Genomic DNA, 57,671 nt, shown 5'->3' with positions numbered 1-57,671 from the left:
GTCACCCCGGCTTCGGCAAGCGCTTTGCCGGCTTCGGTGTCTTTGGACAGCACCAGCGCCAGCAACAGCCGTTCAACGGTTACAAAACTGTCGCCGGCCTTTTCGGAAATCTGTTCCGCCTGGTCGAGTACTCTTACGGCATCATTGTTGAGGCCCGGAGTCTGCTGGGCACCGCCACCGGAAACCGCAGGAATTTTTGCCAGGGCGCCATCAACGGCAACATGTGCCTGCTTCGCATTTCCGCCGGCCTTGGCAATCAGCCCGGAGGCCATGCCCTGATCATCTTCCAGCAGGGCTTTCAACAGATGCACGGCGGCAATCTGCTGGTGATTCATTCGTATTGCGACAGTTTGTGCGCTCTGCAGGAAGCCCTTGGCGCGATCTGTAAATTTCTCGAGATTCATCGTCCCGTTCCCTCGTCTGTAGTTCTCAGCCGATATGGTGTGACGAATTTACAACACAAGGGATGGATGCAAATTATTGTCTTCGCGCGCAATTATTCTCGCCAGTCCCGTGCCAGCTGGTCGAGCAAGCGGACTCCAAAGCCCGAGGCGCCTTTCGGAGTCAGGGGACGGGCGGAATCGAGCCAGTCGACCCCGGCGATGTCGAGATGGGCCCAGGGCAGGTCGCTGTCGACAAAATAGCCGATGAAATGTGCTCCGGCGCTGGCACCGGGCGCATCGATATTGGAATTTTTGACATCGGCAATGTCCGATTTCAGCGCCTTGGCATAGGCCGGGTGCAGCGGCAGTCGCCAGAGATTCTCACCGCTTGCCTCTGCCGCATCGAGCAGCTTGCCGGCAATTGCGTCTTCCCGGGCAAACAGCCCGGCATATTGCGGCCCAAGCGCCCGCCCCACTGAACCGGTCAGTGTCGCGATATCGACCAGGGCATATGGATCATATTTGTCGGCGACATATTGCACCGCATCGGCCAGCACCAGTCGCCCCTCGGCATCGGTACTGCGGATTTCAATGGTCTTTCCGCCATAGGTGCGCACGACATCTCCGGGACGCTGGGCATTGGCGCCGGGCATATTCTCGGCCAGCGCCGCCACCGCGACAATATGCACGGGCGCACGGCTCTTGGCGAGCGACAGGGTCGCTCCCATAACGGCTGCGGCACCGGTCATGTCGGCCTTCATCCCCCACATGCCGCTATTGGGTTTGATGGAAATGCCGCCGGTATCAAAGGTGATCCCTTTGCCTGCGAGAGCCAGTGGCGGACCGCTCGCGCCGCGATAGGTCACAACCATCATTCGCGACCCGCGCGGGCTGCCCTGACCCACACCAACAATTGCGCCCATATTGAGCTGGCGCATCTGCGCTTCGTCGAGAACTTCGACGCGGACATTGGGCACGCCGGCCAAAGCCGCGCGCGTCCTATCGACAAAGCTCTCCGGATAGATGGTGTTGGCGGGTTCACTTTGCAGGTCGCGAGCAAAGCGTACGCCCTCGGCAAGGTGTTGGTGGCGGTTGGTCCAGAGCATTTGTGCCGCGTTCGCGGCAGCGCCTGCAATGGTGACTTGCTGGCTGGCCGGGGCCTTTTCGACATCATGTTTGTAGCGGTCGAACCGGTACTGGCCGAGCGCCAGTCCGAGGGCTGCACTCGCCATGGCTTCGGCATCGGGTGCCCCGATCATTGCCAGCTCGGTTTCCTCGGCCATCAGTTTCTGGATGGCGCCACCGGCTGCCGCGCGCCAGTCGGCATTCTCTCCCTCTGCTTTTGCCGCCCCGACAATCATGATCAGCGGTCGGCCACCGATGCCACGCAATTTGAGGTGCTGACCCGCTTTCCCCTGGAAATCGGCAGCGGCAATCGCCGCTTCCACGGCGCCGCGATCCGCGCCGGAAAGCGCCGGAGTCTCGGGCAAGGCGGCACTTTGGGTCAGGATGATCAGGCCGGCATTTTCGGGAGCCTGTGCGGCAAATGCAATTGGGCGCTCCTGACTGTTTGCCGTGGTACTTGCCGGTACGCCGGAACCGATCACACTCTGCGCGTGAACCGGGGAGGCGAGGGCCAGCAGGGGCAGGAGAGCGGTAAGGGCGAGACGGTGGTTTTTTGCTCCAGGCATGAATGATCCTTTTGGGTTGAGGGTATCCGGTTGACCAATGTTGTAACTTTGCGCAAGAGCGAGCAAGAGGCAATCCACCGTTTGTCTCGATAGAAAAGATGGATGCGTCCGAAAGGACCGCATTCGGGGAAGGATTATCGCGTGAAACTTCTGAAACGGCTTGGCCTGACCTTGTTGTTGCTGTCGGCTGTCATTCTGGTCGGACTGATGATCTGGGAGCCGCTGACGTCGGAAGGCGTCGAACCCCCACCCGAGCGGTCCTATGAAGCGCGGATTGTCCGCGATGAATTCGGGGTCCCGCACATTTTTGGAAAGACCGATGCCGATGTCGCCTATGGCGTGGCCTATGCCCATGCCGAAGACGACTTTGCGACATTGCAGGAAGTTTCCGCCATGTCGCGCGGCCGCCTTGCCACACTCAATGGCGCCGACGGGGCCGCGATCGACTATGTTGCGGCCCTGCTCGATGTTGCCGGGACGGTGGCGCGCAAATATGACGACTTGCCCGAAGATGTACGGCTCTTGCTGGACGGTTATGCATCGGGCCTCAACGCCTATGCCGAGGAACATCCGGATGAAGTGGAATTGTCCAACCTGTTTCCGGTTAACGGCAAGGATATCGCCAGGGGATTCGTTCTGCGGTCACCCTTCTTTTTTGGCCTGAACGGCCCGATCCAGGCGCTTGTGGAAAACAAGGATCTGCCGCGGGAAGGCGGTCCGGTTCTGGCTGGGCCAATTGAAGAGAAATCCATCCATCCGCTGAGCGACGACAAGGTGATTACTCCCGTTGGGCCGGACCCGGATGAAAACGGATCCAATGCCTATGCGGTTGCGCCGGAGCGGTCTTCCGACAACAGGACGCGCCTGATCTCGAATTCCCACCAGCCGCTGCGCGGCAATGTCGCCTGGTACGAACTTGTTGTGCACAGCGAGGAAGGCTGGGATTTCGCCGGAGCCAATTTTCCGGGATCACCGTTCCCCTTCCTCGGACACAACAAATATCTCGGCTGGACCAACACGGTCAACCGGCCCGACCTGATCGATATTTACAAGCTGATCGTCAACCAGACCCGCAGCCAGTATCAGTTTGACGGGGCCTGGGAGCCGCTCCAGAAAAAGCGGGTTTGGCTGAAAATCAAATTCGGTCCACTGGTCATCCCCTATCCCCAGACAGTGTATCGCTCGATCCACGGCCCGGTCATTCTCAATGACAGCGGAGCCTTTGCAATTCGATATGCCGGGATGGACCAGCTCGACATGCTCACCCAGTATTTCCGGATCAACAAGGCGCGCAATTTTGAGGAATGGCAGGCCGCAATGGCGGGTCAGGGGGTTCCGGCCACCAATTTTGTCTATGCCGATGCAAAGGGAAATATTGGCCTTTTCTACAATGCCATGTTCCCGGATCGCGCGCCGGGATTTGACTGGCGGACGGTGCTTCCCGGAGATACGTCCAAAGCCGTATGGCAGCAGACGCTGCCATTTTCCCGCGTTCCCGCGCTGATCAATCCGGATTCCGGATATGTCATGAATGCCAATAATACGCCATATACGGCGGCCGGGCCCGGCGACGAGCTCAGTCCTGACAATTATTCGCCGCTCATGGGGATCGAGAATGACGAGACCAACCGTTCGCTGCGGTCGATTGTCCTGTTCGAGGAAGCCATCGCCAATAGCGGCAAAATAGGCGAAGCAGAAATCCGCCGGATCAAATATGACACAGGTTATGAACAGGCAGGTTACGCGAAAGACTGGATGGACCGTATCGCCGCGCTTGAGCTGGACCAAGACAGCGACCTGCAGAAAGCGCAAGCATTGCTCGCCAGTTGGGACTGGGATCTGGACGGGGAAGGAGCTGCAGACGCGCTGGCGCTGATGGTGTTGCGCCCCGCGAACAAGGCCCATTACCAGCGCGGCGAAATTCCCGATGCCAGGGAGATTTTGCAGGAGACTGTCGATCATCTGAACCAATATTTCGACCGGATCGATCCGCCGATGAAAGAAGTGCTGCGCTTGCGTCAGGGTGAGGTCGATCTGCCGCTCGACGGGGGCAATGACACGATCCGGGCATCCACCCTTTGGGATGTGGATGACGATGGCCGCCTTTCGGTTCGGCATGGCGACAGTTTCATCATGTTCGTCGAATGGGACACGGACGGCAAAGTGAACTCGCGATCCATTCAGCCTTTTGGCGCTGCGACCACTCGCCCCGACAGTCCGCATTATACGGATCAGATGCAGCTATTCGTCGATCACAAGCTCAAGCCGGTGCACTTTGACCCGGAAGATCTCGAACAGCACAAGGCCAGCGAGAAGGTTGTGGGAACGGCAAGATAGAGTCGGTTGTTGATCGCTTTTTTTGCGGTTAATCTAGCCGTCGAAGCCGACAAACACCGAGGCATCGGCAATCGATTTCCGAGTCGATACGACACTGTTCGCCGGGAAGCTTTCGTCGGGCCATCCCAGCGCGATGCTCTTCATGATCACCTGATCTTCGGCAATCCCGGCATGCTCGCGCACCACTGGCGATTGCATGATGCCCTGGCTGTTGATGACCGTACCAAGCCCGCGCGACCAGGCGGCATTGACCAGCGCCGTGGCAACCGCACCACAATCAAACGGCGTGTCATCGCTGCCATCCAGGACGCGGTCATAGGTGATGATTACGCAGACCGGCGCATCGAACTGGCGAAATCCGCGCATCACCCAGTCCTGCCGCGCTTCCTTGTCATCCCGCGCGATGTCCATCGCCGAGAATAGCTGCTTGGCTACACCAATCTGCCGGTCGCGATGCTGGCCTGTAAAGGCTTCTCCCGTGCGAAATTCCCGAGATTGCGGGACGCCGGCCAACATACGTTCGGTATTGCCCGCCCGGATTTTCTCCAGCGGTTCGCCGGTGATGACATAGAAACTCCAAGGCTGTGTATTCATCGATGACGGCGCGCGCATGGCGAGCCCGATAATTTCCTCGATCAGTTCCCGGGGCACGGGATCGGGTTTGTATCCGCGAATGCTTCGGCGACCGAGGATGACTTCATCAAATTGCATACATGGCTCCGTTTGGCTGAACCCCGGTTCGCTAGCGCACAAGACGCCGAATGGAAACCTCGATGTTGGATCCATTTTCCCGGAATTGGAGGCACTTAGGGAATATTTACACATTGTCGTTATCCGGGGTGCAGGCAAGTTGTTGATCAGTACAATGAAACAAAGTCATGACCAGTTCGATATGTCTCAGGCCGAAGGCCTGAATACAGACCAGGCGGAGAGCCTGTTCTCGCGTATTGGCCAGAGCTTTCGCAAAAACGTTCAGGGCGAACGAACCGACACCCCTTCCATCAATGCCGAAGAGGCGCGAAGGCTGGTTGACTGCTTCGAAGAGGCCAACCTCGGCTGGTTTTGGTCAACCGATCGGCGCGGGAAGCTGTCTTACATTTCGGCCAATACCGCTGCGGCAATCGGAAAGGAGGCCGGTGCCCTGATCGGGTCAGACTTTGCCGACCTTTTTGATTCGGAGGAGCAGGAAGCCGAGCAGAATCGCTCGCTACGTTTTATTCTGACCAAGCACCGAAAATTCAGCGATATTCCTTTCAAGAGCGCGGGCAAGGAAGAAGATATCTGGTGGGATCTGACGGGGATTCCCCAATTTGACCAGGGTGGAGAATTTGACGGATTTGTTGGCATTGGAAAAAATGTCACGGAGCGGATCGACGCCGAACAGGAAGAGAGCCGCCTGGCGCATTATGATTCGCTGACCGGCCTCGCAAATCGTGCCCTGATGTCCAAAAAACTGGAATCGACATTATCAGCGTTCAAGCAACAAAAACGCGCCTGCACACTGATGCAGATCGATCTCGACCGGTTCAAGCTTATCAACGACACGCTCGGCCATCCGGCGGGAGATGCGCTGCTGAAAAATGTTGCAGAACGGCTGATGAGGCTACTTTCCGGTCGCGGGGAAGTTGCACGAATCGGTGGCGACGAATTCCAGGTTTTGTTGCCTGACTGGGACGATCGCGGAGAATTGAGCGACCTTGCCGATGCCATAATTTCGAGTCTGTCCCAGCCTTATACCATTGAAGGCAGCCGCTGTGTGATCGGTGCTTCGGTTGGCATTGCGATAAGCCCGTTTGACGGACGGACGCCAGAAGATCTGATCAGAAGCGCCGATATGTCACTTTATGCGGCAAAAGGGGCTGGTCGGGGGCGATTTAGCTTCTTTTCCGAAAAGCTTCTCGAAGCTGTGAACGAGCGAAAAATCCTCGAAGACGATCTTCGGGACGCCCTGGACAGAAACGAAATCGAACTGCACTACCAGCCACTGGTCAAGTCAACCACGGACAAAGTATCATGCTTTGAGGCGTTGATGCGATGGAACCACCATGAACGCGGTCCGATATCGCCCGGGATATTTGTTCCGATTGCGGAAGAAACCAAACTTGTTCTGGAACTCGGTACCTGGGCAATACGGCAGGCCTGCCATGATGCCATGTCATGGCCAGGCAAGGTACGCGTGGCGGTCAACGTGTCTCCCATCCAGTTTGCGGATCCCAACCTTCCCGAAATCGTCAAGCAAGCGCTAAAATCCTCAGGATTGCATCCGGACCGACTGGAACTGGAGATCACTGAAAGCGTATTTCTCGAAGAAACCACTGAAACCGAAGAAATGTTCGCCAGTCTCAAGCGCCTGGGCGTACGACTGGCACTGGACGACTTTGGTACCGGATATTCGTCGCTGAGCTATCTGCAAAACGCGCCGTTCGACAAAATAAAGATCGATCAGAGTTTTGTTCGCGGCTCGAACAAGCCCGGCTCCAGGAACGGAGCCATTATCGCAGCGATAGTTGCGCTCGCCGAAGCGCTCAAGATGGACACTACTGCCGAAGGCATTGAGGCCCATGATGAACTTGACTGGATCAAGAGCCTCAATGTCAGTCAGATCCAGGGTTATATCTACAGCAAGCCGATCATTCAGGACGAGGTATTGGGCCATTTCGGATCCGGGGAATGGAAGATTGAACCAGAAGGACCAGCCCTCCAGCGGGATGACCGGATGAGCATTTTCCGGAAGGTCAGGATTGTTTTCGGCGACAGTTACGAGGCGGCAGTTCTGCGTAACCTGTCCAAAAGCGGTGCTTTGATCGAAGGATTAATCTGCCTGCCCAAGGGGACCAAGCTTGTTGTCGATCTGGGGGACGGACAATTGGCCGTGGCCACGGTCCGTCGTTCGAACGAAAGCCAGATGGGCGTCGAGTTTGAGGAGCGGCTGATAAATGACGGCTTCGGCGGTCTGTGTACCCGTCGACGCGTCTCGCCTTATCTGATTGCTGCTGCCGGATTGCCGGATTCGAAGCAATTGCAGCAGGGTCTGTCCTGACGGTTTCTTGAATCGGCAAAGGGAAATCCGGATAATGTGTTCCGTTCCGGCGAGATTTATGGTGCCAGCACCGTATCCTTCGCTTCCGGGAGGAGATCCGGATAGTCGGTGATATAGTGCAATCCCCGGCTTTCTTTCCGGGCCAGCGCGGACTTGACGATCAGATCTGCGACTTCGATCAGGTTGCGCAACTCGATCAGGTCCTGGGTCACGCGGAAATTGCTGTAATATTCCTCGACTTCTTCCCTGAGCAGATCGATGCGGTTTCGGGCGCGTTCGAGACGCTTTGTGGTGCGGACGATGCCGACATAATTCCACATGAAGCGGCGGATCTCGGTCCAGGTCTGTTTGATGACCACTTCTTCGTCGCTGTCGGTTACCCGGCTTTCATCCCATGGCCGGATTGCTGGCGGTTCGGGGAGGTCATCCCAGCGACTGACGATGTCTCTGGCAGCGGCATCGCCAAAAACGAAGCATTCCAGGAGGCTGTTGGAAGCCAGACGATTGGCCCCGTGCAGGCCGCTTTCGCTGGCTTCTCCAGCGGCGTACAGACCGGGCAGTTCGGTGCGGCCGCGCAAGTCGATCAATATCCCGCCGCAAGTATAATGCTGGGCTGGCACCACCGGGATCGGCTCCCGGGTCATGTCTATGCCCAGTCCGGTCAGTTTCTCGTGGATGTTCGGGAAATGCTCTTTGACGAATTCCGGATCGCGATGGGAAATGTCGAGATGGACATAATCCAGACCAAGTCGCTTGATTTCATGGTCATTGGCGCGCGCCACAATATCCCGGGGAGCGAGTTCCATCCGTTCCGGATCAAAGCGTTGCATGAACCGTTCGCCGGCCTCGGATCCCGCATCCTGCGGCAGTTTCAAATGCCCACCTTCGCCGCGAACCGCTTCGGTAATCAGGAAATTCTTGACCTCGAGATTGTACAGGCATGTCGGGTGAAACTGCATCATTTCCATATTGGAAACCTTGGCCCCCGCGCGCCAGGCCATGGCGATCCCGTCGCCGGTTGCGCCACGCGGAGCGGTCGAGAACAGATAGGTGCGACCGGCCCCGCCGCTGGCCATGATGGTTGCACGGGCCGTCAGTGTTTCGACCCGCCCCGTGCTGTTGTCCAGCGCGTAAACGCCCCAGATACTGGCTGATCCGTCCGGCGTGTCCCGGTGCCGATCGGCGATCAGGTCGATTGCAACCATATGCGGCCGAAGGGTGATATTCGGATTGGCTTCGGCGGTTTTCTGCAATGCATCCTGAACCGCCCAGCCTGTGGCGTCATCGACATGGACGATCCGCCTGTGACTGTGCCCGCCTTCGCGCGTGAGGTGCAGAACTTCCGCTTCCTTGTTGAAGGGGACACCCATGTCGACCAGCCGCTCGATCGCTGCCGGCGCGTTTTCGACCACGAATTCCACTGTTTCCTGGCGGTTCAGGCCCGCCCCGGCGACCATGGTGTCGTCAATATGGTTCTCAAACGTGTCGCCAGCGTCGAGAACGGCCGCAATGCCGCCCTGTGCCCAGGCGGTGGAACCACCGGCCAGATCGCCCTTCGCGAGCACCAGGACCTTGTGGGTCCGCGCCAGAGTAATGGCAGCGCTCAGCCCGGCGGCACCCGACCCGACGATGATGACATCATATCCGCTCATGCGGCTTTACGGGTGAGGTTCAGGAAGACGTCTTCCAGATCCGCTTCCCGGGTGGTGACATCGACAATCTCGTAGCCACGCTTCTGAACCGACCGCATCACACCGCCGGCATTGGTCTGATCCATGTTATAGGTGACCGCCAGGGTGCGCGGGCCGACAACTTCCGCTTTGAGGAACTGGTCATCTGCAAAGGACACGGCATCGGACTCTTCCGAAATGTCCCGGTCAAGTGTCAGCTCCACCAGCTTCTCGCGGGCCATGCCCACCAGTTCGGGCGTCGTCTTGAGCGCAATCAGCTGACCATGGTTGATAATGGCTATCCGGTCGCACAGGTTTTCGGCTTCTTCCAGATAATGGGTTGTCAGGACGATGGTCACGCCGGATTTGTTGAGCTCTTCAACATATTCCCAAAGCTGTTGTCGCAATTCGATGTCGACGCCGGCCGTGGGTTCGTCAAGCACGAGTATCGGAGGTGAATGGACCATCGCCTTGGCAACCAGCAACCGGCGTTTCATTCCGCCCGAAAGAGTTCGCGAATAGGCATCGGCCTTGTCGTCCAGATGGACGGCGCGGAGCAGTTCCATGGTCCGCCGTTCGGATTTTTTGATGCCATACAGGCCAGCGACCACTTCGAGAGATTCGGCAGGTGTGAAGAACGGATCGAACACGATTTCCTGGGGCACGATGCCGATCGAGGCTTTGGCGTTGCGATGGTCCTGATCGATGTCAAAACCCCAGATGCTGGCGGACCCGCTGGTCTTGCTGACCATGCCTGACAGGATGTTGATCAATGTGGACTTTCCGGCGCCATTGGGGCCAAGCAGGCCGAAAATCTCGCCGCGGCGGACGTCAAAGGAGACATTGTCGAGTGCCTTCTTGCCGTCTTCATAGGTTTTACAGAGCTGGTTTATCGAGATCGCTGCTTCGGTCATCCAGACCGCATAACCATCTTGTCCGGGACAATCAAAGGCTTTGCGCAGAGACTTGCGCCGAATATGCGCGGAACGCTGCAATGGTTAACGGTATTTTTACCATGTCATTAAATGTTTCTTTGCCGTCTCCGGTCTATTTGGGCTCTCGTGGGAAAAAACGGGGACCAGAACATGACTTTCATGTCATCCATTTGGCGTGCGGGGATCGCACTGCCAGTCGCGACTTCGGCGCTGTTTGTGCAACCGGCACAGGCACAGTCTGCCAATGGCCAGGCAAGCGCCAATATCAACCAGAGCGTGACAGTCGTCAAAAACGCAGATCTCGAATTCGGGACGTTTGTTCCGGGCACGGTCCGCAGTGTATTCCGGCTGAACCCCAATAATGGCAACCTCAATCAGCGCAACGGTGATGCGGTGGCCATCGGCGGCGCGCCCGCTCCAGCATCCTTCACGGCAACCGGAACACCGCTGCTCCGGGTGCGCATCACAAGCGGCCAGAACCGTATCTTCATTGTCCGCGATGGCGGCACCGAGACCATGCGGGTCAACCGGTTTCGCTTTGATGGTCCTCGCAACCGTTTTCTGAATGCGGCCGGTGAAGCGACATACCGGGTCGGCGGGCAGATACGGGTACGGCCCAATCAGGCACCCGGAACCTATCGCGGTGCGTTCAATGTCACGATCGATTATTTCTGACCGTAAAAATGATGTCAATCGAACCGCCTAATATCGATTAACCATCATTTATATCCACTTTTTTCGAGTTTGGTGAGTAGTTTAATGGCCATGACATTCAAAGACCAATATATTACACGGCTGATCGGGGGGCTGATATTTGCGCTGGTCGCACTGACCACCGCTCCTGCCGCGTTCGCTCAGTCCGCAAGCGCGGAAGGGCGTGCCATTGCGCTGGCGCCGCTGTCACTGGTGAATGTGACTGATCTGGAATTTGGTACCATGATTTCCGGTCCAGCGCCGGGAACAGCCACGGTCAATCCCTTTACCGGAGCCCGTTCGACCACGGGCGGGGTGACCGGCGCGAGCAATGACAGTTCCGCAGCCCGGTTCGTGACCTATGGGGGTCCGTTGCAGTTCATTTTTGTGACCCGCGGCCCACTGCCGGTACTGACTCGCGATGGCGGCACGGAAACGATGAATGTCAGTGGTTTGACGCTGGACGGTTCGACTTTCCGGTTCCTCAACGCAGCAGGTGTTGTTGATCTCAATGTCGGGGGGACACTTCAGGTGGGAGCCGATCAGGAACCCGGCACCTATCGCGGAACCTTCGACATCACCGTCACCTATTTCTAAGCCAGGATTCCAGGCGGAAATTTTTCTGTCGGGCAGATTTTAGCCCATTGCACCGGCGGGTAAGCGTTGCTAATCGCGGGGCATGACAGACAATCCTGAAATCGTTCGTACTACAGCGAAGCGCAACGCCTGTGACGGGGCTTCTGATATCCCCGGCGGCGCGGCGCTCGGTCATCCGCGCGTCTGGCTGGAAATTGACGAAAAAGGCTATGTCGATTGCGGCTATTGCGACCGGCGGTTTGTTCTTGTTGGCGGACCGGCCGATCTTGCCGACGATGCAATTTCTGCTGATTAGTCCTGTTTCGCTGCACTAAGGGGGTGCGCATCCGCCATTTCGTTTCTATATGAAAGGGCATGACACAAAATCCTGACCCCCGCTCGTTTCTCTATCGCGCTGACGCTCTCGATCCGGAACGAGCCAAATCACTTGTTTCCGGCGCACTTTCGGCCTGTGACGACGGTGAACTCTATTTGCAATATAGTGCCGTGGAAAGTTTCGGATTTGATGACGGCCGGCTGAAGACAGCGGATTACAGCACCGACAGCGGTTTCGGTCTCCGCGGTGTCTCCGGTGAAATGACCGGATTTTCTCATAGTAATGAAATCAGTGAAGCGGCGGTCCGTCGTGCGGCACAAACGTTGCAGTTGCTCGATCCGGCCAAGGGCGAAGCCGCACCGCCGCCGCGCGGCTCGAACCAGCATCTTTATGGCGAAGCAAATCCTCTGGAAGCCATCCCGTTCGCGAGGAAAGTGGCTTTGTGTCAGAAGATTGACGAGGTTGCCCGCGCGCGCGACCCGCGCGTGGCACAGGTTTCTGTTGGCTTGTCGGGCAGCTGGAGCGTGGTCGAGATTGTCCGTCCGGACGGTTTTGTTGCGACCGATGTCCGCCCGCTGGTCCGTCTGAACGTATCGATCGTGGCCGAACAAAATGGCCGCCGGGAATCCGGCAGTTTCGGCATGGGCGGACGGTATCTTTACGACCAGTTGTTCGAGGAACAGCGATGGAACCGGGCAATTGATGAAGCGCTGAATCAGGCCACCGTCAATCTGGAAAGCGTTGATGCTCCTGCGGGCGAACAGACCGTATTGCTCGGCCCCGGCTGGCCGGGTGTATTGCTTCATGAAGCCGTGGGACATGGTCTGGAAGGGGATTTCAACCGCAAGGGGACCAGTGCCTTTTCCGGACGTATCGGGGAGCGTGTCGCGGCGCCGGGAGTAACCGTGGTCGATGACGGCGCAATCAGCGAGCGACGCGGATCACTCAGTATTGATGACGAAGGAACGCCGACGCAGGAGAATGTCCTGATCGAGGACGGGATATTGAAATGCTATATGCAGGATCGCCTGAACGCGCGCCTGATGGGTGTTCCGGCAACCGGCAATGGTCGGCGCGAAAGCTATGCCCACGCGCCAATGCCCCGCATGACCAATACGTTCATGCGCGGCGGCAATGACGATCCGGACGAACTGATGAGCCGGGTCAAGAACGGGATATTTGCCAAAAGCTTCGGTGGCGGCCAGGTCGACATCGTGTCCGGCAAATTCGTGTTCTCCTGCACCGAGGCGTACAAGATCGAGAATGGCAAGCTGGGTGCCCCGATCAAGGGCGCGACCCTGATCGGTGACGGTCCGACCGCGCTGACCAAGGTGACAGGTATCGGCAATGACATGGCACTGGACGAAGGTATTGGTGTCTGTGGCAAGGGTGGACAGTCAGTCCCCGCCGGTGTGGGTCAGCCCACCTTGCTGGTGGAAGGACTCACTGTTGGAGGGACGGCTTGAGTCAGTCCGATGACGTCAGCGACTCAATTGAACGTGGCCTGCTGGCAAGAACAGGATTAGCTTTTCTGGGGTTTTTGGTTCCGGGCCTCGGCCTTGCGATGGCGGGCAAAATCCGGTTGGGATTGATTTTCGCATCAGTTTACTTCGGGAGTCTGATGCTTCTTTTTGCCTATTATTCACTTGGCCCCGAAATGTCCTTCGGCGCTCTGGTTGTCATACTGTTGCTTGGCTTAATGATTTTCCTGTTTTGTCAGATTGCGTCGTCTGTCCTGACCTTCTTTGTTTCCAGATACATTTCAGCCAGCAGGACGGTTTGGTCTCGCTGGTTCATGGCACCTGTATATGTGATCGTTGTGTTTGGGCTGAACGACATTGTGGTGGCGAAGATGCAATCCGAGTACAGAGCATTGTATACAGCTGGCATTTCAATGAGTCCGACCTTGCAAATGAATGACCGTTTCTTTGTGAAAATGTCAGATTATCAGCCGGTTGAGCGCGGTGATGTCGTGGTTCTTCGCGCCAATGGCGTTGAATATGTAAAGCGGATAGTGGGTCTTCCCGGCGACACGGTTGGAATGGCGAATGGAAAATTGATCCTGAATGGCGAAACGGTTTCCACGGTGACGGTCAAAGACGCGGGATCAGCCGAATATTGTGACTATCCAGTCGGTGCGCCACGATCTGGTCAGGCCGTGATTTATTCCGAGAGTCTGCCCGACAACGGCCCATCTTATCCCGTTGTGAATTGTGATCACTCTGTCGGCGATGAATTCGCGGAAGTCCAGGTGCCGAATGGCCACTACTTTATGATGGGCGATAATCGAGATCGATCAGCAGATAGTAGAATGGCTCCACCCTTGGGCCTGGGAATGGTTCGCCGGACAGATATTGTCGGAAAACCGCTTTTCATCCATTGGAGTGATAACGGCGAGAAGCGCGGCAAAAAGCTGAACGGGGACCTGCCGAGATGACCTGGCAACCGGATATTCTGCGTTTCTGGTTTTCCGAACTCGCGCCGAAAGACTGGTGGAATAAAAACGAGTCGGTCGATAACCTGTGCAAGGAACGGTTTTTCGAATTGTGGCAGGAGCAGAAGTCCCGGGTGGCTGACGATTTTCTGACCAGCGCGGACGACGCACTGGCTGCTGTGATCCTGTTTGATCAAATTCCACGCAATATTTTTCGCGGCAGTGCGGACGCCTATTCGACCGATCATCTGGCGGTGCAGATTGCAGACAAGGCGGTGGACCAGGAACTGGATGACAAACTGAGCGAGGATCAGCGATCCTTTCTCTATATGCCATTCATGCACAGTGAAGACCTGCAGGACCAAAACCGTTCAGTGATGCTGTTCACCAAATTGGGCAGCAATGAAAAATTTGCCAATTCCCATCGCGATGTGATTGCCAAATTCGGCCGTTTTCCCCACCGGAACGAAGTGTTGGGTCGGGCCATGCGGCCGGGTGAGCAGGAAGCCATAGATGGCGGGGCAGGCTGGTAGATGCTGTCGGCGCTGAAACAGACCTGGCAGGCGCTGACCGTGTGGCCGGAAGGAAAGCACTGGCGTTCCGCCTTTGCTCTGGCCGTGCCGACTTTTCTGGTCATTGCGGGAATCGGATATCTTTCCGGCTGGGTGGCACCAGCGCTGGTCACGGACCCTGTGTTGATCGGCAAAGTCTTGCTGCTCATCTTTTTGGTGCCTGCGCTTGTCGAGGAGTTGCTGTTCCGCGGCGTGCTGCTTGCCTGGCTGACCCGCTGGTCTCCGCGCTGGTCCGGCTGGCTGTCAACATTGCTGTTTGTCGCCTGGCATCCGTTGCTGGCGCTGACGATCGGGCCGCCCTGGGCCGCGATGTTCCTGCAGCCGTCCTTCTGGATCGCGACTTTCCTCATCGGGATCATATTTACCCATATTCGCATCGTATCCGGCTCGCTTTGGCCGGTTATCCTGATACATTGGCTGGCAGTCGTGATATGGAAACTGTTTCTGGGCGGCCCCTTTTACTGATCCGAGGACCTCACAATGGCGGAATTTTTTGATGCACTGAATGATGACCACCGCGCTTTCGTGGCGGACCAGCCGGTGTTTTTTGTTGCCACCGCTGCGGCCGATGGCCGGATCAACCTGTCGCCCAAGGGATATGACGTCTTTCGCGTGCTCGGCCCTGATAGAGTGGCCTATCTTGATCTGCGCGGATCGGGGAACGAAACCCACGCCCACCTGGTCGCCGAGCAGGAAGATGCCGGGCGGATAACCATCATGTTCAACAATTTCGGCAATCCGGCCAATATCCTGCGGATCTACGGCAAGGGTGTTCCCGTGCTCCCACAGGATGATGGCTGGGACGAGCTGGCTTCGCATTTTGAGATTTTGCCCGGCACCCGGCAGATTTTCGATATCCGGGTCGAATCTGTCCAGAACAGCTGCGGCTATGGCGTGCCGCATATGAAGCTGGAACGGGAGCGCGAAACGCTGGTTAAATATCATGCGCAAACCGAAGAAGACGAGTGGTTTCGCAAAGTGCGGGCCAATGATAGCAGCATTGACGGGCTGCCGGTTCGTCAGACCGAAAAATTTCTGAACGCGACAGGCGAGGAACAGTGAGTCTGGTCGAACTCTCCCGGCACATGCACGGCGTCGAAGCGGAGATCGTGCGCGGACGACTGGAAGCGGCCGGTATCGGTGCAGTATGTTTCGACAGCGGCGTCAATATTGTGGAAGGTGCGGGAATTGCCTTGCCCGCACGCGTGATGGTGCTCGAGGAAGATCTTGCCGAGGCGAGGGCGGTTCTCGCTGAAGATGTGGCCCTCAAGGAGTGACAGGATGAAGATCTCCCTTGCCCTGGGCGGCGGCGCGGGCCTTGGATGGACCCATATTGGAGTCTTACGGGCGCTGGAGCAGTCGCCCCTGGAAATCGCAGCGATTTCGGGGACGTCCATCGGTGCCATAACCGGAGCCAGTTTTGCCGCGGGCAAGCTCGACTATCTCGAAGAAACTGCACGAACGGCGAATTTCCGGACGCTGCTGCGATTCATGGACCCGCATTTCAAACGCGGTGCCGTAATGGGCGCGCGCACGATTGAGAAGGAGCTGGATGCGCAACTTGGTTCACTCACCTTTGAGGATCTTGATTTGCCGGTCGCAGCCGTGGCCGCGGATTTGCGGACAGGCGACACGATTGTGATGAAAACCGGGCGACTGGTTCCGGCAATCCGGGCTTCCATGTCCTTGCCAGGGATATTCAAGCCGGTGGAATATGAAGGCCGGTTGCTGGTCGATGGCGGTGCGGCGCTTCCCGTTCCGGTATCGCCCGCCCGCGAGCTGGCACCTGATGCGATTTGCCTGTCGGTCAACCTGCAGGACGATTTTGTAAACCGTGCCGAAATGGCAGGGATCGCACGCACGGACGGCAAGGAGCCCAACAGCATTGCCATAGTTAAGGCATCTGTGGGTTTGTCGCTACGCAATCTGGGGCGTTACTCCCTGGCACTGGACCCCCCCGATTTCGCCATGTCGCCGCCGGTCGGACATATCGATATGCAGAATTTCACCCGTGCTGAAGAACTGATCGATATCGGTCGCAGGGAAACCGAGGCGATCATCCCTGCTATTCTCGAGCAGGCGGAAAAAGACTTGCCCAAAAATTAGGCAATTGTGCTGCGTTGCACAAAATTTACACTTTCTTTACGCGCCGGGATTCAGGTTTTCTTATTGAATCCAGTTACTTGTGATTCTGGCACAAGCTTTGCGAAGTTGACCCCGAACATAAAAAAGGGGGCGTAATGAAGTTTATCATAGCCATAATCAAACCATTCAAACTCGATGATGTGCGTGATGCACTCACCGAAGTGGGTGTGGCCGGCATGACGGTTTCCGAAGTGAAGGGGTTCGGACGCCAGAAGGGGCAAACCGAAGTGTATCGGGGCGCGGAATATACCACCAACATGGTGCCAAAGCTGAAACTGGAAATCGCATGTACGGCCGACCTGGCTGATCAGGCCGTCGAGGCGATTCAGAATGCAGCCGGAACCGAGTCCATCGGCGACGGAAAAATATTTGTCATGGGCCTCGATAATGCCGTGCGGATCCGCACGGGCGAAGCCGGCGACACAGCGATTTAACGGGGAAGCGTGATAATGAAAAAAATACTGACTATTTCTGCAGGACTGGCGGCGGCGATGGCCGCCTCTCCGGCTCTTGCACAGGAAGCAGCCGAAGTGGCTGATCCAAGTGCCAATGTGGCTTATATCTTCAACACATTGCTGTTCCTGATTGGTGGCTTCCTCGTGATGTGGATGGCTGCCGGTTTTGCCATGCTCGAAGCCGGTCTGGTCCGCTCGAAAAATGTTTCGATGCAGTGCCTGAAGAATATCGGCCTCTACTCGATGGCCGGCATCATGTTCTGGGTCACCGGCTACAATCTGATGTATACGGATGTGACCAGCTGGATCGGCAGTTTCGGCCCCTATGCCATGCAGGCGGTTGGCGAAGCCGATGTCGACACCGGATATTCGGTGGCATCTGACTGGTTCTTCCAGATGGTCTTCTGTGCGACCACGGCATCCATCGTGTCCGGTACGATCGCGGAACGCGTCAAATTCTGGCCCTTCATGATCTTTGTCATCATTCTGACCGGATTCCTCTACCCGATTACGGGCAGCTGGGAATGGGGTACAGGCTGGCTGGATCAGCGTGGTTTCAGTGACTTTGCCGGTTCGACCCTCGTGCACTCGGTCGGTGGCTGGGCTGCTCTTGCCGGCGCCCTGATCATCGGACCGCGGCTGGGACGCTATGTCGATGGCAAGATGAATGTCATGCCGGGTTCGAGCATTCCGCTCGCCACTCTCGGGACGTTCATCCTTTGGCTCGGCTGGTTCGGCTTCAACGGCGCGTCCCAGCTCGCCATGGGCACGATCGGCGACGTCAGCGATGTGTCCAAGATTTTCGTGAATACCAACATGGCTGCGGCCGGTGGCGTGATCACGGCGATTGTGCTGACCCAGTTGCTATACAAGAAGATTGACGTAACCATGGCACTCAACGGCGCCCTGGCCGGTCTGGTCTCGATTACTGCCGAGCCGCTGGCTCCGTCAGTACTGCAGTCCGTCATCATCGGCGGTATCGGCGGCGCGATTGTGGTCTTCGCAGTTCCGATGCTCGACAAGTTGAAAATCGATGATGTGGTTGGCGCGATCCCGGTTCACCTGCTGGCCGGTATCTGGGGCACCATCATCGTTCCGTTCTCGAACAGCGATGCAACCTACGGCGTTCAGGCGCTGGGCATCGTCTCGATCGGAGCGTTCACTTTCATCTGCAGCGCGGTCGTCTGGCTCGCTCTGAAATATACCCTTGGCGTTCGTCCGGCAGAAGAGGACGAGCGGGCAGGCATGGACATCTCGGAAGTCGGTGTCGAAGCCTATCCTGAATTTGCCAAGGGCTAACCAGTTTGGTGCCGGCTTTATCCTCCCAACACTGAGGTCGGCACCTCACCTTGTTCCTCCTGCGAACAAACAACTTTACGGCCGGTGGTGGAAACGCCCCGGCCATTTTTTTGGGAGTGAACCCTTTATGCGCAGGTTTCCGTACGTGATATATGATTGCCTTTGATGACCTTTGAACCAGACCATGTCCTGATATTTACGGACCTCGACGGAACGGTGCTGGACCATGACAGCTACTCACCGACGCCGGCCGACCGGTTTATCGCTGAACTGGATCCAGAGCGAGCGACGGTGATACCCGTGACGAGCAAGACTCGCGCAGAAGTCGCTGCGCTGCTCTGGGACATTGCGCCGCTAAAAGTTTATGTCACTGAAAACGGATCCGCCATTCATGCACCGGATGGATTCCCCTGGGCAGCGGATTCAGAGTCGCAGATCCATTTTCCGGGCATGACCCACGAACAGATCCTCTCCCGCCTGGAGTCCGCGGAACCGCAACTACGTAGTCATTTTCGCGGGTTTTCCGACATGACTGCGAAACAGATTGCTGCGGAAACCGGTCTCGACCTGCAAAGGGCTTACAAGGCCAAGGCAAGGGAAGCCAGCGAGCCATTTCTCTGGACCGGGAGCGCAGCAAATCTGGACCGGTTCCGGGATGTGATGGGAGCGCAGGGACTGAAAATTCAGCGCGGCGGCCGATTCTGCCATCTCACCGGTCCATGCGGGAAGGCCGATGCGATGGACTGGATCGTCAGTCACTATAAATCATCCCGCCCAGACCGCCGGATCATGACCGTCGCCCTGGGAGACGGACCGAATGATCTCGACATGATCGAATCTGCAGATCGCGGGGTCATCATTCCCAATCCCGGTGGCGCCGCCATCCGATCTGACCGGTCTTCCGTCATCACGGCAGCAAAAGCCGGTCCGGAAGGCTGGGTAGAGGTCATGCAGCAGATTTTGGACAAACCCGATTCCGCCAACGACAGGAAGCACTGAGCACCATGGATTTTCACCAGAATGGCAGCATATCCACCCTTCACAATCTGACCGACCGACCAGTGGAAGAACTGGAACGGGAGCTGCTGGGTTTCGCGCAATCAAGGCCCATGTCGCTTGTTCTGCCCTCGCTTTTCTCGGAGCTGGAGGGGCCTGCTTTGGGCAATATCATCGACGAATTGTCGCAGGTGCCCTATCTGGACAATATCATCATCGGACTGGACCGGGCGGACAAGGACCAGTTTGAATATGCCAAATCCTATTTTTCGCGGTTACCGCAAAAGCATCAGATCCTGTGGAACAGCGGCCCGCGACTGATGGCGCTGGACAAGGAATTGCAGGACCACGAACTGTCGCCCGCCGAACCCGGAAAAGGGCGGAATGTCTGGTTTTGTTTTGGCTATTTCCTTGCTGGCACCAAGGCGGACGTTGTGGGTTTGCATGATTGCGATATCCTGACCTATCGCCGCGATCTGCTTGCAAGGTTGATGTATCCTGTGGCCAACCCGAGTTTTCCCTATGTTTTCTCCAAGGGCTATTATGCGCGGGTGACGGAGGAAAAATTGAATGGCCGCGTCGTGCGCCTTCTGATTTCTCCGCTGCTGGCGGCGCTCAAGAAAGTTTGTCAGCCGAGCGAGTATCTCGTCTACCTCAACAGTTTCCGATATGCACTGGCCGGCGAGTTTGCGATGCGTCGCGATACGGTAAAGAACATCCGCATCCCGTCTGACTGGGGACTGGAAATCGGAGTCTTGTCGGAAATCTGGCGCAACAATTCGGTGCGGGCCATTTGCCAGGTCGAGATTGCCGACAATTATGACCACAAGCATCAGCCGGTATCGGAGGACAATCCTTCCACAGGACTTTCCCGGATGAGCACGGACATTACCAAGTCGATTTTTCGCAAGCTGGCAACCCAGGGTCAGATTTTCTCGCCCGGGACTTTCCGCACTATCAAGGCGACCTATTTGCGGATCGCGCTCGACCGGATTGAGACCTATTATAATGATGCAGTGATCAACGGGCTGAAGCTCGACCGGCACAGCGAAGAAGCGACGGTGGAACTGTTTGCCTCCAATATCATGCTGGCAGGCGAGGCTTTTCTCGAAGCGCCGAACGAGCGGTCTTTCATGGCTAACTGGGACCGGATCAATTCCGCCATACCCGATTTCTCAAAGCGATTTGTAGAGGCGGTCCGGCTCGACAATGAAGATGACGGTCTGCCGCTTTAACCGGCATCCGGAGCGTTTGTGATCCACACAGTCTGATAGGCGGCGAGTTCCATCATTCCTTCAATATCGGGGATATTCTGACCGGAGACCAGATCTCGCCAGCTATTGTTTGCAATCAGATTGATATCGGCAAGGGCAAGGGGCAAAGGCCGGTTCGTTACATTGGTGACTGCGAAGATGCTTTGTGTCCTGTCGAGGCTTTGCCGCCAGATTCCAAACAGCCCTTCCGGCAGCGCCAGGGTGAACTGCACCGCATTGGGGTGAAAGGCGGGCTGGGCCTTGCGCTTGGCGATCAGTTCCTTGCATTGGCAGAAGACTTGTGCCTCCACGGCGTCCGGATCGGCCAGACGCGATTTCAGCATTTCCAGATCCAGCTCGCGGCGGTTGATCGACCGGTTGCGTCCGGTCCGATTGACTTCCTCGTAACCATTGGGTGTGGCGATCAGACTGTGGATGTAAAAGGCGGGTATTCCTTCCAGCGCCAGCATGATGGCCATGGCGGCCATGAAGCGCGGTATTTGCAGATCGTCCGGACCACTTGTCGTCCCCTGCAACGCTTCAAAATAGCTGATATTCACTTCGTAAGGCTTCTCCACACCACCCGGCCCGCGCCGCATCGATATGCGTCCGCCAAAATTCTGCAGCGTCTGCAGCATCTGCCCGACTTCCGCTTCGGGCAAGACACCTTCGGTGGGGCGGAGGCCGATGCCGTCATGGCTGGCGGTGAAGTTGAGATAGGCGCAGCCTTGCAAGGCTGGCGGATTGCTGCGGGTCAGGCGCTTGAGATAGAGGGACTCGCCGGTCAGCAGCGCGTGGATCAGCAGCGGCGGCAATGAAAAATTATAGATGATATGCGCTTCGTTCTGATTGCCGAAATAGGTCAGATTCTCGTGATTGGGGATGTTCGTTTCGGTCAGAATAATCAGCGTTTCCTCATGATGATCCATCAATGTCCGGAGCAGCCGGACCACTTCATGGGTCTCATCCAGATTGATGCAGCTGGTGCCAACCTGTTTCCACAGAAAGGCAATGGCATCGATCCGGAAAATGCGCACACCGTTGGCAATGTAGAAAGCGATGATGCGGACAAATTCCAGCAGGAGATCGGGATTGGCAAAATCAAAATCGACCTGGTCCTGGCTGAAGGTCGTCCAGACGTGGCGGGTGCCGGCGCTGGTTTCAAAGGGCGTCAGCAGCGGATGCGATCGCGGCCGGACAACATCGCCGAGATCACTGGCAGGGTCCGCCGTGACAAAATAGTCCTTGCCGGGTGCCTGATCGGAGAGAAATTGCTGAAACCAGAGGGATTGCGAGCTGCCGTGATTGATTACCAGGTCGGCCATCAGGCGGTAATCAGAAGCAATGGCGGAAATGTCAGACCAGTCTCCCAGACGGTCATCTACGGCCCGGTAATCGATGACGGAAAAACCGTCATCGGAACTGTAGGGGAAGAACGGCAGGATGTGCACCGCGGATACGGTGTCGGTGATATGGGTGTTCAAAAAGCGGTGCAGCGTCCTGAGCGGCTTCTCATCCGGTGCCCGGATTGTTCCGCCATAGGTGATGAGTACGACATTGCTTTCGTCCCAGAGATGTTTCTCGCGGATTTCGTCAGAACCGATGATCCGGCCACCATCCGGCCAAAACGCGCCGATAATGTCAGCGGCTAATTCCCTTCCATCACGGTCCGGATAAAGCACGGCCAGATGCGCGGCGACACGCTGTTCCAGATGTTCCCTTTCGCCGCCATTTGTCATGCACATCACTTTCTTGTGTCTGTTGTCCGGCAGGGCTTGACGCCCGGCACCGGATCAGGCCTTTTGTTGCAATGCATCAAACCACAAATTCGGCGCCAGACAAGCAGTTTCTGCAATCTATCTACGATGCCGCATTGCAACCGGCCCGGCCCGAAATCGCGCTGCAGGACTTTGTCATGCCGCCGGTCTCCGGAAGGGTCTGGCTGTTTGCGGCTGGCAAGGCGGCGACCGGGATGGCGGCAGCGGTTCTGCCGAAACTGCCGGAGCCGGTGTGCGGGCTGGTTGTCACCCGGCAGGGATATGGGACACCGGGTTTTTCTCCGCCCGGTCTCGAGATCATCGAAGCGGCGCACCCTGTTCCCGACAGTGTCGGTCTCGATGCCGCTGAACGCGCGGTCAGGGCGGCAAATGCGCTGGTCGCGGGTGACCTGATGCTGGCGCTGATATCCGGTGGCGCTTCATCCTTGCTGCCCTTGCCGGTCCGGGGCGTGACCCTTGGCGAGAAACAGCGGCTGACCCGGCAATTGCTGCATTGCGGGACGCCGATTTCCGAGATCAATATTGTCCGCAAGCATTTGTCGGCGATCAAGGGCGGGCGGCTGGCGGCAGCAGCCTGGCCGGCGCAGACAATGACCGTCGCGATATCGGATGTGCCCGGCGATGATCCGGCAACCATCGGATCCGGCCCGACCGTTGGAGACCGGTCTACACTGGCTGATGCCCGCTCTGTCGTGGCGAAATACGGGCTCGAGCTGTCCGATGCCGCTGCGCAAGCGTTGCGGGATGCAGAGAATGAAACGCCGGACCCGGAGGATGAGAGACTGTCGGCCACCAGCTATGCCTGCTGCGCGCGTCCGGCCGACCTGGTGCAGGCGGCCGCCGATGCTGTTTCTGAACGCGGCTATGAACCGCATGTGCTCGGCGATGACCTGGAAGGCGAGGCGGCGGAGCTCGGCCGGGATCATGCGCGGCTGGCCCTGCGCCTGAAGGAGGAGGGTCGCCGGACCGCGATCATCTCTGGCGGAGAGGCGACAGTAACCGTGTCGAATTCGCACGGCCGCGGGGGACGGAATACCGCCTTTCTGTTGTCCTGCGCGCTGGCGCTGGAGGGGGCGCCGGGCATATCCGGCTTTGCTGCCGATACCGACGGCATTGACGGGTCTGAGGACAATGCCGGGGCCTTTCTGTGGCCGGGTCTGCTGGACAGGCTGGACGGTAAAATGGCGGCCCAGACCTGGCTTGAAAGCGACGACAGCTATTCCGCCTTCGCGCGGGCCGATGCGTTGCTGATGACTGGTCCGTCGGGCACCAATGTCAATGACTTGCGGGTATTGTTGATCGATTAGAACATAGATAATATCTATTGATATTAAGTCATACAAACTATTTTATCTATTGATCTCGACAACCTATGTCGTGTGCAACGAATAAACTGAGCTGGGGAGTTGAGACCATGCCTACGAAGGCCATGAATTTGCTTCAGGATTTCCTGAAGAAGGAAAGTGCGGGCGGAATCATTCTGATGATTTCCGCCTTGCTGGCGCTGATCATAGCGAACAGTCCGCTGGGTTCGGCCTATACAGCCATTCTCGCAACCCAGGTGACGGCCACTGTCGGTGGTTTTGGTGTCGACAAACCCCTTTTGCTATGGATCAATGACGGCCTGATGGCGGTCTTCTTTTTCCTCATCGGACTGGAAGTCAAACGCGAAGTGCTGACCGGACAGCTGGCCAGCTGGGAGAAATCTTCTCTCCCGGTTTTTGCTGCGATTGGCGGCATGGTTATCCCGGCCCTGATCTATATCGGCATCAACAGCGGCAGCCCCGAAAATATCAATGGCTGGGCCATTCCGGCGGCAACCGACATCGCCTTTGCGCTCGGTATCCTGGCGCTGCTGGGCAATCGCGTTCCCTTCGCCCTGAAGGCGCTGTTGCTCGCCATTGCGATTATCGATGACATTGGCGCGATCATGATCATCGCGCTGTTCTACACCGCGGAAATTCAGCTCATCCCACTGGCTGTCGGACTGGTCGCCCTTGTCGGCCTGATCCTGTGCAACCGTTTTGGTGTGGTCCGGACACTCCCCTATGTCCTGCTGACCAGCATCCTGTGGTTGTGCGTGCTGAAATCCGGCGTTCACGCAACGCTGGCCGGTGTGGCTGCGGCGCTGACCATTCCCATTGCAGCGGGCGGAGAACGCCCGCTCGAGCGGATGGAACATGCGCTGCACCCCTGGGCCGCCTTCTTTGTGATCCCGGTCTTCGCGCTCGCCAATGCCGGTGTCTCCTTCTCCGGGATGAGCTTTGGTGACCTGTTGAACCCGGTCCCGCTGGGTATCGCCATGGGGCTTGTACTCGGCAAGCAGATAGGCATATTGGGCTTTGCCTGGGTCGCGGTGAAAGCCGGGTTCGCCAGCCTGCCGGCCAATGTCAACTGGCTGCAGATATCGGGTCTCGCCAGTATCGCCGGCGTGGGCTTTACGATGAGCCTGTTCATCGGCAACCTGGCGTTTGACAGTGCCGAGCAAATGGCCCTCGTCAAGATCGGTGTGCTGTCCGGTTCGACTATCGCGGCTCTGGTGGGGATTGCCCTGTTAAAAATGGCATCCCCCAGGCCGGGCTCGACAGCGGAGGTGGAAACCTCAACTGAAGGTGGTCAGCAACCAGTGCCCAGCGCCGGTTAGGCGGCGAGGTCGGCCTTGATGAAGTCGGCCGCCCGTTCCCCGATCATGATGCTGGGCGCGTTGGTGTTACCGCTGACAATCTCCGGCATGATGGACGCATCGGCAATGTAAAGACCGTCAAGTCCACGGAATTTCAGCCGGCTGTCAACGACTGCATCTTCATCCGCCCCCATCCGGCAGGTTCCAACCGGATGGTAGACCGTATCCGCCCGGGCACGGATCAGCGCGTCCAGCGCGTCGTCATCCGCCATATCGATCGGATGGCGGTTGGTCGGCTTGAAATCGGTGAGCGGCGGCGCTTCCATGATCCGCTGCATGTTGCGGACGCCCTTGCGCAAGGTGGCAATATCGCGATCATCATCGAGGAAATTCGGATCGATCCGCGGCGGTGCCGACGGGTCGGTATCATTGAGCCGCACTGTACCCTTGCTGTGCGGCCGCAACACACAGGCGTGGCAGCTGAACCCGTGGCCCTTGACCTTTTCGCGACCGTGATCTTCGAGCACCGCCGGAACGAAATGATATTGAATGTCCGGCGCCGGGACGTCGGGATCGCTGCTCCAGAAGCCGCCGGCCTCGGCATAGGGTGTGGTCATGATCCCGGTTCGCCTCATCCGGTGCTCGATTATGGCCTTGCCCATCCGGACCGTGCCTTCCAGCGAGTCACCAATCAGTTCCTTCGATTCAGTCAGATAACCCGAGACAAAATCGATATGGTCCTTGAGATGGGATCCGACGTCCGGCTTGTCGAGCACAACCTCCGCACCTTTCTCCCGAAGATGGTCGCCCGGCCCGATCCCCGACAGCTGCAGGATATGCGGGGATCCGAAGGCGCCGGCAGAGAGCACGACAGCACCGCGTGCCTTCAAAGTCTCGCGGCTGAAACCACGCTTGATCTGCACACCGGTGACCCGGCCGTTTTCGACGATCAGACGTTCCACCAGGGACCTGGTCCGGATCTCGAGATTGGCGCGGCCGCGACCCGGTTCGACATAGGCGCGCGCGGCTGACCAGCGTTCGCCGCCCTTCTGGGTGACCTGGTATATGCCAATGCCTTCCTGTTTCTCACCATTGAAATCATCGAGGATCGGCATTTGCAGGTTGCGCGCCGCCTCAACAAAGGCGATGCTGCCCGGATTGAGCCATTTTTGGTCGGACACCGACAGCGGGCCCTCTCCGCCATGCCAGGCGTCGCCACCCCGTTCATTGCCTTCGGATTTCTTGAACCAGGGCAGAACCTCGTCATAGCTCCAGCCATCGCAGCCCATTGCGGCCCAGTTGTCATAATCCCACTTGTTGCCACGGATATAGACCATCGCGTTGATCGCGCTGGAACCACCCAGACCGCGCCCGCGCGGCTGATAGCCAATACGGCCGTTCAGTCCTTTTTGCGGCACGGTGTCGAACCGCCAGTTGGCGTTTTTCAGCAGGAACGGCATCATGCCCGGCGTCTTGACGAGGAAATTGTTGTTGTTGCCGCCGGCCTCGATCAGGCAGACGCTGCGTTTGCCATCCTCGCTGAGCCGGCCGGCGACGGCGCTGCCGGCGGACCCGCCACCTATGACGATGATATCAAATTCTGCCATCAGTTTTCCTCTCGTTTCGTCACCCGGAATCCGAATTCAGGATGACGCCTTGTTCTGTTCTTCCTGCCACCTTGCGCGGATGGTTTCGCTGCTGTCGCGGCTGCCATCATGGCTCCATCCCGGCGGCTTGATCAGATAATTCAGCTTGTACCGCCACGGAGCGGCCCAAAGGTCTTTTGCCATGCCCACCCATTCGTGAAAGGCCGCCCAGATTATATTGTTGTTTTCCAGGTTTTTGATGATGCCATATTTGATCTGCTCATCGTCCCGTTCCGCCTCGAACGTGCCGAACATCTTGTCCCAGATGATCAGGATACCGGCATAATTCTTGTCGAGATATCGCGGATTGGTGGCGTGATGGACGCGGTGGTGGGACGGCGTGTTCATCACGGCCTCGAACCAGCGCGGCATCCGGTCAATCGCCTCGGTGTGGATCCAGTATTGATACAGCAGGTTGATACCGCCGACAAAGGCGATCATCGCCGGATGAAAGCCGATCAGGAACATCGGCAGCGAGAAAATCCAGGTGAGCGCAAAGGTGCTGGTCCAAGGTTGCCGCAGAGCTGTCGAGAGATTGTAATATTGACTGCTGTGATGATTGACATGCGCCGCCCAGACCCAGCGGATCCGGTGCGCGGCCCGGTGAAAGACATAATAGAAAAAGTCATCGACAAAAAAGGCGAGGATCCAGGCCCACCATGTGAAGGGCACGTCAAACAGGCGGAACTGATATACCCAGTAGATGACCGCTAAGGCCAGCCCGCCGGTCAGTATCCCTGCGAAAACGCTGCCGGTGCCGAGAGTGAGCGACGTGACCATGTCGCGCACATCATATCTGCCGTCCTTGTGCCGCATGCTGGTGATGAAGCCGATGGCAACCGTCAGCACGAAAAACGGAATCGCGTACAAAGTGGGATCGGGCAGGCTCTCCATGTATTCTATTTACAAGCCTGTCAGCAACTGTCCAGCCTTACAGCTTCCGAAAATAGCGGGCGACCGGATATCGTTCAAATCCGGCGTCCTCATAGACGGCGCGAGCGGGTGCATGTCCCGGATCTCCGCCGGTTTCGACCATGACCATCGCGAGACCCTCATCGCGCATCCAGTCAAAGGCAAAATCCATCAGGGTGCGGCCAATGCCATGTCGCTGGAAATCCGGGTCGACAGCGATAATGTAAATCTCGCCCATATTGTCTTCTTCATGGGATTTCACGCCCAGATAACCCGACATTTTCCCGTCCGTCCGGGTGATGAACAGGTGGACGTCCGGATCCTTGCACATGGTGCGGACATCATCGAGCTGCCGGGTCTTCCACCCCTTCGGGTAGAAGGAATCATAAACATATCCCGGGATAGCCCGTTCCATTTTTGGAAAGACCGGTTCCCATGCCCGGACCGTCAGCTTGAGCAGATCGTCGAGATGCGTAGTCCGATCGAAAGGCAGGATTTCGGTTTCGGTTTGCGTCATTGGGCTCCGGCAGACAGTGCATCGACCATCGCGCGGATCGGCGTGATGTCATAGCCGGCATTGCCAGCGAGCCGCGCAATCTCATCCGGATCCACACCCTGTTTGGCCTGGGCGAGCGACCAGAGCAGAGTTGATCGTGTGCCGGAACGGCAATAGGCGAGTGTCTTGCCGGCGGCGCCTTCGAGCGCGCCGATCATCGCTTCGACCTGTGGTGCGGAAAACCCGCTATGAGTGATCGGGATGGCGAGATAGTCGATTCCCGCCGCCTTTGCCGCCGCTTCAATGTCGGCGCTCTGGGGTGCCGACGGGTCTTCGCCATCCGGCCGGTTGTTGACGATCAGGGTGACGCCCTCGGCCTTGGCCGCAGCGACATCTTCCAGCGAAATCTGTGGCGAGACGCTGATGCTTTCATTGATCGTTCGGAACATGGACGAATTTTCCTTTTTTGCGTAATCTTGAGCGCTGGAACGGGAATTTTGCTCGCCACAAGCGCTTAAGGCAAGCCCGGAAGATATGGCGATGATCAAAGCAGGATTCTTCATTATCATTCTACCCAGATTACTTCATTGCAGTCGCGGCCCTCAAACGGCTCGATGCATTGCTCGAATTCAGACAATGCTTTGCTGGCAGCAGGAATAGTAGCATATTTTACCTGTAAGCGTGACAATCGCGCATCTGTGCCAGTGCATAATTTTTCGATCTGTTTATCGAGAAATTTCTTTCGTTTCATATCATAGCCAATTTCACCACGAAAATGATCGCAGCCCTGACGCTGAATAATGAAGGTCCTTACCTCATTTGGAATCTCGGCACTTCGGGGCTGATTGTAGTTATCCAGCCAAGGTTTCGAACTAGCGGCCGTTGTGCACGAGGTCAGGAACAAGGGGGATAGAATTGTGATCGGAGCCCACTTCACGCGCTTTGCTCCAGAGCTTCGGTAACTTCCTGAATCACCTCAAGAAATTCTGCGCCATATTTCTCCAGCTTGGCTGCACCAATACCGGGCAACTCGCTGAGTGCGCTCAATGTAGTCGGCTTGAATCCGGTCATGTCGCGAAGCACGCTGTCGTGGAAAATCACATAGGGCGGGACCCCCTGGTCCTTTGCCAGCGCTGTCCGTTTCGCGCGCAGCGCGTCGAACAGCGGATCACCGACCGGGTTGGGCGACGCATTGCTGCCACGCCGTTTGCGCCGCTCGCGTTTCGGCGGCTCGACGATCGCGACGTCTTCCTGTCCCTTGAGAATGGCCTTGGCCTCGGGACCGAACATCAGCCCGCCATATTCGGTGTTGCGCAAGGCGTCGCGGAGCAGCAATGAACGGGACAGCGGCTTGATCAGCGGTGCTTCCTCTGCGCTCACAATGTCAAAGACGGACAGCTTGTGATGACCGCGCGAGAGGATTTTTTCCTCTTCCCGCCCGGTCAGTACAGCTTCGAGATGCGCCACGCCGAAACTCTGGCCCGTTCGGTAGACGGCGGACAGGAATTTCTGCGCCAGCTCGGTCACGTTCAAGGTGGCCGGTGCGTTCAGGCAATTGTCGCAATTTCCGCAGGTCTGCGGCGGATCTTCGCCGAAATGCCGGAGCAGGATCGCCCGGCGGCATCCGGCGGCTTCGACCAGTCCGCCCAGTGCGGCCAGGCGCGTGCGCTCGCCATCGAGACGCTTGTCGTCAACTTCGGCCAGCCGTTGCCGCGCACGGACAAAATCTTCTGCACCCCAGAACATATGCGCTTCAGCCGGGTCGCCATCGCGTCCGGCGCGGCCGGTTTCCTGATAATAGGCTTCAATCGATTTGGGCAGACCAGCATGAGCGACAAAGCGCACGTCCGGCTTGTCGATCCCCATGCCAAAGGCGATGGTCGCGACCATCACCATGTCTTCCGATGCGACAAATTCCGCCTGATTGCGCTGCCGGACGTCTGGCGGCAGGCCGGCATGATAGGCGCGGGCGCTCCGGCCGGTCCGGGCAATCTTGTCGGCCAGCTTCTCCGTGGCATTGCGGGTGGGCGCATAGATGATCCCTGGCCCGGGCACGCGGTCGATCAGATCGGTGATCTGGCGGGTCAGACCCTTGCGCGGGGAAATCGCATAGCGGATGTTCGGCCGGTCAAATCCGGCGATGATCAGGCCGTCATTCTCGATGCCCAGCTGAATCAGGATGTCTTCGCGCGTATGGGCATCGGCGGTGGCGGTCAGGGCGAGGCGCGGGACATCGGGAAAATGGTCGAGGAGCGGACGGAGCAGGCGATAGTCCGGCCGGAAATCATGTCCCCATTCGGAAACACAATGGGCCTCGTCAATCGCGAAAAGCGATATCGGCGTCTGTTCGATAAGCTCGCGGAAATGCTGCCCGGAAGCCCGTTCCGGCGCCGCATAGAGCAGGTCCAGCTCACCCGCGCGCAGGCGGCGCATGGTCTCGGCCCGGTTGTCATCCGCGGATGTCAGGGTCGCGGCCCGAATCCCGACCGCCTCGGCGCTGCGCAACTGGTCATGCATCAGGGCGATGAGCGGAGAAATCACCACAACCGTACCGCTGCGGGCGGCTGCCGGCAGCTGATAACAGAGCGATTTTCCGGCCCCGGTTGGCATCACGGCCAGCGTGTTCTGCCGCGCCATGACCCGCTCCAGAACCTGCTCCTGCACGCCCCGAAAAGCGCTGAATCCAAATGTTGATTTGAGCAGCGGGAGAAGATCGTTGATCATGACCTGTGTCTAGCCGGGTGAAATGGGAAGCGAAACAGCTAATCCGGCGATTGGCCGCTTTGGCTCAGAACCGGAAGTCCGGCAATGTTCCGAATGCAACGTCCAGCGCCTCACTCCAGCCTTGCGAAACCTCGCGAAAATAGGGATCGTCACGCTCAAACCGGCGCTGGTCGGTGATGCGAAAACTGTCGGCGGTATATGCCTGCAGGTCGATGGGCAGGTCGACTCCTGCATTGGCGCGGATCGTGGAATCGAACGAGACGCAAAGCAGCTTGGTCGCCTGTTCAAAGCTCATGTCCGGTTTCAGCGCGCGGACCAGGATCGGGCGGCCATATTTGGCTTCTCCGATCTGGAAAAACGGATTGTCATCGCTGGCCTCGATAAAGTTGCCCTCGGGGTAGACCATGAACAGACGCGGTTCCATGCCCTTGATCTGACCGCCGACGATCAGGGTCGCGCCGAAGACCGACTCCGACGCGGGTCCCGCGGCTTCGTGGGCTTCGACAATCTCGTGCAAGGTGTCTCCGATGATGGTCGCGACCTGGAACATGGTCGGTGCAGTCAGTATCGAAGGATTGCGGTCTTCCGGTGCCTTGGTGCGTTCGTCCAGCTGACTCACCACCGCCTGGGTGGTCGCCAGATTGCCCGCCGTCATCAGCGTGATCACCCGCTCGTCGGCAACTTCCCAGCTGTGCATTTTTTTGACCTGGGAAATGTCGTCGACACCCGCATTGGTCCGGGTGTCCGACATGAACACCAGGCCTTTGTCGAGCCGAAGTCCCACGCAATATGTCATGATGAAGCGACCCCCGAACGCACAAACTGTCGTGACGCGAACGTCTACTGCTGAACCTGGAGCTGGACAACCATATTTTCGGTGGTCCCGCCATAGCGCATGCCGGACACCGGTGCAGCCTCGCGATAGTCGAGCCCGGTGGCCACCCGGATATAGCGTTCATCGGGCGAATATCCGTTGGATATGTCGAATCCGATCCAGCCAACCCCGTCAAAATGCGCCTCTGCCCAGGCATGGGTGGCATCCTGCTCTTCCCGGTCATTCATCATCAGATATCCGGACACATAACGCGCTGGGTGGCCGAGCTTGCGCATGGCCGTGATGAAGATATGGGCATGATCCTGGCAAACCCCGCCACCGCCGGCGATGGCCTCCTCGGCGGTGGTCCCGGCATGGGTCTGGCCAATGGCATAGGGCACTTTTTCCAGGATCATAGCGGAGAGGGCATGGGCGCGTTCAATATCGCCCGAAAACCCGTCTCCCAGCTGGTCGAGCAGTTTCTGCGTTTCCCGGCCACCTTCTGTCAGGGTGGTCGGACGGCGAAAACTCCACAGCGGCATGAAGCCGCGATGTTGTCCGACAATTCCGTCCGTGGCGTCGACATCGACCAGGCCTTCGCAGCGGATCACCACTTCATGTCCGTCGGGCACGATGCTGATCAGATCGACCTGATTGGCGTGCTGGTCGGAAAACTGCAGCTCTTTCTTGCCGCCCTCGACCGACATGTCCCATTCCAGAATTTGCTGGCCCGGACGGGATTTCGGCGTCAGGCGCACTTGCTGGAGGCCGTATCCCACCGGAGCATCATAATTATAGGTGGTCAGATGCCGAACGCGCAGTTGCATGACTATTCCCGAAACCTGTAATCTTGCTCGATCCGGGCGGCCAGGGTGCTGTTCCGGATCAGAAAATCCTCGATAAACTCGTGCAAACCTTCCTCGAATATGGCGTTGATGTCGCCGGTTTTCAGGCGCTGGTGCAAAGAGCGGGCGAGCCGACAGGACTCGTGCTCTGCATCATATTCTTCCTGCAGAAAGCGAAGGCTCTCGTGCGATTGTTGTGCGCAATAGGCGAGTGAACGCGGCATCTGCCGCTGCAGGATAAGGAAGTCGGCGATATTGGCTGCGGTAACCTGCGGTCCGTTCATCCAGTGATAGGCGCGCTGGGCCGAAACCGAACGCAGGATGGTTTCCCATTGCACATTGTCCAGCGACGATCCGATCTGCGCGATGGACGGGAGCAACATGTAATATTTCACGTCCAGAATCCGCGCGGTGTTGTCCGCCCGCTCGAGATAGGTTCCGAGCTGCGTGAAGCAATAGCCGTCGTTGCGCATCATTGTGCCATGGGTGGCACCGCGGACGAGTGCATTCTGCTTCCGGATCGTACCCAGCGCATCGGGAAGATCCTGTTCCACAATCGGCCGGTCCAGCAGATCCTTCAGTGTCATCCACGCTTCATTCGTGGCCTCCCAGACTTCCCGGGTCAGAGCGGTCCGGACCAGGCGGGCATTGTCCCGGGCGACCTTCATGATCGATATCACGCTCGACGGATTGGCGGGATCGCGCAGCAGGAAATCGATGACCTTCCGCGACTCATAGACATTGTGCTGGGCATCATATTCGGTCACCGCACCGGTGGTCTTGAGGACAGATTTCCATTCCTCCGATGCGCTCGCTGACCGGGTCAGGGCAATGCGAAACCCGGCATCTAGCAGTCGGGCATTATTCTCGCTGCGCTCGAGATAGCGGAACATCCAGAACAGGCCACCTGCGGTTTTTCCCAGCATCAGCTCATTCCTCCAGCACCCAGGTGTCCTTGGTGCCGCCGCCCTGACTCGAATTGACGACCAGCGATCCCTCGGTCATCGCCACCCGGGTCAGTCCGCCGGGGGTGATGTCAATGCGATCGGGAGCGACCAGCACAAAGGGCCGCAGATCTACATGACGCGGCGCGAGACCCTTTTTCGTGAATACCGGGACAGTCGAAAGCGCGAGCGTGGGCTGCGCGATGTAATTGTCCGGCCGGGCCTTCAGTTTCTTGCGAAACGCCTCGATCTCCTTCTTGCTGGCCGCTGGTCCGACCAGCATTCCGTAGCCGCCGGATCCGTGAACTTCCTTGACCACCAGATCGGCCAGATTGTCGAGCACATAGGCGAGATGCCCGGAATCGGAACAGCGGTAGGTTTCGACATTCTGTAACAGCGGTTTCTCGCCCGTGTAGAATTCGACAATTTCCGGCATGTAGGAATAAAGCGCCTTGTCATCGGCTATGCCGGTGCCCGGCGCGTTGGCGATGGTGATGCCGCCGGACCGGTATACGTCCATGATACCGGGCACGCCCAGCATCGATTCCGGATTGAAATTGAGCGGATCGAGAAAATCATCATCCACCCGCCGGTAGAGCACATCGATGTTGGTGTGGCCTTCGGTGGTCCGCATCGCGATACGCCCGTCGACAACCCGCAGGTCATGGCCTTCGACCAGTTCGACGCCCATCTGGTCGGCGAGAAAACTGTGCTCGAAATAGGCGGAGTTGTGGATGCCCGGCGTCAGTACTGCGACGACGGGCCGTCCTTCGCACTGCACCGGCGCGCAGGCTCCGAGCGACCGGCGCAGACTCGTCGGATATTTGCTAACCGGCTGGACCGGAATGCGCGAGAAAAGTTCGGGGAACATCTGCAGCATGGTTTCCCGGTTTTCGAGCATATAGGAGACGCCGGACGGTGTTCGCGCATTGTCTTCGAGCACGAAAAAGTCATCCGGTCCAGTCCGGACAATATCAGTGCCGACGATATGGGTGTAGATTTCACCCGGCGGATTGACACCGACCATTTGCGGCAAAAAGGCTTCGTTATTCGCGATCAGTTCAAACGGCACGCGGCCGGCACGAAGGATTTCCTGGCGGTGGTAAATGTCATGCAGGAAGGCATTGAGGGCGCGGACGCGCTGTTCGATGCCGCGTGACAATTTGCGCCACTCGCGCGCGGAAATGATTCGCGGGACAACATCGAAAGGGATCAGCCGCTCGTCAGCTTCATCGGATCCATAAACGTTGAATGTGATGCCTGTCTTGCGGAAGAAGGCTTCGGCCTGTCGGGCTTTCCGTTCAATCCGGGCCGGGTCCTCGTCCGCGAACCACTGATCATAGTCGTGATAGGGATCCCGAACGGATTCCTTATCCCCCAGCATTTCGTCAAAAAACCTGATGGCTCACCCCTTTTGCCAGTGCTGCAACCATCCTCCCAGAGGCAGGCTAGCGAAAACAGGGCGACATGTCAGCAGTCTAATTCCGCTTTTTCATGGCCGGAGTTCAGACCTGTTCCAGCTGGCGATCCTCGGCCTGACGTTTCCACATTTCCGCATAAAGACCATTTTGTGCGAGCAGGGATGCGTGATTGCCACGCTCGGCAATTCTGCCGTCATTCAGCACGATGATCTCGTCGGCATGAGTGATTGTGGAGAGCCGGTGGGCAATGATCAGCGTGGTGCGCCGCTCCGAGATCCGCGCGAGCGTGGCCTGGATCTCGTCCTCCGTGCGACTGTCCAGCGCGGATGTCGCTTCATCGAGAATCAAGATCGGCGGATTTTTCAGAAGCGTCCGGGCGATGGCCACGCGCTGTTTCTCGCCACCAGACAGCTTCAGCCCGCGTTCTCCCACCTGGGTGTCATAGCCATCCGGAAGCTTGGCAATAAACTCGTCCAGAGCCGCCCCGCGCGCGGCTTCCTGTATCTCTGCTGGCGAAGCACCTTCGCGGCCATATCCGATATTGTAACCGATGGTGTCGTTGAACAGGACACTGTCCTGCGGCACGATTCCAATCGCACCGCGCAGGCTTTCCTGGGTCACTGCGGCAATATCCTGACCGTCAATCAGGATGCGGCCGGCTTTCGGATCGTAGAAACGAAACAACAGCCGGGCGAGGGTGGACTTGCCTGCGCCGGAGGGACCGACAATGGCCAGCGTTCCATCCGCAGGGACCTCGAAATCCAGGCCGTGCAGAATATCGCGATCCTCGTCATAGGCAAAAACCACATTTTCGAAACGGACGGTTCCGTCAGAAACCGCGAGCGACGTGGCACCGGGCCTGTCCTTGATCTCCGGATCTGTATCGATCAGCTGGAACATCGCATCCATGTCCACCAGTCCCTGGCGGATCGTCCGGTAGACCATGCCAAGCAGGTCAAGCGGCCGGAACAACTGCATCAGCAAGGCATTGACCAGTACCAGATCACCAACGGTCAGATTGCCCTGCTGCCAGCCATAAACGGTGAACATCATCGCGCCGATCATGGTGCCGTTGGTGATCAGCGACTGAGCCATGTTGAGCAGGCCCAGCGAGTTTTCCGACTTGACTGCGGCATCCGCCCAGTCCTGCATCGCGCGATTATAGCGGTCTCCCTCGCGGCGCTCTGCGGTAAAATATTTGACCGTTTCATAGTTGAGCAGCGCATCAACAGACCGGCCTATGGCGCGGGTGTCCATGTCATTCATTTCGGCCCGGAGCGCATTGCGCCAGTCGGTAATCTTGCGGGTCATGACGATATAGATCGTGACCATCACAATCGTCGCCGCGACGAGGCCGAACCCGAATTTCACCTGGAAAATGATCAGCACGGCGATCAGCTCGATGAGCGTTGGTGCTATATTGAACAGCAGAAAATACAGCATGATATCAATGCTTTTCGTTCCACGTTCGATAACCTTTGTCACCTCGCCGGTCCGCCTGTTCAGGTGGAATCGCAGCGACAGGCGATGCAGGTGACTGAAGACATTGGTGGCCAGCCGGCGGGCCGCTTCCTGACCAACTTTTTCGAAAACGATGTTGCGCAGATTGTCGAACAACACCTGACCAAAGCGGGCCAGTCCGTAGGCTGCGACCAGCGCCAGCAGGACGGTAAGGGCGACTTCCGTCCCTTCGGTCATGCCGTCGACCACGGCCTTGTAGGCGAACGGCATCGACAGCACGGCCGCCTTGGCACAGAGCACCAGCAGACCGGCGACGACAATGCGTGCCCTGAGAGCCGGTGCGTCTTTTGGCCAGAGATAGGGCAGAAACCGCTTGAGAGTGGGAATCATCGGCGGGTCGATCTGACCCTTGGTACTGTGATCAGGAGGCATGTCCCGGATGTAGGCCTGCGCCGGGAACTTGTCCAGAATGGCGGAGGATCAGAAGCTGCCGCTGACCGTTAGCCGGTAGACAAGTCCGAACGTACGCACGCGGTCTTCGACAAAACCCAGCGGCCCGTCGCGACGACCACGCACAAATCCGGTATCCGGTCCCGCATATGTGCCGGAAGGCGTGTCGAAGCGCCCGAAGGCCGTTCGGGTAAAACGTTCGCCGCGATCCAGGATATTGTTGAGCCGGGCGTTAACGGTGAGCCCAAATAGGTCTTTATGTTCGACAAATATCCAGGCGAAGGGCGCGCGGGTTTCGAAACTGGTAAACTGGTCAAGCCGGAGAAAGTCCGAAGAGCGAAAATCCTCCGCGCCAAATCCCCAGGCCCAGTTGCTGTTTGGTACATCGTGCCGGAAATCCACTTCCCAGAAAAAGATCCGGTCATCATTGATGCGCCGCGAAATCCCCGTAAGCGGGTCATCCAGCGCACTTTTCCGGACCTCCCCTTCGAAATCCAGCCGGGCCCCCTGCCAGCCAAGGGGATCGAGCAGGATCGAGGAAGTCAGCTCCACCCCATAGCGCGTGGCGCTGTCCAGATTGCCCTGCGCTTCGGTTGTTGCGGTGATGGGAATGGAGTCGACGATATCGGTGATTTTCTCGCCATAGATATTGACGGTCAGCGCGCCCCAGGGACCCAGGTTCTTGTTGGCCTCCAGTTCACCGCGCCAGGTCTGGGGCGGAACCAGCCCCGGGTTGCCGGCACTGTTGGCATTGTTGGCGAGATCAACAGACGCGACGAAATCCCCGAAATCGAGCTGGCCGACCGAGCGTTCGAGACTGAGACTGATATCCAGATCAGGTTCCGGTCGCCATGCGAGAGACAGGGACCCCTTGGGCCGGACAAAGGAGCGGGTCTGTCCGCGCGCGCCGCTTTGACTGATCTCGCTATATTCCCCGCCGAGTGTGGCCTGCAGGGTGAGGCCTTCGCCGATGGTGCGGCCAAAGGAGCCGATCAGTTCACCGCGATATTCGGTCACCTTTGTATTGGCATTGGGAACCGGCGTACCATCAAGCGCGGCTTCGCTTTCGAGGAAATTATAGGCGCCCTCCAGGTTGATGCCCCAGTCGGTCCCGCCCTCGGTCCGCCAGCTATATTCGGACCGCAAAACGGATTCACCCTCATCAATGGTCCGGTTGAACTGGCTTCCGGAGGCCGGAGTGATCCCGTCGGTAAACGTCCGGCCGAAAAAGTTCCGGAACGGGCTGTGTTCAAGTCGTTGCAGGCCGATCAGTTTCAGACGCCCGCCGGACAGGTCAAACTCGTAGTCCGCCGTCAGTTCGGCGTTCCATTCCCGTTCCCGTCCGGTGAACAGTTCGATGATATCTGCCTGACCGGCTTCGGTGCGCAGGCTGGTTACGCTTTCATCGAAATGATTCAATCCGCCAGTCAGGCTGGCATTGAATATCGCTCCGGCCGCACTGGTCCGGGCGACAGTGGCACTGAGTACCGGGCGGTCGCCCTGGAACCTTGCCACCTCGTCCCGCTGGAACAGCAGGGCACCGGTACCGTCGAGAACATCCTCCAGTCCCTGCGCGCCATTGCGGAACGAGTCGTTCTCGATCGAAAAGGTCACATCGGTTTTGCCGATCCGCTTGCTGATTGAAGCTTCGCCTTCCAGCCAGTTGTTTCCCGACCGTCGCCATCGCGGCGCCCAGCGAAAATTGCCGCTGACTCCGCCACCGGTGTCGGTACTGGTCACAAGATTCAGCACTTGCCCGGACAGACCGGAAATGCTCAGCGTCGCGCCATCAACAATTTCGAGACGGATAACATTGTCGGCAGAAATCCGGCGGAGAACGGTAAATGCATCGACAGTCTTTCCGGCGATCCGCGCGCCGTTGATCAGGACATTTTCATCCGCCTGACCAAGCCCGCGCTCGTCGTCATCTCCCGTGTCAATTGTAAAGCCAGGGACCTGCCGAACCATGTCGAGTGCCGTACGAGGATTGAATCGGTCAAAAAGCGGGGCCGGGAAAATCTGCCGGCCGTTTTCGGTTCGCGGCTGCAGGGTCGCCGGGAGGTCTCCGTCCGGTATCGCACGAGTCGACTCGATCTGATCAGCCGCAATTTGGACCGGTTGTGCGGCAGCTGGCGAGATGCCGGCGACCATCACCAACATTGCCGACGCGCCGCTAGCCAGCCGTGTCTCCCCAGACTTTTGCACCCTGTTCCCCTGTTCCTGCGCACGCCCTTGCTGCGCGCGCTGCTGGTACGGGCAAGCGGTTGCATCCGAAACCGCCTTTCGACAAACTACATCCGTAGTCGGATGAACGGACCGGGCGGTATCCGAGAAGGCAAGTCCCTCAGATTCAATGCTTGTTTGAAAGCAGCACCAGTGCACCGGCGCCGTTGGCCAGCGTGTAGATGCCATAAAAGATGACGGAACTCAGCATGCCCATATTGGCGAAGACCAGCGCGGCTGTGAGCATGAAAAACTCCAGAATATAGGATCCATAGGGTCCGAGATATTTCCAGAAACTTTTCCGGGCATCGGTGATCATCGGATGATCGCTCTCCATCATCGCCTTGTGCATCGCGAAATTGCCGATGCCGCACAGAAAGATGATGAAAATGTACATATCCTCATCATAGTCTGTTTCGGTTGCATTGTCAGGCAGCGAAGGAGATAAAAGTCCTGCGCGGCAAACGAAACCGTTGAAAACAGGAAGGGGAGGGACATGGATTTCCACGAAAAGACGGTGGTCATTACCGGAGGCGCAACAGGCATCGGTTTTGCGCTCGCGCGCCAACTCGGCAATTTGGGCGCCTGGATCATCCTCTTTGAACCGCGTGAAGATCGGCTGGCGGAAGCCACTCAAAGCCTGGCCGGGGAGGGGATTGACGCCAAATATCTGTGCGGGGATGTCACGAAGGTGGACGATGTCGAGGCGCTTGCCGACTTCGCCTGGGCAGAAAACGGTCGCTGTGACCTGCTGATCAACAATGCCGGCATTGGCGGGGCGATGAAGTCGGTGATCAAGACCGATCCGGCAGATGCCCGCCGGATTTTCGAGGTCAATTTCTGGGGCATGTGGACCGGGATTTCGGTGTTCGGCAAACGCTTCATGGCGGAGGAAAAACCCGCGGCGATTTACTCGGTCGCTTCGGAAAACTCGTTGTTCAATGCTTTTCCCTTTGGCGGCGGCGGATATGTCGCGAGCAAACATGCCATTTTCGGACTGATGGATGTTCTGCGCCGCGAAGCGCCGGAGTGGCTGACCACCGGAGTGATCATTCCCGGGTGGGTCAAATCGGAGATTTCCGAATTTAACGCGACCGCACCCGATGCCATGGACACGGATGAATTTGCGAAAATCATTGTGGGGCAAATGCAGGCAGGCGCCTATTATTGCGTGAGCCACAGCTACAACATGGTGCGCTTCAGAGAGCGCTATGACGAGCTGGAGCAGGCCTTCGCCCAATATGCGCCGCGGCATGAAGGAGACGACTGCTCTGACGTCCAGCTGGCCGTACAGCGAATGCGGGAGTCTGGGCAGATATAAAAGCTGGTCAAAGGCTCGATGCCAGGGCCAAGACAACACCGGCGCCGACCAGCATGATGCCGGTCAGTTCGCTCTGGCTGAGCGGCTCCTTCAGATAAAACCGCCCGAAACCGAGCGTATAGAGGATTTGCGTCTGTCCCAGGATGCCGACCAAAGCCACCGGGCCGTGCGCATAGGCGATGAACCAGCCCGCCGATGCAGTCGCCGCCAGCACGCCCACCTGCGCTGTCACGCGCCACCGCGTCAGCATCGCCCGGAACTGGTCCGGCTCGCGCAGCAAGACATAGACGCCCTGCATCAGTGCCTGAAAACCGAGCACGGCGGTGAGCACGATGAGGCCGGCATAAGTCCGTTCAACATCGGCAACGGCATTGGCCGACTGCTTGATGAAAATCGCAGTCAGCGCGAACAGAAATCCGGCGCTCAGTCCGGTCAGCGCCGACGGTTGCTTCAGACCGCGGAGCCACTGGATCAGGCCTTGGGCGCCGCCTTCGATCGAGACAAAAAGGATGCCCAGAAATGCCACGCCAATACCCAGCCAGGCCAGTGGCGCCAGAAATTCGCCCAGGATCAGCCAGCCGAGCAGCGCGACGATCAGCGTCTCGGTCTTCATATAGGCGGTGCCACTGACCAGATTGCGAAAGCCGAAGGACATGATGATGAGGTTTGTTGCCAGCATCTGGGCAAAGGCCGCGAGCCAGGCAAAGATCAAGAAGGACAGCGACAGGTCGGGCAGGGCGGTCCTGCCTGCGACCAGCATATAACCAGCCAGCATCATGCAGGCGATCGGCCAGCCAAAGAAAAAGCGCGACAGCGCCGCCGCATTGACCGACATCTCGGCACGGATGCGCTGCTGCACCGCCATGCGCCAGGCGAGAAACAGCGCCGCCATCAGCGCCGCGGGAATCCAGATCGGAAAGGTCAATCCGGCAATCCGGTGGGCCGCGCATCGACCTTGTCGGCGAGAAAGGCGAGGATGCGCCGCTCATCCTCCGGTCCGCGTCTGGCGCTGCGACTGAACAGCCAGCCACCCATGACCATCATGAACCCCGGGATCCCGACGAACATCGCGGCGAATAGGAAGGGGGCGTCGGCGAACAGCCAGGTGCTGATTCCGACCGCAACAAACAGCGACAGAAAAGCAAACCAGAAGACGACAAAAAAGCGCGCCTTGCCGATCCGGCCGATTTTTCCCTCGATCAGGGTGCCGCCACGTTCCGGTTTCATGGTGCCATCGAGGCTGTACGAACTGTCATCCCGCTGACCCCAATGTTCCACCTTCAGGAAGATCTTGCGCTCCGTCCCTTGTCCGAAGACTCGCCCTTTGTTCTTCTGCTTTTGCGTCCACTCGCGATCCATCTCCTTCTCCAGAATGCGCGCGAGCGGGATCGGAGCGTGGGGCGAGTAAAGGCGGATTTTTCGGGCCATTTAACGATTGATCCTGACTGTCTGCGATGGAAGAATTGCAGCCTCATGATCCAGGATCAAGATCAGGGTGCCACAATTGAGAAGCCGGGAACCGGGTTCTTTTCCACATAGCCGCTATGATACATATCCATGTCCAATTTCACCTGTCCCGGTTCTGCATCTCCGCAATCGACGGCATATCTATCAACAATGTTTCCAAAGGGGCCGATCCCCATACTTCCCTCGCGAAAATATTTCGGTGGAGTGCCGTCACTGCAGCGCAGTCGATTTAGATAAGCGCGTTGGCCTTGCGGCATTTCCGCACGTACCGGGTTTTGGGGTTGTCCAAGGGTAGAGCTGTTCTGTTTCTCGGCATAGGCCTGCGCTTCCTTGTCGCTCATGCTCTCACCACCCAGTTCTTTCATCAAGGCCTTCACATTTTCAATATCATTATTCTGCGCGCCAGCTGGGCTGGAGAGGGCAAAAGCCGCAATCACTAAAGAGATGGAATATTTCATATTATGCTCCTTCCAACAGACTTTCCTTCCTGATCTTCTCCTGCCAGACCAGCGGTGCGAGATGGTGGACGCTCTGGCCCTCGGCATCCACGGCGACAGTGACCGGCATGTCCTGGACCTCGAATTCATAGATGGCTTCCATGCCAAGGTCTTCAAATCCCACGACTTTTGATCCCTTGATCGCACGGCTGACCAGATAGGCGCTACCACCGACAGCCATCAGATAGGCGGACTTGTGCTTCTTGATCGACGCGACCGTGTCCAGCCCACGCTCCGCCTTGCCGACCATCGCCAGCAGGCCCTGTTCGAGCATCATGCTGGTGAACTTGTCCATCCGGGTGGCGGTGGTGGGGCCGGCCGGACCGACGACTTCTTCGCCGACCGGATCAACCGGTCCGACATAGTAAATCACGCGCCCGCGAAATTCGACCGGAAGCTCTTCCCCCTTGTCGAGCATGTCCTTGATCCGCTTGTGCGCGGCATCGCGGCCGGTCAGCATCTTGCCGTTGAGCAACAGGCGGTCACCATGTTTCCAGCTTTGCACTTCCGCTTCATCGAGCTGATCGAGCTGCACCCGCTTCGCTTCGGAAGAGGGAGTCCAGTTGACGTCGGGCCATTCGTCGAGTTTCGGCGCTTCAAGATAGGCGGGGCCGCTGCCGTCCAGAGTGAAATGGGCATGGCGGGTTGCGGCACAGTTGGGGATCATCGCCACCGGCTTGCCTGCGGCGTGGCAGGGAAAGTCGTTGATCTTCACATCAAGGATGGTCGAAAGCCCGCCCAGGCCCTGGGCGCCGATGCCGAGCGCGTTGACCTTGTCGAAGATTTCGATGCGGAGTTCCTCCACGTCACTGCGCGGGCCGCGTTCCTTCAGCTGGCCCATGTCGATCGGATCCATCAGCGACTGTTTGGCGAGCAGCACGGCGCGTTCGGCGGTGCCGCCAATGCCGATGCCGAGCATGCCCGGCGGGCACCAGCCGGCGCCCATTTGCGGAACCATCTCGAGCACCCAATCGACAATATTGTCGCTCGGATTCATCATCTTGAACTTTGATTTATTTTCTGATCCGCCGCCCTTGGCCGCGACATCGACAGACACCTTGTCGCCCGGCACCATCTCGACATGCAACACCGACGGCGTATTGTCCTTGGTGTTCCGCCGGGTAAAGGCAGGGTCGGTCAGGATCGAGGCGCGGAGCTTGTTTTCCGGATGGAGATAGGCACGCCGCACACCTTCATCGACAATTTCCTGCATCGATTGCGACGTATCATCCAGCCGGCAGTCCATGCCCCATTTGACAAACACATTGACGATCCCGGTGTCCTGACAGATCGGACGATGGCCCTCGGCGCACATCCGGCTGTTGGTCAGGATCTGGGCGATGGCATCCTTGGCCGCCGGAGACTTCTCCGCCTCATAAGCCTCACCCAGCGCCCGGATATAATCCATCGGGTGATAATAGGAAATAAACTGCAGCGCGTCGGCCACGCTTTCGATCAGGTCAGCGGTCTTGATGGTGACGGTCATGTCGGCTCCGGAATAGTCGTAAGGATGCGATCCGGAAGCCTTTTGGCGGATATGAAGGTAGCGGGCAAGAGGCGTGTGGCAGCTACATTCCCGCTTTAGTGCCGAACCGGGACGGAAACGTGATCCCGCTCGGAACCCCTTGGCACAGGTGGGCGACGATCCTCCCTCATCAAGACTGTCTGGGGCGACGGTACCGCCATCCGCAGACCAGTCCGATCAGCAGAATCGCCAGTGATCCGTAGATCATCCACTGGATCATGCGGTCGAGCTGCATCGACAGCATCAGGAAGTCGACATTGCCGGTTTTCCAAAAAACCCATTCTCCGGCGAGGCGGGTGGCCAGCAAGGGATTACCCGTTTGCAGGATCACAATGCCGTCGCCGGTATCGGGATCGAGGCGCACGGAACTGTTGATTGCCGGCTCGTTATTGCCATCATGGCCGATAATGAAGTCACCTTGATTATTCGCGGCATAAAGCATGGTGCCCAGACCCCAGATGTCTGCACCCAGCTGCGCACCATGCGGCTTGCGCATCTCTCGCAGAGTCTTGTCCGACAATATTCGGGTTTGGCCCGCGCTGGTCTGCGGCGATTGGGCCTGTACGAAAAGAGTCAGGTCATGGGCGGTGGTATAAAGCGAGGTTGCGGCCAGTGACGTGAAGCGTTTCAGAGGCTCGGTCCGGCCATTGGCATCATAGTTTTCCGCCAATCCCAGGGCCATCGCCGCATCATGGTCAAAACCGCTATGTTCCATTCCCAGCGGACCGAATATGCGTTGCTGCATGAAGGTACCAAAGGACTGGCCGCTGACTTCCTCGATCAAAAGTTGCAGCAAGGTGTAGCCGCCACCGGAATATTCCCATTGAGAACCCGGTTCGCTGGCGACCCGAACCACACCGTTTTTGCCGGGCGAGGCATCGCTGGCGCGGGTCAGGGAATCTTCGAGAGACTGGACATCCGCCGCCCGGTCAAAACCGGCATATCCCAGACCGTCATCGAGCCCGGCGGTATGGCTCAGCAATCGCCGCACGGTCACACCATCATTGTCAAATGCGCCTTGCGGCAGCTGCCAGCGGGTCAGATATTGTGACACCGGGGCATCGAGGTCCAATTTGCCATCTTCCACCAGGGCCATCACGCCCCAGGCACTGATCCATTTGCTCAGCGATGCGACCTGGAAAACCGTGTCGGGACCAACCGGCTCTCCGGCCGACTGATAGTGACTGCTCACCATTTTGCCCTGGCGGATATAGGTCATGGCGATGTTGCCATCAGACTCTTCATCAATAATTTGTTCGGCGGCGGCCATATAGGCATCCGCTGTCCGGGAGGTCGTAACCGGATCGCGCAACCACCCTTCGCTGGCGCCGATGAAAACCAGAACGACCCAGCCCACCATGGTGATGACCGTGCCTGCTGCAATGACCAATATGCGTTTCATGTGTGTTTCCTTTCTTCGGTGTTTGTCAGGCGGGGTGATTGACCATCAGGGTCAATGCCGCGACAAGATAGAGGCCAGCCGCCAAAAAGGAGCCGAACGTGCGGACATGATTGAGCCGGGTCCAGCGCTGTCCATAGACCTGCCAGTAGCTGTGTGCCTCCGACGACTCATGGTTCAGCGCGGCCAGCCGGTTGTTCATCGGGACATTGCCAAACAGGGTCATCAGAAACACGCAGCAGACATAGGAAATAGCCGCGGCAAGAACGATCAGACTGGCCGGGCCGTCCATTGCGAGCATGCCGTAAATGGCAAAAGCGATGGAGAACAGGGTGATCGCAAACAGGGCGCCGACAAATTCTGTGCGGAGTACGGTGATGTTGATCTGCTGCATGCTTTCAATCCCGCTCGCCGGGGCGGCGCGCAGCAACCCTGCCATGACAAATTCGGAAAAGGCCTTGAACACGCCACCCTCAAAGGCGCACCACAGACCCAGCCCGAGGCAGATATAGACGGACCATAAATAAGACATAAGAAAATCCTTTCTGTTGGAATTTGCTTTTATCGGCAGGGATTTAGCGGAGGGATATTGGACCGGATCGCAGCCAGAAAATGAGCGCGAAGCTGGCAATGATCAGCTCCAGTATCATCGCCTGAACCAGCGATGGGGACGGTGGCCCGTCAAGCATGATGCTCAGCAACCTGGCCAGTCCGTAGGATCCGTAAATGGCCATGATCAATGCCAAAGCCGGCCGCAGAAATCTCTCTCTGCCGACGCCCAATATCATGAATATTGCACTCACCATCAGGACGGCTCCCGGTGCACGTATTTCTGAGATCAGGCTGGGGTTGTCGCCCAGGATGATGCCATTGGCTGCGGAAAAGTTATGCGGCTGGAACAGCAATCCGGCGCCAATCACCATCAACAATCCGCCAGCAACACCGGCAAAGGTGCGGGGAAGAAGCTGTGCCATCATGCCGCCTCCCAACATCCGGAAGCGGCGGCGTCACGCGCATAATCGGCAAAATCCCTCGCAGGACGACCGAGTGCGCGCTCGACGCCGTCGGTGACATGCGCGTTGCGACCGTCAAGTACCGTCGCAAACAGATAGTCGAGCATCCAGACCACGTCATCGGGCGCCCCCGATTGGCGAATCCCTTCTACAAATGTGTCATGCGGAACATCGACATAGCTGATCTCGCTTCCCGTGGCTTCGGAGAGCGTTGCCGCGACATCGGCAAATGTCATCAAACGGGGGCCGGTGACTTCATAGATCTGCCCGGCATGACCGTCTTCGGTCAGTGCAGCAACGGCCACGTCGGCGATATCATCGGCATCGACAAATGGCTCGGCTGTGCTGCCGGCAGGCAAGGTTATGGTGCCACTGCGCACCATATCAATGAACGCGCCTTCGGAAAAATTCTGATTGAACCAGCTTGCCCGGACAATGGTCCAGTCCAGACCGCTTTCCCGAACGATGTTTTCACATGCCTGTGCTTCGTCTTCGCCCCGTCCGGAAAGCAGCACCAGCTGTTTCACACCGGCGGTTTTGGCCAGTCGTGCCAGCGTGCGGATGGCATCTGTCGCGCCGGGCATGGCGAGGTCCGGCGTATAGCTGATGTATATGCTGTTGACGCCATCAATAGCGGTCTCCCAGGATTTTTCGCTGTTCCAGTCAAAGGGAGGAACAGCCGAACGGGATCCGATCCGGACGGCGTGACCTTTCTGTTGCAGGCGGTCCGCTATGCGTCGACCGGTTTTCCCCGTTCCGCCAAGAACAAGGGTGATGGGATTTTCGTTGTGCTGTATTGGCATTGACGTGCTCCATGGCTGGTTTGTGCCGTCAATGAATAAGGAACTGCGGGCTTCAACTCTTGCCAGATCATGACAGTGTTTTGGCACTTCGCGCCAAAATGTCAGCTGGTCGTCATCCCCAGCCGATAGGAACGCGGCGTTTGTCCGGCCCAGCGCTTGAAGGCTCTGGTGAATCCGCTCTGCTCGGCGAAGCCGGTCAAAAAGGCGATTTCCGCAAGACTGTAATCCGTATCGCGCAACAGCTGCTGCGCCAGTTCCTGCCGGGCCAGATCCACCAGCTTCTGAAAAGATTGCTCCTGATCTGACAGTCGCCGCTGCAGCGTTCGCGCGCTCATGCCCAGTTTTGACGCTATCAGTGAGAGCGTGGGCACACCTTCGCTGAGCAATTGCGCTACCGCGAGCTGCACACGTTTCTCCAGGCTGTTTGCATCGTCCAGTGCGGCAAGCTCTTGCTCCAGATGATGGTCGAAGAAGTTCGCGATGGTTTCATCGCCCAGCCGATTTGGTGCCGTCAAACTCTCCTCGTTGACCAGCAGCGCGTCGCGGCCGGACTCAAAATGTACCGGACATCGGAAATGATTTTCGTAAACAGAGGGGTCGCCGCGTGGTGCGTGTTTGAAATAAATCGCTTCCGGAACAAATGGAGCGGTGCTGACTTCCTGACTGATGGCGACAACGGCCGAAAGGCTCGCTTCATTCGACAGCAGCATGCCAGGACTGCCATCGCCATCTTTATCCAGACTGAACAACTTGCCTTCCCCGCTCTCCTCGAGGGCATAAGTCTCGGCGTTGCCCAGCACCCGGCCATACCGTTCCGACCTGGCATAGGATCCCTGCAAATTCGGTGCGGATTTCCAGGCCAGTCCGAACGCGCCATATTCGTCGCTGCGCATGGCCGCGCCGATGCGCAGGGGCAATTGCACACCGCCCGGGTCCCGGTCGGCCAGGGCGGCGAAAAATTTATAATATTCAGCAGAGGACACCATCTGTCCCGGATCAATCGGACCATCCGGCGCCAGCCCCAGGCCTTTGACCAGATCCTGTGTCTCGACCCCGTCGCTGGCCTGCCCGACAACCTTGTACACATAGAGTGACGTAATCTGGCTCATCAGGCCATCTATAAAATATCTCGCTGGTGCACGGAAAGCGAAAATTCGAAAAAGTGCGGCTGGCCGGATTGGCAGGAAACCGTCCGGTTTTCACTACCTGCCAATATATTCGGGCCTCTCAGCTCACACCCAGAAACAGCTTCAGCGAATCCCACTGCTCGTCCACTGCCTGCCGGCCAGCATCAATCGCGGCCCGGATTTTCACCGGCTTGAATTCCAGCGTCTCAGGGGCATCAAAACCCGGATTTGGCGCGATGATGCGGATCGGGGCGAAACTGTAGCGGGACAGTTGCAGGTCCAGCGGGGCGAGGGCGTCGGCGATCTGGGCAGGGGTCAGGCCGATGTCCATCAGCCTGCGGCACTGGGCTTCCCGGGCGGCGAGCAGATCGTTGATCAGCATCGCATTGCCAACGTCATTGGTCGCCACTTCACTACCCTGGATCCCGACCGAACGCAGGCCAATCTCTATCAGATTATCATAGGTCTTGCCGGGGACCCGTTCCGGGGCTGGTGGCGAGGCGAGAATGACGAGCAGTGCCCGGGGCTTCAGATGCATGGTCGAGCGCAGCGGCGTGACATTGCGCACGCCGCCATCGACCCATTGCTCGGTCACGCCGTTTTCATCCCGGGTCTTGAGCGGTTGAAAGAATGGCGGTTGCGCACTCGAGGCGTAGACCCACTGACCGATATCCGGATTTTTCTCATCCAGTTCGACATATCTTCCGGTGGCGAGGCTGACCGTGCCGACGCGCAATTTCCGCCGCGACCGCTTCAGCCGCGCCGGGTCGGCGTAATCGATCAGCCGCTGTTTGAGTTTGCCGGCATCATAGAGGGAGTCGGCACCGAATACCGCGCCCACAGCACCAAAGGGACGTTTGCGATAGATGTCGCTATTGCCCTTGATCGACAGCCACTGGTCGAGCAGTCCCGGCATGTCATTCATTGCCCCGCCCAGCGCCTGGATGGCGCCGGTCGATACGCCGGAAAATATGTCGAACCGGACGTTGCGGTTGGTGATCAGTTCGTCGAGGACGCCAACCTGGAAGGCACCCTTGGCGCCGCCCCCGGACATAATGGCTGCTAGATTGTCGGGCATTGGTCATGTCTCCTGCCATTTGGCGGATGAATGCCCCGGTCTTCGTCTAGCACAACCGGAAAGCGGATGCAGCGCATTTCACCGCCGGATGACCGGAATCTTGTGTGACCGACAGCCGTCTAGACTATCGAGTAGCGGGACTCGCCCGGACCGCGACACATCTGCTTCGAGACGCGAGTTTCCTCACCGTCGATAATCGCGACATCGGTGATGTTCATGCACCGGCGTCCGCTCGGTTCGGTGTTCAGAGCGGTGACGGTCGAAGAACCGGAAACGCCGGACCGTGTCGGGCTCTTCCATTCTGCCGTGGCGCCGACTTCTTCTTTTTCGGTCACCTCGACGGTGGCCTCTGCCGCCTTCTTCTGTTCCTTGTCGGTCAGCTTGCAGGCAATCTCGCCCACCAGGACAGCGCCGAAACCGCTGGAAATAATGGTGCCGACCGTGCCGAGGCCGGCCGCATCGCCAACCACACCGCCAAGAACCCCGCCGAGAAAACCGCCGCGCTTTCTCGACTTCTTGCATTTCTGGTTCCTGCTCGATTTGGCCGCTGTTTTCTTCTTCTTGCGTTTTTTCTTGTCGGCATCACCGGATTGATCTTCGGCAGCTTCCGCTACCATGATTGCAGGCACCGGATATCCGCCGCAGCCGGTGTTGAAGCAAAACCGGTCCTGCAGATAGGCACGGTCATCCTGATAGCGTTTTTCCGCGGCGCGATAGCCGGCAAGATTTTCGCCATCTGGGTCGGACCGCGCATGCTCTTCCATCATCTTCTTGTAAAAGCTGTCCTGGCTCGCCTGGGAATATTGCATCTTGCCGCCGACCTGGTTGGTATAGAGCGCGGACAGCGCATTTTGATGTGCGATCATCTTTTCGCGAAACGGAGTCAGAACCTCGGCATAATATTGGTCGAGGAGCAGGGTGCAGCGATTGGTATCTTCAGCCCGGTCAAAAGGCATGGCGATTTTCTGATGGTCCTCGCGGCAATCCGGATAGCTGCTGGTGTCGAGCACCGGAGTGGCGGGCAAGGCAGGAAGGGGTGGTTCATCCTGGGCAGGCGGGACATATGCCTGATCCGCCTCGGGTGCCGTTGCAGCTTCCGCTGCGGACTCGCTGGACGGGCTCTCTTGTGAAGCGGCAGGCGCGCCGGTCGCGACGAGTGCGATCATCATGGTTAGCGCCACAAATGATCGGCAGCATTTGCCTTGCCTGTAGATCTCCGTCATGTTGCCCTCCGGGTTCGACTGCTAGCCATAATGCGTCATGGCTGCAACTCCGGCATAGCCCGATGCGGAACCATATATTGTGTTTTGCATCACTCGATCCGGACATTTGGCAAAGTCGGCGAAAATATTTGCAGCTGACATTTCGGTCCGGAAGGCTTTCGACGACACCATATCTGGTGTCACATATTGGTCATATCGACCTGTGCAAGAACTGTGGATAATTTTTTTGTAAATTTTGACCAAAGCCCTTGCGTTATTCCACACTCCTAGCAGGTCCATGCGTCGCTGCGCTGCAGCATGAATCGGCCGTCGACGAACCGATTCATTTATGCGACGAATGGAGTCGTTAAAATGTCATTTACCCTCTTGCATATAATTTCAGTTCAGCCACTATAGGTTGTGGTTCGGCCAAGGGGGCATACCAACAGATAGTATTACTCGTCTGTAACACCGACTCGGTGGACGGGTCCCTTTGTGTCAAATCGCGACGGATTTGCTGGCAAACCAGCCGAAGAAAATATCGGGTTTGAAGGGTGAAAATAAATGCCCATCGGGACTGGAAAAATGTTAGTGTCAATGCTTCGACTCCGAGTCGAACAAGACAAGAACATTATGCCCCGCATCAAGCTCGAAATCTGGTCAGTTGGCTGACCGGATAATTGTTGACCTTGTTGCGTGTTTAGGGGGCGTAGAATGGATTTCAGAGAAAACCGGGACAGTGAAACCGGATTTAATGGCGGTGATATGAGTGAAAGTGAAATGGGTGCGGAAGTTCTGGACAAGGCGGTGGATGAAAATGCCGGAGAACAAAATGCGGGGCCAGTAAAGGAGCCGGAGGTCGCGCCAAAAGGCAAAAGCAAAAAGGCAGAGGCCGAAGCCGCTGCTGCGAAAAAGAATGACGAGCAGGAAAAGAAGGAGGAGCGTGACAGTCACAGCGTGGCGGAACGTCGCTTCAAAATCGCGCAGGATGAGTCTCGCGATGACCTGCTGACCGAGTTCGGCAAGGAAACCCTTGTCGACCGTTACCTGTTGCCGGGCGAGAGCTTTCAGGATCTGTTTGCACGCGTGGCGGATGCCTATGCGGATGACCAGGATCATGCCCAGCGGCTCTATGACTATATTTCGAAGCTCTGGTTCATGCCGGCGACGCCGGTCCTGTCCAATGGCGGTACCGGTCGCGGTCTGCCCATCTCCTGTTATCTCAACAGTGTCGACGACAGTCTCGGCGGAATCGTGAATACCTGGAACGAGAATGTCTGGCTCGCCTCCAAGGGCGGCGGCATCGGCACCTATTGGGGCAGCGTTCGCGGCATTGGCGAGCCGGTCGGCCTCAATGGCAAGACCAGTGGCATCATTCCGTTCGTTCGCGTCATGGACAGCCTGACGCTGGCCATTTCGCAGGGATCGCTGCGGCGCGGATCGGCGGCGTGCTATCTTGATATAGACCATCCCGAGATCGAGGAATTCCTCGAGATCCGCAAGCCGTCGGGTGACTTCAACCGCAAGGCGCTGAACCTGCACCATGGTGTGCTGCTGACCGACGAGTTCATGGAAGCGGTCCGCGATGGCAAGGAGATGGATCTGAAATCTCCGAAAGACGGTTCGGTGCGTGGCAGTGTCGATGCCCGCTCGCTGTTCCAGAAGCTGGTCGAGACGCGGCTGGCCACGGGTGAGCCCTATATCATCTTCAACGACACGGTGAACCGGATGATGCCGAAGCATCACCGCGACCTGGGTCTGAAAGTCTCCACCTCCAATTTGTGTTCAGAGATCACACTGCCGACGGGTCGTGATCACCTTGGCGAGGACAGGACGGCAGTGTGTTGCCTGTCCTCGCTTAACCTCGAGAAGTGGGACGAGTGGTCGGTGGACAAGGACTTTATCGAGGACGTCATGCGCTTCCTCGACAATGTCCTGCAGGACTATATCGACCGCGCACCGGAAGAAATGGCCCGTGCCAAATATAGCGCGATGCGCGAACGCAGCGTCGGTCTCGGCGTGATGGGTTTCCACAGCTTCCTCCAGGCGCGCGGGCTGGGTTTTGAAAGTGCGCTGGCAAAATCGTGGAATATGAAGATATTCAAGCATATTCATTCGAAAGCCTCCGAGGCCAGCATGATGCTTGCCAAGGAACGCGGGCCCTGTCCCGATGCCGCCGACCAGGGTGTCATGGAGCGGTTCAGCTGCAAGATGGCGATCGCGCCAACCGCGTCGATCAGCATCATTTGTGGCGGAGCATCGGCCTGCATCGAGCCGATCCCGGCGAACATCTATACCCACAAGACGCTCTCGGGCAGCTTCGTGGTCAAGAACCCGCATCTCGAAAAACTGCTGCAGGAAAAATCGAAGGACAGCACCAATGTCTGGAATTCGATCCTCGAGCAGGGCGGCAGTGTCCAGCATCTCGACTTCCTGACCCAGGAAGAAAAAGATGCGTACAAGACCAGCTTCGAGATCGACCAGCGCTGGCTGCTCGAACTGGCCGCCGACCGCACGCCCTATATTGACCAGGCGCAGTCGCTGAACCTGTTCATTCCGGCGGATGTCGACAAGTGGGATCTGCTGATGCTGCACTTCCGCGCGTGGGAGCTGGGCATCAAGTCGCTCTATTATCTGCGCTCCAAATCGGTCCAGCGCGCAGGCTTTGCCGGCGGGGTCGAGGCGGACAACACGCTCGATCCGAAACAGGTCGAGCTGATGACCGCGGAAACGACGGATTATGACGAATGCCTGGCCTGTCAGTAGGGCCATAAGGGCAAGGGTTTGCCCACTGCCTCCTCCCTTTTGCTCCTTTTGGGAGGGGGCTGTTTTCTCAGGATTTTCAAAGGAGCGGGCTGGGGACGGAACGGCAGTGACCGCTACCGTCAGAACGACAGATAAAGGAGTCACGTGAACGCAAAATCGGGGGTTTGAAACAGAAGATAACCGGAATTTTTCAGCATTTGTGAGATCAGATAATGCCGAAGGATAACGGGGAAAGAGAAGTATCAGACCATGATTATCGAACTGCTGCTGCTGGCCGTCGCCTTTGCAGGCGCCTGGCTTATATTGCAGCCCATCGAACAGTTTACCTACGCCAGACGCGCGTCAAGACAGGATCAGGAAAGCGGCCCGGAAACGGTGATGCCCAATCTGCGAAATCTTGCCGGAATGCTTGTCTGTGCCGCAGCCATCACGACGATTTTCGTGTTGAGAGGCGAATAGGGAGGAGCTGGACACATACCGGATTTGCGGGAACGGGCTTCTTCGAAAAATATTGCAGGACAGGTCGTGGGGGCCTGTCCGGGGCACAGTGAAAAGACGGAGTAGTACACACGCATGTCCAGAGAAACGCCAGGCGCTGTCGATCCGACGCTTTCGGCAGGCGAGAACCGGCTGGCGGTGCTCGATGGCTGGCGCGCACTGTGCATCCTGCTGGTCATGGCGGGACATTTGTTGCCGCTCAATTTCATCCTTCCCGGTGCCAATGAGGCGGCGGGTGCCGGCGGCATGGCGATATTCTTTGTATTATCCGGCTTTCTGATCACGCGGTTTCTGTACGAGCGGCCGGAGCCGGTCCCGTTTCTGATCCGCCGCGTGCTGCGGATCGTCCCGCTGGCCTGGCTGGCGATGATCATCCTTTATCTGGCCCAGGGCTCTGCGCGCAGTGAAGCCGACCTTGCCGCCAATCTCGCCTTCTATGCCAATCTGCCGCCGACCTGGCTGATCGAGGGGGGCAATCATCTCTGGAGCCTGTGTGTCGAGGCGCAATTCTATGTCGGGGTCGCGGTCCTGGTCGCGCTGACCGGCCGGAACGGTCTTTATATTCTGCCCGTGCTGGCGCTGACCGTCACCGGCTTGCGGATCGCGGCGGGTGAGACGATCAGTATCGTGACCTGGCACCGGATCGACGAAATCCTTGCCGGGGCAACGGTCGCCCTGATTTATCTCGGCGCCTTTGGCCCGCGCATCGCCAGCCTGTTTTCCAGAATGAATTTCTATGTTGCGGCGATCATTGCGATTGTCTGCACCTATCTGCTCTACACGCCCTTTGCCTATGCCCGGCCCTATGCCATCGCCATGCTGGTCGGTGTCACGCTTTGGCATGCACCGGCCTGGGCCCGCTATCTGCTCTGCTCGCAGCCGGCCGCCTATATCGCGAAAATTTCCTATGCGCTCTACGTCTTTCATGTCATGCTGGATCACACATGGCTCGGGTCGGGAGAGTTGCTCGAGAAATATGTCAAACGCCCGCTTCTGATAGCGGTGACTTTCGGGCTTGCCCATTTGTCCACCTATCAATTCGAGCAGCGTTTCATAAATCTGGCCAAGCGCCTGACGCCCCGTGCGCCAGCGCCGGCCGTAGCCACCCGAACGTCAACCTAGTCTGCAAGTCAGGAGTCTGTAAAAATGTCACTTTTGGAAGCCCGGAAAACCTACAAGCCCTTTGAATATCCCTGGGCCTATGATTTCTGGAAACGTCAGCAGCAGATCCACTGGATGCCTGAGGAAGTGCCTCTGGGCGAGGATTGCCGCGACTGGGCGCAGAAGCTGACCGATCACGAGCGCAATCTGCTGACCCAGATTTTCCGCTTCTTCACCCAGGCCGATGTCGAGGTGCAGGATTGCTATCACGACAAATATGGCCGGGTGTTCAAGCCGACCGAAGTCAAGATGATGCTGACCGCGTTCTCCAACATGGAAACCGTCCACATTGCCGCTTACTCGCACCTGCTCGACACCATTGGCATGCCTGAGTCCGAGTACAGCATGTTCCTCGAATATGAGGAGATGAAAGACAAGCATGACTATCTCGGCACGTTCGGCGTCGACACGGACGAGGATATTGCCAAGACGCTGGCGATGTTCGGAGGATTCACGGAAGGGCTGCAGCTGTTCGCCAGCTTCGCCATGCTGATGAACTTCCCGCGCTTCAACAAGATGAAGGGCATGGGGCAGATCGTCAGCTGGTCGGTGCGCGACGAGAGCCTGCACTGCGAAGGCATTGTCAAAATGTTCCACACCTTCGTCAAGGAACGCGACTGCCTGACCAAGGCGGTCAAGGAAGACATTATCGATTGCTGCCAGAAAACCGTGCGGCTCGAGGATGCCTTCATCGACCTCGCGTTCAGCGACGGCCCGGTCACCGGCATGACCGCCAAGGAGATCAAGCGCTATATCCGCTATATCGCCGACTGGCGCCTGGGTCAGCTGGGCTTCCAGCCGATCTACATGATCGAAGACCACCCGCTGCCCTGGCTCGCGCCGCTGCTCAACGGCGTCGAGCACGCCAATTTCTTCGAGACCCGCGCCACCGAATATTCGAAAGGCGCGACCCGCGGCAACTGGAACGAAGTCTGGGACAGCTTCGACCAGCGCAAGGGCAAGGTTGCGAATGATGGCGAGGAAGTTGCCGATGAAGGTGACGGTGATCCGGATATGTTTGAAGATGCGGGAGTTGCTGCGGAGTAGGGGGCACTTTGGTTCAGCCGCGTGATAAATCGCTCTAAGTGAAGTGGAATTGATATTTCAAAGACTTTCCAACTCTTTATTGATGATAGTGGAAGCCGAAATCCCGATCATGGAGCTCAAAATAGAGCTGACAAAATGGATTGGTTTGCTCTTGGCGGAGTGATGATGGAGTCATCCGCTAGTAATTCTGTTTTGAGTTTACACTCTGAGTTTGTTCAAAAGTGGAACATTGATACTCCCCTGCACTCCACCAAAATTCGAGGTCGACGGCGAGAGTTTAGTTGGATTGGAAAGGATGAAACAGTTGGCCGGAAATTTTACGAAGAATTAGGTCATTTGCTTTGCAACGTTCCGCTAGTTGGATTCGCATGCGCTATTGATCGGCCTGGGTACAATGCACGCTATTCCGAAAAGTACGGTGATGACCGATGGTTGATGTGCAAAACCGCATACTCAATTTTGGTTGAAAGAGCATCCAAGTTCGCGGTTTCTCGTGATGCGAAACTAGAAGTTTACTTTGAACAAGCTGGCAAGCATGAAGATCGAAATCTTGTGGAGTATCATAAAGAGCTAAAAACACATGGAATGCCATTTGATCGTGGAGCTTCAGCAACATACTCGTCTTTGAGTGCTGAAGAATTTTCAAACATTGTTCTGGGTGATCCACAGCGTTTGACTAAAAAATCGCCATTGATTCAATTTGCAGATTTATATTTGTATCCGTTGATCAAGGGCGGATATGACATAAATTATCCTCCCTATCGTGATTTGAGAGAAGCAAAACGTATTGTAGACGCAATCATTCCAGAGAATCAGGTAGCCTCATGTGGAGTGAAATACAGTTGTTTTGAGCTAGTTAGAAAATAAAAGGCTCGGCGACTAAACCGAGCCTTAAATTTCGGCTTGCATACGCAAACCCCGGGGCCAAGCCCTTCTCAATATATGATAGACTGAATCCTACATTGCAAGAGTTAAATATTGGTTGAAAATTGAAAGAGTTAGCCGAATCTGGCCCACAAAATGTTAATTCTGAGTTCAGTTTTCGAACAAAAAGACAATTGTTATGCAAAATATCCGACAAACCATCTGCGGATTGGTACGGTTATCCTCGCAGCTTAATAATCCGATAACTCAACGCAGCTGAACTCACCCCGAACAATCGAGCAATTGACTGAAGTTGTTTTTCATCCTGTAAGTCGAAGTCATTTGACACATGATGATTGACCAAGGCCGTGGGCATTAACAACTCGGCCGCGAAGGCGTTGGCTTCAATTTCACGAGAATTCAGGCCACGTGATGATCTTGGACTACGTTTCAGAATCGCTTTGTCAACGTGAACACCCTTCCTCAAAAAATCACCATGAAGGAGATGGTGGCCTAATTCATGAGCTAGGGTGAATCGTTGTCTATTCGGATGATGAGTGGCGTTTACAACGATGACCTGTTGATCCTCAGCTATCAAAGCCATTCCAGACAATTCGTCGTCCAAGGCTGCATATTTGACCTTGCATCCATTAGTGATCGCAAGTTCTTTAATTGGAACGGGCGGGCCACTGATCCCAGCATGCTTTAGGACCTGTTGCGCTTTTTTGGAAGCGACGCTGACATCAATCG

At 57.5% G+C, this 57,671-nt stretch carries 56 protein-coding genes (3 of these 56 only partly in view); 24 read left to right on the top strand and 32 right to left on the bottom strand.

All coding sequences use genetic code 11. The features are described from left to right. Together clpB and BUQ90_RS15740 are read right to left on the bottom strand one after the other, a co-directional pair. On the bottom strand, positions 1-404 hold the start of the coding sequence (clpB, locus tag BUQ90_RS15745; RefSeq protein ID WP_074206064.1) for an ATP-dependent chaperone ClpB. It extends 2,176 nt beyond the left edge of the window; the window shows 404 of its 2,580 coding nt (coding positions 1-404); it begins with the start codon at positions 402-404; the stop codon falls past the left edge of the window. 92 nt (positions 405-496) lie between these two features. Next, positions 497-2,074, bottom strand: a complete 1,578-nt coding sequence (locus BUQ90_RS15740; RefSeq protein ID WP_074206063.1) for a leucyl aminopeptidase — start codon at positions 2,072-2,074, stop codon at positions 497-499. Positions 2,075-2,176: 102 nt separating this feature from the next. On the opposite strand from BUQ90_RS15740, the gene BUQ90_RS15735 reads away from it, so the two are divergent. Continuing rightward, positions 2,177-4,411: an acylase gene (locus BUQ90_RS15735; RefSeq protein WP_074206062.1), complete on the top strand. Its 2,235-nt coding sequence runs from the start codon at positions 2,177-2,179 to the stop codon at positions 4,409-4,411. A gap of 33 nt (positions 4,412-4,444) precedes the next feature. Here BUQ90_RS15735 and BUQ90_RS15730 read toward each other — a convergent pair whose 3' ends face one another. Then, a complete protein-coding gene (locus BUQ90_RS15730) occupies positions 4,445-5,122 on the bottom strand; it encodes a nitroreductase (RefSeq protein ID WP_074206061.1) in 678 nt (225 codons plus the stop codon). A 154-nt stretch (positions 5,123-5,276) separates the two neighbouring features. Here BUQ90_RS15730 and BUQ90_RS15725 point away from each other — a divergent pair, with 154 nt between their 5' ends. Then, entirely contained in the window at positions 5,277-7,451 is a 2,175-nt protein-coding gene (locus tag BUQ90_RS15725) for a putative bifunctional diguanylate cyclase/phosphodiesterase (RefSeq protein ID WP_074206060.1), read from the top strand. 56 nt (positions 7,452-7,507) lie between these two features. On the opposite strand, the gene nadB is transcribed toward BUQ90_RS15725, so the two are convergent. Together nadB and BUQ90_RS15715 are read right to left on the bottom strand one after the other, a co-directional pair. Continuing rightward, the gene (gene nadB, locus BUQ90_RS15720; protein WP_074206059.1) at positions 7,508-9,103 is read right to left on the bottom strand and encodes an L-aspartate oxidase; all 1,596 of its coding nucleotides are present in this window, start codon (positions 9,101-9,103) and stop codon (positions 7,508-7,510) included. Further along, the gene (locus tag BUQ90_RS15715) at positions 9,100-10,035 is read right to left on the bottom strand and encodes an ABC transporter ATP-binding protein (RefSeq protein ID WP_074206484.1); all 936 of its coding nucleotides are present in this window, start codon (positions 10,033-10,035) and stop codon (positions 9,100-9,102) included. Before BUQ90_RS15715 ends, nadB begins: the two co-directional genes overlap by 4 nt. Before the next feature lie 180 nt (positions 10,036-10,215). Here BUQ90_RS15715 and BUQ90_RS15710 point away from each other — a divergent pair, with 180 nt between their 5' ends. From BUQ90_RS15710 to BUQ90_RS15645, 14 genes are all read left to right on the top strand, one after another. Further along, the gene (locus BUQ90_RS15710) at positions 10,216-10,731 is read left to right on the top strand and encodes a DUF4402 domain-containing protein (protein ID WP_159437122.1); all 516 of its coding nucleotides are present in this window, start codon (positions 10,216-10,218) and stop codon (positions 10,729-10,731) included. Positions 10,732-10,815: 84 nt separating this feature from the next. Next, positions 10,816-11,346, top strand: a complete 531-nt coding sequence (locus tag BUQ90_RS15705) for a DUF4402 domain-containing protein (RefSeq protein ID WP_074206057.1) — start codon at positions 10,816-10,818, stop codon at positions 11,344-11,346. Positions 11,347-11,428: 82 nt separating this feature from the next. Continuing rightward, a complete protein-coding gene (locus BUQ90_RS15700; protein WP_074206056.1) occupies positions 11,429-11,641 on the top strand; it encodes a zinc-finger domain-containing protein in 213 nt (70 codons plus the stop codon). Positions 11,642-11,700: 59 nt separating this feature from the next. Continuing rightward, positions 11,701-13,128, top strand: coding sequence for a metalloprotease TldD (gene tldD / locus BUQ90_RS15695; RefSeq protein WP_074206055.1), 1,428 nt, complete (start codon positions 11,701-11,703; stop codon positions 13,126-13,128). Further along, entirely contained in the window at positions 13,125-14,099 is a 975-nt protein-coding gene (gene lepB / locus BUQ90_RS15690) for a signal peptidase I (RefSeq protein ID WP_074206054.1), read from the top strand. The genes tldD and lepB overlap by 4 nt, the downstream gene beginning before the upstream one ends. Next, a complete protein-coding gene (locus BUQ90_RS15685; RefSeq protein WP_074206053.1) occupies positions 14,096-14,629 on the top strand; it encodes a DUF924 family protein in 534 nt (177 codons plus the stop codon). The genes lepB and BUQ90_RS15685 overlap by 4 nt, the downstream gene beginning before the upstream one ends. Beyond that, positions 14,630-15,133 carry a CPBP family glutamic-type intramembrane protease gene (locus BUQ90_RS15680; protein WP_074206052.1) on the top strand — a complete coding sequence of 168 codons (504 nt, stop codon included), beginning with the start codon at positions 14,630-14,632 and terminating at the stop codon, positions 15,131-15,133. It begins immediately after the preceding gene. 15 nt (positions 15,134-15,148) lie between these two features. After that, positions 15,149-15,730, top strand: a complete 582-nt coding sequence (locus BUQ90_RS15675) for a pyridoxamine 5'-phosphate oxidase family protein (RefSeq protein ID WP_074206051.1) — start codon at positions 15,149-15,151, stop codon at positions 15,728-15,730. Then, entirely contained in the window at positions 15,727-15,945 is a 219-nt protein-coding gene (locus BUQ90_RS15670) for a putative signal transducing protein (RefSeq protein WP_074206050.1), read from the top strand. Before BUQ90_RS15675 ends, BUQ90_RS15670 begins: the two co-directional genes overlap by 4 nt. A gap of 4 nt (positions 15,946-15,949) precedes the next feature. Further along, complete coding sequence (locus BUQ90_RS17940) at positions 15,950-16,774, top strand: patatin-like phospholipase family protein (protein WP_074206049.1); 825 nt, start codon at positions 15,950-15,952, stop codon at positions 16,772-16,774. Between the two features lie 134 nt (positions 16,775-16,908). After that, positions 16,909-17,247: a P-II family nitrogen regulator gene (locus BUQ90_RS15660; RefSeq protein ID WP_074206048.1), complete on the top strand. Its 339-nt coding sequence runs from the start codon at positions 16,909-16,911 to the stop codon at positions 17,245-17,247. 15 nt (positions 17,248-17,262) lie between these two features. Continuing rightward, on the top strand, positions 17,263-18,567 hold the full coding sequence (locus BUQ90_RS15655; RefSeq protein WP_074206047.1) for an ammonium transporter: 1,305 nt from the start codon (positions 17,263-17,265) through the stop codon (positions 18,565-18,567). A 165-nt stretch (positions 18,568-18,732) separates the two neighbouring features. Continuing rightward, on the top strand, positions 18,733-19,566 hold the full coding sequence (locus BUQ90_RS15650) for an HAD-IIB family hydrolase (RefSeq protein WP_074206046.1): 834 nt from the start codon (positions 18,733-18,735) through the stop codon (positions 19,564-19,566). Positions 19,567-19,571: 5 nt separating this feature from the next. Further along, complete coding sequence (locus BUQ90_RS15645) at positions 19,572-20,798, top strand: glycosyltransferase family protein (RefSeq protein WP_074206045.1); 1,227 nt, start codon at positions 19,572-19,574, stop codon at positions 20,796-20,798. On the opposite strand, the gene BUQ90_RS15640 is transcribed toward BUQ90_RS15645, so the two are convergent. Further along, on the bottom strand, positions 20,795-22,555 hold the full coding sequence (locus tag BUQ90_RS15640) for a sugar phosphorylase (protein ID WP_074206044.1): 1,761 nt from the start codon (positions 22,553-22,555) through the stop codon (positions 20,795-20,797). The two genes, BUQ90_RS15645 and BUQ90_RS15640, sit on opposite strands and share 4 nt — an antisense overlap. A 71-nt stretch (positions 22,556-22,626) precedes the next feature. Between BUQ90_RS15640 and BUQ90_RS15635 the strand changes: the two genes are divergently transcribed. Together BUQ90_RS15635 and nhaA are read left to right on the top strand one after the other, a co-directional pair. Beyond that, complete coding sequence (locus BUQ90_RS15635) at positions 22,627-23,901, top strand: glycerate kinase type-2 family protein (protein WP_074206043.1); 1,275 nt, start codon at positions 22,627-22,629, stop codon at positions 23,899-23,901. A 107-nt stretch (positions 23,902-24,008) separates the two neighbouring features. Further along, positions 24,009-25,238 (top strand): Na+/H+ antiporter NhaA, encoded by a 1,230-nt coding sequence (gene nhaA, locus BUQ90_RS15630; RefSeq protein WP_074206042.1) that lies wholly within the window; start codon positions 24,009-24,011, stop codon positions 25,236-25,238. Here nhaA and BUQ90_RS15625 read toward each other — a convergent pair. The 13 genes from BUQ90_RS15625 to BUQ90_RS15565 all read right to left on the bottom strand — a co-directional run bounded on the left by BUQ90_RS15625 (position 25,235) and on the right by BUQ90_RS15565 (position 39,550). Continuing rightward, a complete protein-coding gene (locus BUQ90_RS15625) occupies positions 25,235-26,824 on the bottom strand; it encodes a GMC family oxidoreductase (RefSeq protein WP_074206041.1) in 1,590 nt (529 codons plus the stop codon). The two genes, nhaA and BUQ90_RS15625, sit on opposite strands and share 4 nt — an antisense overlap. Before the next feature lie 36 nt (positions 26,825-26,860). After that, entirely contained in the window at positions 26,861-27,757 is an 897-nt protein-coding gene (locus BUQ90_RS15620) for a sterol desaturase family protein (RefSeq protein ID WP_074206040.1), read from the bottom strand. Between the two features lie 37 nt (positions 27,758-27,794). Then, entirely contained in the window at positions 27,795-28,292 is a 498-nt protein-coding gene (locus tag BUQ90_RS15615; RefSeq protein WP_074206039.1) for a GNAT family N-acetyltransferase, read from the bottom strand. Beyond that, positions 28,289-28,720, bottom strand: a complete 432-nt coding sequence (locus BUQ90_RS15610; protein ID WP_074206038.1) for a protein tyrosine phosphatase family protein — start codon at positions 28,718-28,720, stop codon at positions 28,289-28,291. Before BUQ90_RS15610 ends, BUQ90_RS15615 begins: the two co-directional genes overlap by 4 nt. A 116-nt stretch (positions 28,721-28,836) precedes the next feature. Then, positions 28,837-29,208 (bottom strand): hypothetical protein, encoded by a 372-nt coding sequence (locus tag BUQ90_RS15605; protein WP_074206037.1) that lies wholly within the window; start codon positions 29,206-29,208, stop codon positions 28,837-28,839. Further along, entirely contained in the window at positions 29,205-30,995 is a 1,791-nt protein-coding gene (recQ, locus tag BUQ90_RS15600; protein ID WP_074206036.1) for a DNA helicase RecQ, read from the bottom strand. Before recQ ends, BUQ90_RS15605 begins: the two co-directional genes overlap by 4 nt. A 64-nt stretch (positions 30,996-31,059) precedes the next feature. Continuing rightward, a complete protein-coding gene (locus BUQ90_RS15595) occupies positions 31,060-31,791 on the bottom strand; it encodes a proteasome-type protease (protein ID WP_074206035.1) in 732 nt (243 codons plus the stop codon). A 44-nt stretch (positions 31,792-31,835) separates the two neighbouring features. Next, on the bottom strand, positions 31,836-32,636 hold the full coding sequence (locus BUQ90_RS15590) for a transglutaminase family protein (RefSeq protein ID WP_074206034.1): 801 nt from the start codon (positions 32,634-32,636) through the stop codon (positions 31,836-31,838). A gap of 2 nt (positions 32,637-32,638) precedes the next feature. Then, a complete protein-coding gene (locus BUQ90_RS15585; RefSeq protein ID WP_074206033.1) occupies positions 32,639-33,580 on the bottom strand; it encodes an alpha-E domain-containing protein in 942 nt (313 codons plus the stop codon). A 4-nt stretch (positions 33,581-33,584) separates the two neighbouring features. Further along, positions 33,585-34,982, bottom strand: coding sequence for a circularly permuted type 2 ATP-grasp protein (locus tag BUQ90_RS15580; RefSeq protein ID WP_074206032.1), 1,398 nt, complete (start codon positions 34,980-34,982; stop codon positions 33,585-33,587). A 121-nt stretch (positions 34,983-35,103) separates the two neighbouring features. Beyond that, a complete protein-coding gene (locus BUQ90_RS15575; protein WP_074206031.1) occupies positions 35,104-36,912 on the bottom strand; it encodes an ABCB family ABC transporter ATP-binding protein/permease in 1,809 nt (602 codons plus the stop codon). 48 nt (positions 36,913-36,960) lie between these two features. Next, the gene (locus BUQ90_RS15570) at positions 36,961-39,135 is read right to left on the bottom strand and encodes a TonB-dependent receptor (protein ID WP_143182889.1); all 2,175 of its coding nucleotides are present in this window, start codon (positions 39,133-39,135) and stop codon (positions 36,961-36,963) included. Positions 39,136-39,280: 145 nt separating this feature from the next. Next, positions 39,281-39,550, bottom strand: a complete 270-nt coding sequence (locus tag BUQ90_RS15565; protein ID WP_074206029.1) for a hypothetical protein — start codon at positions 39,548-39,550, stop codon at positions 39,281-39,283. 99 nt (positions 39,551-39,649) lie between these two features. Here BUQ90_RS15565 and BUQ90_RS15560 point away from each other — a divergent pair, with 99 nt between their 5' ends. Continuing rightward, the gene (locus BUQ90_RS15560) at positions 39,650-40,474 is read left to right on the top strand and encodes an SDR family NAD(P)-dependent oxidoreductase (protein ID WP_074206028.1); all 825 of its coding nucleotides are present in this window, start codon (positions 39,650-39,652) and stop codon (positions 40,472-40,474) included. Between the two features lie 7 nt (positions 40,475-40,481). Here BUQ90_RS15560 and BUQ90_RS15555 read toward each other — a convergent pair whose 3' ends face one another. The 11 genes from BUQ90_RS15555 to BUQ90_RS15505 all read right to left on the bottom strand — a co-directional run bounded on the left by BUQ90_RS15555 (position 40,482) and on the right by BUQ90_RS15505 (position 50,606). After that, on the bottom strand, positions 40,482-41,399 hold the full coding sequence (locus BUQ90_RS15555; RefSeq protein ID WP_239447452.1) for a DMT family transporter: 918 nt from the start codon (positions 41,397-41,399) through the stop codon (positions 40,482-40,484). Then, positions 41,396-41,902 (bottom strand): hypothetical protein, encoded by a 507-nt coding sequence (locus BUQ90_RS15550; protein WP_143182888.1) that lies wholly within the window; start codon positions 41,900-41,902, stop codon positions 41,396-41,398. Before BUQ90_RS15550 ends, BUQ90_RS15555 begins: the two co-directional genes overlap by 4 nt. 62 nt (positions 41,903-41,964) lie before the next feature. Then, positions 41,965-42,399 carry a hypothetical protein gene (locus BUQ90_RS15545; protein ID WP_074206026.1) on the bottom strand — a complete coding sequence of 145 codons (435 nt, stop codon included), beginning with the start codon at positions 42,397-42,399 and terminating at the stop codon, positions 41,965-41,967. Position 42,400: 1 nt separating this feature from the next. Beyond that, positions 42,401-43,924, bottom strand: a complete 1,524-nt coding sequence (locus tag BUQ90_RS15540; protein WP_074206025.1) for a fumarate hydratase — start codon at positions 43,922-43,924, stop codon at positions 42,401-42,403. A 169-nt stretch (positions 43,925-44,093) separates the two neighbouring features. After that, positions 44,094-45,365 (bottom strand): serine hydrolase domain-containing protein, encoded by a 1,272-nt coding sequence (locus tag BUQ90_RS15535; RefSeq protein WP_074206024.1) that lies wholly within the window; start codon positions 45,363-45,365, stop codon positions 44,094-44,096. 25 nt (positions 45,366-45,390) lie between these two features. Then, the gene (locus BUQ90_RS15530) at positions 45,391-45,894 is read right to left on the bottom strand and encodes an anthrone oxygenase family protein (RefSeq protein ID WP_084192736.1); all 504 of its coding nucleotides are present in this window, start codon (positions 45,892-45,894) and stop codon (positions 45,391-45,393) included. Between the two features lie 43 nt (positions 45,895-45,937). Next, on the bottom strand, positions 45,938-46,339 hold the full coding sequence (locus BUQ90_RS15525; protein WP_074206023.1) for a DUF4345 domain-containing protein: 402 nt from the start codon (positions 46,337-46,339) through the stop codon (positions 45,938-45,940). After that, positions 46,336-47,178, bottom strand: coding sequence for an NAD(P)H-binding protein (locus tag BUQ90_RS15520; RefSeq protein WP_074206022.1), 843 nt, complete (start codon positions 47,176-47,178; stop codon positions 46,336-46,338). Before BUQ90_RS15520 ends, BUQ90_RS15525 begins: the two co-directional genes overlap by 4 nt. 101 nt (positions 47,179-47,279) lie before the next feature. Then, a complete protein-coding gene (locus tag BUQ90_RS15515; protein WP_074206021.1) occupies positions 47,280-48,287 on the bottom strand; it encodes an AraC family transcriptional regulator in 1,008 nt (335 codons plus the stop codon). 118 nt (positions 48,288-48,405) lie between these two features. Further along, a complete protein-coding gene (locus BUQ90_RS15510) occupies positions 48,406-49,383 on the bottom strand; it encodes a patatin-like phospholipase family protein (protein WP_074206020.1) in 978 nt (325 codons plus the stop codon). A 119-nt stretch (positions 49,384-49,502) separates the two neighbouring features. Beyond that, the gene (locus tag BUQ90_RS15505; RefSeq protein ID WP_143182887.1) at positions 49,503-50,606 is read right to left on the bottom strand and encodes a hypothetical protein; all 1,104 of its coding nucleotides are present in this window, start codon (positions 50,604-50,606) and stop codon (positions 49,503-49,505) included. A gap of 693 nt (positions 50,607-51,299) precedes the next feature. Between BUQ90_RS15505 and BUQ90_RS15495 the strand changes: the two genes are divergently transcribed. From BUQ90_RS15495 to BUQ90_RS15475, 5 genes are all read left to right on the top strand, one after another. Further along, positions 51,300-53,351, top strand: coding sequence for a ribonucleoside-diphosphate reductase subunit alpha (locus BUQ90_RS15495; RefSeq protein WP_074206017.1), 2,052 nt, complete (start codon positions 51,300-51,302; stop codon positions 53,349-53,351). 249 nt (positions 53,352-53,600) lie between these two features. Further along, the gene (locus BUQ90_RS15490; RefSeq protein ID WP_074206016.1) at positions 53,601-53,810 is read left to right on the top strand and encodes a hypothetical protein; all 210 of its coding nucleotides are present in this window, start codon (positions 53,601-53,603) and stop codon (positions 53,808-53,810) included. A gap of 114 nt (positions 53,811-53,924) precedes the next feature. Then, positions 53,925-54,971 carry an acyltransferase family protein gene (locus BUQ90_RS15485; protein ID WP_074206015.1) on the top strand — a complete coding sequence of 349 codons (1,047 nt, stop codon included), beginning with the start codon at positions 53,925-53,927 and terminating at the stop codon, positions 54,969-54,971. A 24-nt stretch (positions 54,972-54,995) separates the two neighbouring features. Then, on the top strand, positions 54,996-56,057 hold the full coding sequence (locus tag BUQ90_RS15480; RefSeq protein WP_074206014.1) for a ribonucleotide-diphosphate reductase subunit beta: 1,062 nt from the start codon (positions 54,996-54,998) through the stop codon (positions 56,055-56,057). A 48-nt stretch (positions 56,058-56,105) separates the two neighbouring features. Continuing rightward, positions 56,106-56,924 (top strand): DUF3800 domain-containing protein, encoded by an 819-nt coding sequence (locus tag BUQ90_RS15475; RefSeq protein ID WP_204244823.1) that lies wholly within the window; start codon positions 56,106-56,108, stop codon positions 56,922-56,924. A gap of 235 nt (positions 56,925-57,159) precedes the next feature. Here BUQ90_RS15475 and BUQ90_RS15470 read toward each other — a convergent pair whose 3' ends face one another. Further along, positions 57,160-57,671, bottom strand: partial view of an ImmA/IrrE family metallo-endopeptidase gene (locus BUQ90_RS15470; protein WP_074206012.1) — the 3' portion only. Its footprint extends 4 nt past the window's final position; the window shows 512 of its 516 coding nt (coding positions 5-516); its start codon lies off the right edge, out of view — the gene reads right to left on this strand; it ends in the stop codon at positions 57,160-57,162. Continuing rightward, positions 57,665-57,671, bottom strand: partial view of a helix-turn-helix domain-containing protein gene (locus tag BUQ90_RS15465; RefSeq protein ID WP_074206011.1) — the 3' portion only. The gene runs 416 nt beyond the window's last position; the window shows 7 of its 423 coding nt (coding positions 417-423); the start codon falls outside the window, past its right edge; its stop codon occupies positions 57,665-57,667. Before BUQ90_RS15465 ends, BUQ90_RS15470 begins: the two co-directional genes overlap by 11 nt.

This window comes from Parasphingorhabdus marina DSM 22363, assembly GCF_900128895.1.
Classification (GTDB): Bacteria; Pseudomonadota; Alphaproteobacteria; order Sphingomonadales; family Sphingomonadaceae; genus Parasphingorhabdus; species Parasphingorhabdus marina.
Note: the sequence above shows the minus strand (reverse complement) of the source record. Positions and strands in the feature narration are given on the sequence as shown.

Bases quoted from the DNA above. Each gene is read 5' to 3' on its own strand.
- BUQ90_RS15740 (WP_074206063.1), bottom strand. From the start codon at position 2,074: ATGCCTGGAGCAAAAAACCACCGTCTCGCCCTTACCGCTCTCCTGCCC.
- BUQ90_RS15735 (WP_074206062.1), top strand. From the start codon at position 2,177: ATGCGTCCGAAAGGACCGCATTCGGGGAAGGATTATCGCGTGAAACTT.
- BUQ90_RS15730 (WP_074206061.1), bottom strand. From the start codon at position 5,122: ATGCAATTTGATGAAGTCATCCTCGGTCGCCGAAGCATTCGCGGATAC.
- BUQ90_RS15725 (WP_074206060.1), top strand. From the start codon at position 5,277: ATGAAACAAAGTCATGACCAGTTCGATATGTCTCAGGCCGAAGGCCTG.
- nadB (WP_074206059.1), bottom strand. From the start codon at position 9,103: ATGAGCGGATATGATGTCATCATCGTCGGGTCGGGTGCCGCCGGGCTG.
- BUQ90_RS15715 (WP_074206484.1), bottom strand. From the start codon at position 10,035: ATGACCGAAGCAGCGATCTCGATAAACCAGCTCTGTAAAACCTATGAA.
- BUQ90_RS15710 (WP_159437122.1), top strand. From the start codon at position 10,216: ATGTCATCCATTTGGCGTGCGGGGATCGCACTGCCAGTCGCGACTTCG.
- BUQ90_RS15705 (WP_074206057.1), top strand. From the start codon at position 10,816: ATGGCCATGACATTCAAAGACCAATATATTACACGGCTGATCGGGGGG.
- BUQ90_RS15700 (WP_074206056.1), top strand. From the start codon at position 11,429: ATGACAGACAATCCTGAAATCGTTCGTACTACAGCGAAGCGCAACGCC.
- tldD (WP_074206055.1), top strand. From the start codon at position 11,701: ATGACACAAAATCCTGACCCCCGCTCGTTTCTCTATCGCGCTGACGCT.
- BUQ90_RS15685 (WP_074206053.1), top strand. From the start codon at position 14,096: ATGACCTGGCAACCGGATATTCTGCGTTTCTGGTTTTCCGAACTCGCG.
- BUQ90_RS15680 (WP_074206052.1), top strand. From the start codon at position 14,630: ATGCTGTCGGCGCTGAAACAGACCTGGCAGGCGCTGACCGTGTGGCCG.
- BUQ90_RS15675 (WP_074206051.1), top strand. From the start codon at position 15,149: ATGGCGGAATTTTTTGATGCACTGAATGATGACCACCGCGCTTTCGTG.
- BUQ90_RS17940 (WP_074206049.1), top strand. From the start codon at position 15,950: ATGAAGATCTCCCTTGCCCTGGGCGGCGGCGCGGGCCTTGGATGGACC.
- BUQ90_RS15660 (WP_074206048.1), top strand. From the start codon at position 16,909: ATGAAGTTTATCATAGCCATAATCAAACCATTCAAACTCGATGATGTG.
- BUQ90_RS15655 (WP_074206047.1), top strand. From the start codon at position 17,263: ATGAAAAAAATACTGACTATTTCTGCAGGACTGGCGGCGGCGATGGCC.
- BUQ90_RS15650 (WP_074206046.1), top strand. From the start codon at position 18,733: ATGACCTTTGAACCAGACCATGTCCTGATATTTACGGACCTCGACGGA.
- BUQ90_RS15645 (WP_074206045.1), top strand. From the start codon at position 19,572: ATGGATTTTCACCAGAATGGCAGCATATCCACCCTTCACAATCTGACC.
- BUQ90_RS15640 (WP_074206044.1), bottom strand. From the start codon at position 22,555: ATGACAAATGGCGGCGAAAGGGAACATCTGGAACAGCGTGTCGCCGCG.
- BUQ90_RS15635 (WP_074206043.1), top strand. From the start codon at position 22,627: ATGCATCAAACCACAAATTCGGCGCCAGACAAGCAGTTTCTGCAATCT.
- nhaA (WP_074206042.1), top strand. From the start codon at position 24,009: ATGCCTACGAAGGCCATGAATTTGCTTCAGGATTTCCTGAAGAAGGAA.
- BUQ90_RS15625 (WP_074206041.1), bottom strand. From the start codon at position 26,824: ATGGCAGAATTTGATATCATCGTCATAGGTGGCGGGTCCGCCGGCAGC.
- BUQ90_RS15620 (WP_074206040.1), bottom strand. From the start codon at position 27,757: ATGGAGAGCCTGCCCGATCCCACTTTGTACGCGATTCCGTTTTTCGTG.
- BUQ90_RS15615 (WP_074206039.1), bottom strand. From the start codon at position 28,292: ATGACGCAAACCGAAACCGAAATCCTGCCTTTCGATCGGACTACGCAT.
- BUQ90_RS15610 (WP_074206038.1), bottom strand. From the start codon at position 28,720: ATGTTCCGAACGATCAATGAAAGCATCAGCGTCTCGCCACAGATTTCG.
- recQ (WP_074206036.1), bottom strand. From the start codon at position 30,995: ATGATCAACGATCTTCTCCCGCTGCTCAAATCAACATTTGGATTCAGC.
- BUQ90_RS15595 (WP_074206035.1), bottom strand. From the start codon at position 31,791: ATGACATATTGCGTGGGACTTCGGCTCGACAAAGGCCTGGTGTTCATG.
- BUQ90_RS15590 (WP_074206034.1), bottom strand. From the start codon at position 32,636: ATGCAACTGCGCGTTCGGCATCTGACCACCTATAATTATGATGCTCCG.
- BUQ90_RS15585 (WP_074206033.1), bottom strand. From the start codon at position 33,580: ATGCTGGGAAAAACCGCAGGTGGCCTGTTCTGGATGTTCCGCTATCTC.
- BUQ90_RS15580 (WP_074206032.1), bottom strand. From the start codon at position 34,982: ATGCTGGGGGATAAGGAATCCGTTCGGGATCCCTATCACGACTATGAT.
- BUQ90_RS15575 (WP_074206031.1), bottom strand. From the start codon at position 36,912: ATGCCTCCTGATCACAGTACCAAGGGTCAGATCGACCCGCCGATGATT.
- BUQ90_RS15565 (WP_074206029.1), bottom strand. From the start codon at position 39,550: ATGTACATTTTCATCATCTTTCTGTGCGGCATCGGCAATTTCGCGATG.
- BUQ90_RS15560 (WP_074206028.1), top strand. From the start codon at position 39,650: ATGGATTTCCACGAAAAGACGGTGGTCATTACCGGAGGCGCAACAGGC.
- BUQ90_RS15550 (WP_143182888.1), bottom strand. From the start codon at position 41,902: ATGGCCCGAAAAATCCGCCTTTACTCGCCCCACGCTCCGATCCCGCTC.
- BUQ90_RS15545 (WP_074206026.1), bottom strand. From the start codon at position 42,399: ATGAAATATTCCATCTCTTTAGTGATTGCGGCTTTTGCCCTCTCCAGC.
- BUQ90_RS15540 (WP_074206025.1), bottom strand. From the start codon at position 43,924: ATGACCGTCACCATCAAGACCGCTGACCTGATCGAAAGCGTGGCCGAC.
- BUQ90_RS15535 (WP_074206024.1), bottom strand. From the start codon at position 45,365: ATGAAACGCATATTGGTCATTGCAGCAGGCACGGTCATCACCATGGTG.
- BUQ90_RS15530 (WP_084192736.1), bottom strand. From the start codon at position 45,894: ATGTCTTATTTATGGTCCGTCTATATCTGCCTCGGGCTGGGTCTGTGG.
- BUQ90_RS15525 (WP_074206023.1), bottom strand. From the start codon at position 46,339: ATGATGGCACAGCTTCTTCCCCGCACCTTTGCCGGTGTTGCTGGCGGA.
- BUQ90_RS15520 (WP_074206022.1), bottom strand. From the start codon at position 47,178: ATGCCAATACAGCACAACGAAAATCCCATCACCCTTGTTCTTGGCGGA.
- BUQ90_RS15515 (WP_074206021.1), bottom strand. From the start codon at position 48,287: ATGAGCCAGATTACGTCACTCTATGTGTACAAGGTTGTCGGGCAGGCC.
- BUQ90_RS15510 (WP_074206020.1), bottom strand. From the start codon at position 49,383: ATGCCCGACAATCTAGCAGCCATTATGTCCGGGGGCGGCGCCAAGGGT.
- BUQ90_RS15505 (WP_143182887.1), bottom strand. From the start codon at position 50,606: ATGACGGAGATCTACAGGCAAGGCAAATGCTGCCGATCATTTGTGGCG.
- BUQ90_RS15495 (WP_074206017.1), top strand. From the start codon at position 51,300: ATGGATTTCAGAGAAAACCGGGACAGTGAAACCGGATTTAATGGCGGT.
- BUQ90_RS15490 (WP_074206016.1), top strand. From the start codon at position 53,601: ATGATTATCGAACTGCTGCTGCTGGCCGTCGCCTTTGCAGGCGCCTGG.
- BUQ90_RS15485 (WP_074206015.1), top strand. From the start codon at position 53,925: ATGTCCAGAGAAACGCCAGGCGCTGTCGATCCGACGCTTTCGGCAGGC.
- BUQ90_RS15480 (WP_074206014.1), top strand. From the start codon at position 54,996: ATGTCACTTTTGGAAGCCCGGAAAACCTACAAGCCCTTTGAATATCCC.